The organism is Devosia sp. ZW T5_3, from assembly GCF_044987315.1.
In the GTDB taxonomy this organism is placed as follows: Bacteria; Pseudomonadota; Alphaproteobacteria; order Rhizobiales; family Devosiaceae; genus Devosia.
The window spans coordinates 1-55,272 of sequence record NZ_JBJDRE010000016.1; the positions used below are offsets into that span (position 1 = coordinate 1).

Consider the following 55,272-nt stretch of genomic DNA (forward strand, 5'->3'; position numbering starts at 1 on the left):
GGTCGAGCGCCCCAGCAATACCCGCCCCGAAAGCGAACGCGGCGCCAATGCGCTAATTCGTCCCGGTGCCGCCGGTGCCCGTCCGGGCGCTCCTGGCGCGCGTCCGTCGGGCACTGCCGGCCGCCCGGCCGGTGAACGCCGTCCGGCTGGTGCCGGCATGGCCCCGATCGGCAATGTGCCGCCTGCCGGCCCCAATGAAGCTGACGGCCGCAAGGTTCGTACCGGTTCGCCTTCCGCGCGTCCGACGACCGAAGCCGAACTCGAAAACGCCCGCCGCGCTTCGCGTGCGACGCCAGAACGTCCGACCCGTCGCGTTGGCGAAGAGGCCAATGCCCGTGGCCGCCTGACGGTGACCAATGCTGGCACCGAGAGCGATCGCGACAAGGGTCCGTCCCTCGCCGCTATGCGCCGCCGCCGCGACAAGAAGATGGGCCGCAACCAGCAGGTTGCGCCCAAGCTCAGCCGTGAAGTGGTCATTCCGGAGGCCATCACGGTCGCCGAATTGGCCAACCGCATGGCCGAACGCTCTGTCACCGTCATCAAGATGCTGATGGCACAGGGCACGATGGCCACCATCAACGACGTCATCGACGCCGACACCGCCGAGCTGATCGCAGCCGAGCTGGGCCATACGGTCAAGCGCGTCTCCGATGCCGACGTGGAAGAAGGCCTCTATGACATCCCCGCCGACGACAAGGCCGAGGATCTGACCGATCGTGCGCCGGTCGTGACCATTATGGGTCACGTCGACCACGGCAAGACCTCGCTGCTCGACGCGATCCGCGAAGCCAATGTGGTCTCGGGCGAAGCCGGTGGCATCACCCAGCATATCGGCGCTTACCAGGTCGAAAAGAACGGCAACAAGATCACCTTCCTCGACACCCCGGGCCACGAGGCGTTCACCGCCATGCGTGCCCGTGGCGCCCAGGCGACCGATATCGCGGTTCTGGTCGTGGCAGCCGATGATGGCGTGATGCCGCAGACCATCGAATCCATCAAGCATGCCAAGGCGGCCGGGGTTCCGATCATCGTGGCCATCAACAAGATGGATAAGCCCGAAGCCAATCCGACCCGCGTTCGCACCGAGCTGCTGCAGCATGAAGTGTTCGTGGAATCCATGGGCGGCGACGTGCTGGACGTGGAAGTGTCGGCCAAGACCCAGGCGGGCCTGGACAAGCTGCTCGAAACCATCCTGCTGCAGGCCGAAGTGCTCGAACTGCGCGTGGCTCGTGATGGCCGTGCCGAAGGCCTGGTCATCGAAGCCAAGCTCGATCGCGGTCGCGGTGCGGTTGCGACCGTCCTCGTGCAGCGCGGCACGCTGGCTATCGGCGACATTCTCGTCGCCGGTACCGAATTTGCCCGCGTGCGTGCCCTGATCAACGACAAGGGCGAGCAGGTCAAGGAAGCCGGCCCCTCCATTCCGGTGGAAGTGCTGGGCTTTACCGGCGTGCCCTCGGCTGGCGACCGCTTCTCGGTCGTCGAGACCGAAGCCCGTGCTCGCGAAGTCACCGAATATCGTCAGCGCGCTATCCGTGAAAAGACGGCCGGCGGCGGTGCAACGAGCCTCGAGCAGATGATGAATCAGCTCAAGATCGCCGGCATCTCCAAGTTCCCGCTGATCATCAAGGGCGACGTGCAGGGTTCGGTCGAAGCGATCGTGGCTTCGCTCAACAAGCTGTCGACCGATGAAGTCTCGGCGCAGATCCTGATGAGCGGCGTGGGCGGCATCACCGAATCCGACGTGACCCTGGCTTCGGCCTCGAACGCCATCGTCATCGGCTTCAACGTGCGCGCCAACAAGCAAGCCACCGATCTCGCCACCCGCGACGGCATCGAAATCCGCTATTACAACATCATCTACGACCTCGTGGATGACGTGAAGGCGGCCATGTCCGGCCTGCTCAAGCCAGAGCGGCGCGAAACCTTCATCGGCAATGCCGAAATCCTGGAAGTCTTCTCGATCACCAAGGTCGGCAAGGTTGCCGGTTGCCGGATTACCGAGGGTATCGTCGAGCGCGGTGCCGGTGTGCGCCTGATCCGCGACAACGTCGTTATCCACGAAGGCAAGCTCAAGACGCTCAAGCGCTTCAAGGACGAAGTCAAGGAAGTCCAGACCGGCCAGGAATGCGGCATGGCCTTCGAGAACTATGAAGACATGCGCGCCGGCGACGTCATCGAATGCTTCCGCGTCGAGACGGTGCAGCGCACGCTGTAAGCCGATCGGCAGAGACGATTTTGCAAAGGGCGCGGTGCAAACCGCGCCCTTTGTCATTTAGAATGGCGCCCATGACCAAGCTGATCCTCATCCGGCACAGCACGCCGCAGATCGATCCGACAGTACCCGCCCGTGATTGGCTGCTCAGCGCCCAAGGCCACGCGGCGGCCAAGGCACTGGCCGCACGGCTGACGGATTATGGGGTAGACGCCCTCATCTCCAGCGACGAGCCAAAGGCCCGGCAAACCGCCGAGGCGGTCGCCACCACCCTGCAATTGCCGCTCGAACTGGACCGCGACCTGCGCGAGCATGAACGGGCCAGCACCGGCTATCTGCCGAGGCCGGACTTTGAAGCAGGCATCGCCCGCTTCTTCGCTCACCCCGGTGAGTTGGTCTTCGGCGAGGAGACGGCCGACCAGGTCTTCTCGCGCTTCTCGGCCGCCGTGGAACGCAGTATGGAGCAAAGCCGCGGTACCATCGCGCTGGTCACCCACGGCACCGCATTGACCCTCTATCTCGCCCGCACGACTGGCATTGCTCCGCTGCCCTTCTGGCGCTCGCTGACCCTGCCCATGGCCATAGCGCTCAAAGCCGGGTCGTTGAGCATCCTATAGGAGTACGCGCCTTTGCGACGCTCCGCCGTGGTCCTGGCGCTGCGCTGGCGGGCCGCAGATCCAAGTGAGGACGGACGCACCGACAGGGGCGCCTGTGCCATCACCAATCTCCGTTCCATCGTCATTACCCGGCTCGTCCGGGTAATCCATCGCGCCGCGCGCGCTGTGGCATGGATTGCCCGGACGAGCCGGGTAATGACGGTGCGGACCGGTGTGAGCTCAGCCTAGTGGCTCGGAAAACCCGCGCATTAGCCGGAGGGTCCAAGCCTCCCTTACCAACCAAAGCCCAAAAACCAAAAGACCCAGCTCTTGCAAGCTGGGTCTTTCTGAAATTTCCGGGCCATTGTCGCGGCAGCGGCAATCTTTTTTTCGGTGACTACGGATTCCGAAACAAGGATCCCCGCTGTCGCGATAATGGCCCGAGGGCTGGCGTTCTAGTTGATCACCACGACGCGGGTGCCGGTGGGCACGCGGGCATAGAGGTCCAGAATGTCCTGGTTCATCAGGCGGATACAGCCCGAGGAAACATTGGTGCCGATGGTGTAGGGCTCGGTCGTGCCATGCATGCGGAACAGCGTGTCCTGGCCGTTCTTGTAGAGATAGAGCGCGCGCGGGCCCAGCGGATTGGTCGGGCCGCCTTCCATGCCGCCGGCATAGGGGCCGTAGCGGTCGGGTTCGCGCTTGATCATGGACTGGGTGGGCGTCCAGCGCGGCCACTGGGCCTTGCGGCCGATCGTGGCGGTGCCGCGGAACACCAGGGCTTCGGTCTTGCCCACGCCGATACCGTAGCGCAGCGCACGGCCGCCTTCGAGCACCAGATAGAGGAAGCGGGCCGGCGTATCGACAACGATGGTGCCGACCGGCTCGGAGGTGGGGTAAGCCACTTCCTGGCGCCACCATTGCGGGTCGACGCGGCGCAGATCCATCGCGGCGATGGGGAAGGGCTCGTTATACACGGCGCCATACATGGCCTGGTAATAGGGATCGATACGGGGTTCTTCGACCACCGGCGCACGCGAGGTGGTGCAGGCGGCCAGGGCGAGGGGCATACCGATCATGAACAAACGGCGATTGAGCACAGCGAATCCTATGGGACGACGCAATTAGGTTGAGTTAGCAATGACCTATGCAGCCAAAGCGGACTTGCATAGTGCAGGAAAGCATCACTTGCCGAACGGGATGCAAGGCCATCGGTTCCTCGCAGGAAAGTGAAGCACTTATGCTTGTTGCAAAGTTACCACAAAAACGAAAAGGCCCGGAAAACCCGGGCCTTCCGTCAATGGTGTAGCCAGCCGGATTATTCGGCGGCGGCTTCTTCGGACTTGATTTCCTTGCCGGTTGCCTGATCGACAACCTTCATGGAGAGGCGGACCTTGCCGCGCTCGTCAAAGCCGAGCAGCTTGACCCAGACCTTGTCGCCTTCCTTGACCACGTCGGTGGTCTTGGCAACGCGCTGGTCGGCCAGCTGGGAGATATGCACCAGGCCATCCTTGGCGCCGAAGAAGTTGACGAACGCGCCGAAATCGGCGGTCTTGACCACGGTGCCCTGATAGATGGCGCCCACTTCGGCTTCGTCGGTGATCGACTTGATCCACTTGATGGCCGCATCGATCTGCGCGCCGTCCGAGGAAGCGATCTTGATCGTGCCATCGTCGTCGATATTGATCTTGGCGCCGGTCTTTTCGACGATCTCGCGGATCACCTTGCCGCCGGTGCCGATCACTTCACGGATCTTCTCGGTCGGGATCTTGATAGTCTCGATGCGCGGAGCGAACTCGCCCACTTCCGAACGGGACGCGGTGATGGCCTTGGCCATTTCGCCCAGGATGTGGATACGGCCGTCCTTGGCCTGACCGAGAGCGATCTGCATGATCTGCTCGGTAATGCCGGCGATCTTGATGTCCATCTGCAGGCTCGTGATACCCTGATCGGTACCCGCCACCTTGAAGTCCATGTCGCCCAGGTGATCTTCGTCACCCAGAATGTCGCTCAGCACGGCGAACTTTTCGCCTTCGAGGATCAGGCCCATGGCGATACCGGCCACGGGACGGGCCAGCGGCACGCCGGCATCCATCAGTGCGAGCGAAGTGCCGCAGACGGTTGCCATCGAGGACGAACCATTGGATTCGGTGATCTCGGACACGATACGGATCGTGTAGGGGAATTCTTCGACCGAAGGGCGGATCGGGTTGATCGCGCGCCAGGCCAGCTTGCCATGGCCGATTTCACGACGGCCGGGCGAACCCATGCGGCCGGCTTCACCCACCGAATAGGGAGGGAAGTTGTAATGCAGCAGGAAATTCTGCTTCTGGGTGCCTTCGAGCGAGTCGATATATTGCTCGTCTTCGCCGGTACCGAGGGTCGCAACGACCAGCGCCTGGGTTTCGCCGCGGGTGAACAGCGCCGAACCATGGGTGCGGGGCAGAACGCCAACTTCGGAAACGATCGGGCGGACGGTCGAGAGGTCACGACCATCGATGCGCAGGCCGGTGTCGAGCACGTTCCAGCGCACGACCTTGGCCTGCAGGTGCTTGAACACGGCGCCAACGTCTTCGGCCGAGAGTTCACCGGCTTCGACGCGAGCGGCAAAGTGTGCCTTGGCGACGGCCTTGACGGCGTCGACGGCAGCGTAGCGCTCTTCCTTCTTGGTCAGCTTGTAGGCTGCACGCAGGTCGGCTTCGACGACGCCCAGCATTTCGGTTTCGATGGCGGAATGATCTTCCGGCTCGAAATCGCGGGCGTCCTTGGCTGCCAGTTCCGCCAGCTTGATGATGGCGTCGATCACCTTGCGGCTCTCGGCATGGCCGAACATCACGGCGCCCAGCATGACTTCTTCGCTGAGTTCCTTGGCTTCGGATTCAACCATTAGCACGGCGTCGGCAGTGCCGGCCATGACCAGGTCGAGCTTGCTGTCGGCGCGGCGGTCGACGGGCAGGTTGAGGACATATTCGCCATCGACATAACCGACGCGGGCAGCGCCGATCGGGCCCATGAAGGGAACGCCCGAAATGGTCAGGGCAGCGGAGGCTGCGACCATGGCCAGCACGTCCGGATTGTTCTCCATGTCATGCTGGAGCACGGTCACGATGACCTGGGTCTCGTTCTTGTAGCCATCGGGGAACAGGGGACGGATCGGACGGTCGATCAGGCGGCTGGTCAGCGTTTCGGCTTCGGTCGGGCGGCCTTCGCGCTTGAAGTAACCACCGGGGATCTTGCCGGCGGCAAAATACTTTTCCTGGTAGTTGACGGTCAGCGGGAAGAAGTCGATGCCCGGCTTGGGCGACTTGGCGCTGACAACGGTCGCCAGCAGCACGGTTTCACCCAGGGTGGCGAGCACGGCGCCATCGGCCTGGCGGGCAATCTTGCCGGTTTCGAGCGTCAGGGGCTGGCCGCCCCAGTTGAGCTCGACTTTATGATGGTCGAAATTGATGGTCGTCATTGTATCGTCTTTCCATTCTGCCGGCTGAGCGGGAACGCGGGGGGCGTAGCAAAACCCCGCGAACTCATCCGGTGTGCCCGCACCTCCAACGCACCCCATGTGCGCAAAAGGCTCAAAATCAGGCACTGTTACGGCTGGCTAGGACGAAACATGGGCAAGACAACAAGCAGCTCCCCAGGGAAGCGGCCAATAATCCTGCCATGCTCCGGCACTTGCCGGTCTACGCTGGCGCCCCATTCCGCTCTCCCGGTGAACGGGTCGGAATGGCGGCAAAGGCGAATGCGGAAATGGCTTCCGCATTCGCAAGTTCAGAAGCTGCGCTTAGCGGCGCAGGCCGAGCTTTTCGATCAAGGTCTTGTAACGGGCGTCGTCAATCTTCTTGACATAGTCAAGCAGGCTGCGACGGGTCGAAACGAGCTTGAGCAGGCCGCGGCGGGAATGGTTGTCCTTGCCGTGATCCTTGAAGTGCTCGGTGAGGTTGGCAATGCGCTCGGAGAGGATGGCAACCTGCACTTCGGGCGAACCCGTATCGTTCGGCTTGGTTGCGTATTCCTGGATCAGAGCAGTCTTGCGCTCGGGCGTAATCGACATCGGAAATATCCTTTCAAAGGAGGATTGGGTCGCCCCGGCCGGGATGTCGTCCAGGCAGGGCCATTGACGCCCGGTGCCCGCAAAGGCGCCGAACTTGGGGCTGCATATAGGGCAAAGCGGGGGATAACGCCAGAATTTATTCCGAATCAGGCTCGTCGGCGGGGGCAGGGGCCAGCGCCGGATCGATGCCCGCGAGCGGAATGGCGAAGCGCCACTCCAGCCCATCGGCGTGATAGATCCGCTCGACCTCGGCATTCAGCGCCCGCCCGACCATGGATTTGAGCACCGTGGTGCCAAAGCCGCTGCGCTCGCTCGCCTCCAGCGTCCTGACAAGGGTTTCCCGCCAGACCAGCTCGAGCCGTTCGCCATCCCTTTGCCAGGTCACCGACAAATGCCCTTCGTCATCGAGAAAGGCGCCGTATTTGACCGCATTGGTGGCCAGTTCATGCACGGCCATGCCCAGGGTCTGCGCTGCCTGGCCATTGAGCCGCACGGCGGGGCCGGCAATCTGCACCCTTCCGGCCGTAACCGGGCGGAACGGCTCGATATGGTGTTCGATCAATTCACCCAGCAGCACGCCGGCCGTGCCATGGGTGAGCAACAGGTCGGTGGAGCGGGCCAATCCCAGAATGCGCCGCTCGAAAGCCTGCACATAGCTGGGCAGGTCAGTGGCGCCGCGGGCCGTCTGCTTGGCCATGGCGGCAATCACGGTCATCTGGTTCTTGGAGCGATGCGCCAGTTCGCGCAGCAGGAACCGCACCTCGCGCTCGGCCGCCTGGCGGGCCTCGGAAGCCTGTTCCAGCGCCTCGGACACTTCGGCAATTTCCGAGACCGGATAAGGCTTGGCCACCACCGGCTCGCCCGCGCCCAGCCGCCGCGCATCCCGTGCCAGACCCCGCACCGAGCTGCCGATGCGCTTGCTGCCCCAGAACAGGGCTGCCAGGATCAGCCCGAGCAGCACGATGCCGCCGGCGATCAGCATCAACACGGCAATGAGCAAGGGCTGGGAAATGCTCGACACCGGCGCCCAGGCCACCAGCCGCCAGCCGGTGGTGACCGAGCGCTGGATCACGCCCAAAGCGGCGCCCTGATTGGTATCCAGATGCTGCCAGCCCAGCGAGAAGGCCTGCGCCATGGCGTTGAACGGGGTAAAATCCTCACCCGCTTCGCCCACTCCGGGCGTGGCGGCGATGATCCGGCCTTCATTGTCGAGCAGGGCCGTGTTCCAACCTTGGGGCAGGCTATTGGCCGACAGCGCTCCGGCAAAATTGCTGGCGGGTTGGTTGAGCGCGATGAGCTTGGTGCCCTCCGGCCCCAGATCGACCGGCAAGAGGATATTGTAGACCCATTGCCGCGACACCGCGCCAAACACCAGGTCGGTGACCACCGGTTCGGTGCCGGCAAAGGCGCGCTCGCTGGAGGGTATGTCATTGGTGGTTCTGGGCGGGCTGTCGAATGGCTCGCGCGTACTGGCAAAGGTGCTGAAATCGGGATTGACGATGAACAGATTGGCATTGGTGCCGGCCAGCGCCACGACACTGGCATCGTAAAAGCTGCGATAATCGCCGGCGCGCAGGGCAGGGGAGGCGGCCAGCACGCGCAATGTGGTGATATTGGCGGCGATTTCGCGTTCCATGGCCTGCACGATGGAGCGCGACGTCGCCACGATCAGGGTTTCGACAGTGCTTTCCTGCGCCGCCTGATTGCGCTGGATCAGGATGCCGGCGAACAGAAAGCTCGGCACGACGCCGGCAAAGGCCAGCACCAGCAGATAGAATATGATCGAGCGGGATCCAGACCGGGAATGGATCGTCTTGGTTTCCGCCGCCTTGCTCATGCACACTCAAATCCGGTGGCAGCAGGCGCGCGATTCGTCCCACTTTTGCCCACAGGGACCATAGGGGCTCCGCCCCATATTGGGCAATCGCAAAGGCTACTTAGCCGGCATGCTCCAGATTCTTCTTCTGCCGGCGGCGGATCACCGAGGAGGGAATATTCATGCCCTCGCGATATTTGGCGACAGTGCGCCGCGCCAGCTCGATGCCCTGCTCCTTGTGCAGCAGCTCGGCAATGGTGTCGTCCGAGAGCACGTCGCTGATCGCCTCGGCCTCGATCAACTGGCGAATGCGGTGGCGCACTGCCTCGGCCGAGTGATCCCCACCGCCAGTGCTTGAGGCAATCGCGGTGGTGAAGAAATATTTCATCTCGAACAGGCCGCGTGGCGTGGCGATATATTTGTTCGAGGTCACCCGGCTGACGGTCGATTCATGCATGTCGATGGTCTCGGCCACCATTTTGAGCGTCATCGGCCGCAAATGGGCAATGCCATGCAGCAGGAACTGATCCTGCTGCCGCACGATTTCCGCCGCTACTTTCAAAATCGTCTGCGCCCGTTGGTCCAGGCTCTTGGTCAGCCAATTGGCGGTGGCGAGGCAATCGGACAGGAACGCCTTTTCGGCCGGCTCACGGGTCTTTTTGGTGACACTGGTATAATAAACGCGATTGACCAGCACGCGCGGCAGCACTTCGGTATTGAGCTCGATCTGCCAGGCCCCATCCGGCCCCGGCCGCACGAACACATCGGGCACCACCGCCTCGATCGGCCCGCTGTCAAAGGCCAGCCCGGGCTTGGGATCGAGCCGGCGGATTTCGCCCAGCATGTCGGCCAGATCCTCGCGATCGCAGCCCACCGCCCGCAATAGCCCCGCCACATTATGCTCGGCTAGCAGTCCGATATTGTCGAGCAGCGCCTGCATCATCGGGTCGAGCCGGTCACGCTCCCGCAATTGCATGGCAAGGCATTCCGGCACAGTGCGGGCAAATACCCCCACCGGATCGCAGCCCTGCAGCGCCCCCAGCACCGCCTCCACATCGGCCAGTTCGGCCCCCAGCAATTCGGCAATGCTGTCGAGTTCAACCGCCAGATAGCCCGCCTCATTGAGATTATCGATCAGATGGCGCGCAATCATCCGGTCGGCGGGCATGCGCAGGATCAGATTAGCCTGCGCCTCCAGATGCTCGGAAAGCAAGGGCCGCGAGGCGACGAATTGATCGATATCGGGCGCGTCCCCGCCTTCGCTGGCCCCATTGCGGTCGAGCCGGCTGGTGGGAATCAACTGGTCCTGCGCCGCCTGGTCGGGAAACACATTCTCGACCGCCGTATCATAACCATCGGCAATCGAGCCGGCATCCTGGATGCGCTCGCCCCGCTCCACCGTATCCTCATAGGCGCTGATTTCGGTGGTGCGCTCGGGCACTTCAGTGGGTTCGGTTTCGCCCGGCTCGGCCCCGTCCTCGCGCTCGAGTAGCGGATTGCGCAGCAATTCGGCATCGACGAAATCGTTGAGTTCCAGATGGCTCAATTGCAGCAGCCGGATCGACTGCATCAATTGCGGCGTCAGCGTCAGGCTTTGAGCCTGCCGAAATTCGAGCCGCGGCGAAAGTGCCATCCATCCGTCCCTGAATTGCAAAAATCCCGGCCGTTTCCGGCCACTTCCCGGCGGCACCATGCCTCATTTCGCGGCAGGGGGCAAGCGATAGGGCAAGTTCCGTGCCAAGTGCCGGACTGCGGCTAGATCTCGAAATTCTCGCCCAGATAGACCCGGCGCGCATCGGGGTCGGCGCTGATGGTTTCGGGCCGCCCCTGGATCATCACCTTGCCGCCATGGATGACATAGGCGCGGTCGACCAGGCCCAGCGTTTCGCGCACCGCATGATCGGTGATCAGCACGCCAATGCCGCGGCGGGTCAATTGCTTGACCAGCGCCTTGACCTCGGCCACCGCAATCGGATCAACGCCCGCAAAGGGTTCGTCAAGCAGCATGAAAACCGGATCGGCGGCCAGCGCCCGGGCGATTTCGACGCGCCGGCGCTCCCCGCCCGACAAGGCTAATGCATTGGCCTTGGCCAGGTGCTGGATGGAAAATTCCTCGAGCAGGGATTCTAGCCGCGCCTGGCGCGCCGCCTTGCCCTTCACGTGGTTTTCCAGCACCGCCATGATATTGCCGGCGACACTGAGCCCACGGAAAATCGAGGGCTCCTGCGGCAGATAGCCAATGCCCAATTGGCCGCGCTGGAACAGCGGCAAATGGGTAATCGGTCTGCCATCGAGCCGGATATCGCCGCTATCGGGCTTTACCAGCCCCATGATCATGGTGAAAACGGTGGTCTTGCCCGCGCCATTGGGCCCCAGCAGCCCCACGGCCTCGCCGCGCCGCACCGCCAGCGACACATCACGCACCACGCTGCGCTTGCCAAAGCTCTTGGCCAGGCTATGCGCTACGAGCCAGCCGGTCTGGTCGACCCGCGATTTTGCCGCTTCATCATTCATTGCGAGTTGAAGACCCCGGTCACCCGTCCGCCGCCAGTGCTGGAAAAGGTCGACACATTGGTTTCAAGATTCACCACCAATTCGCTCGAATTGACCGTGCCGCCCGAATTGATCACCACCACATTGCCGGTCAGCCGCAGCAATTGATCGGAGGGGGTGAACACGGCGCGCTGGCCGGTCGCGGTCTGGTCCTTGGTCTCCAGCTTGACGTCGCCGGTGGCCTCGAAGCTCTTGATGTCATTGGTGCCGCCTTCGCCATAAATGGCCACCACATGGGGCGCCCACACGGTCACCGTGGGGTGCTTGACCACCACATTGCCGTCGAACACGGCTTCCCGCTTGGTTTCCTCGATGGTGAACTTGTCGGCGGTGATCTCAACCTTTTGCTGCGCCCAGGCCGGACTGGCCAGCAACAGCAAGCTCATGGCAAGCAGGAGGCGCGGCATCATGGGATGGTTTCTCCAGGGGTCGAAGGCAGGGTGACGATGGCCCTGGTAAATGTCCAGGTCTGCTGTTTGGCATCATAGACCATGCCGGCAGCCTTGATATCGCTGCCGTCGGAATAATTAATGCTCACCGGCCCCTTGGCGGTCAGCACCGATCGGGTCCAGTCGAATTCCGATTGCTCGAATACGCCCTTGGTGCCGGTCGTGTCGGTGAAATGGGCCACCCCATCGATAAAGACTATCTGATTGGTGGTATCGAGTAGCGCCGCGTTCGAGCTGGCGCGCATCGACACGCCGCTGGTGCGGTCCACTTCGAGCACGGCGTCGCTCAATTCGATCCGGTCGGTTGCGTTCATCGCCGCCCGCGCCGCGCTGGCCGTGACGCGATAGGCGGCGCCATCATCGAGCAGGCCGGCATATTCGGGAGCATCCACGGAAACCCCGTCGCGCGTCACCGAAATCTGGCCGACCCCGAAGCGGGCACCGATACTGGACAGATAAATCTGGCCGGCCAGCAGCACCAGCGTCAGCGCCCCCAAAGCGGGCACGCCGACGCGCAGGATCGACACGATCCGGTTGCGCCGCACCAGGCGCCGATAAGTGGCCAGCCGTTCCGGTGCGTCGGTATGGATTGTCATCGCAACCCCTTGGCTCTCAGCTATGGGCGAAAATATCGGTTTCGTCCCAGCCCAACAGATCAAGCTCGCACCGCGTCTTGAGGAAATCAAAACATTGCCGGGCCAATTCGGTGCGGTTTTCGCGCTGCAGCATGCGATCGAGATGCCGCTTCAAATCATGCAGATAGAGCACGTCGGAGGCCGCATAATCGAGCTGGGCATCGCTGAGCTTGTCCGTCCCCCAGTCCGAGCTCTGCTGCTGCTTGGACAGGTCCACGTTGAGCAGTTCGCGCACCAGATCCTTCAGCCCATGCCGGTCGGTATAGGTCCGCACCAGTTTGGACGCGATCTTGGTGCAATAGATCGGCCCGGTCACCACGCCAAAGCGGTTCTTGAGCACGGCTACGTCAAAGCGCGCATAGTGGAAAATCTTGGTGACGGCAGGGTCGCCCAGCAGCTTGACCAGGTTGGGCGCCTCATTGCTGCCCTGGGGGATCTGCACCACATCGGCGCTGCCATCGCCGGGCGATAGCTGGATCACGCAGAGCCGGTCACGATGGGGATCAAGGCCCATGGTCTCGGTGTCGATGGCGACTTCCCTGCCATAGCGGGAAAGGTCAGGCAGATCGCCGCGATGCAGTCTTATGGCCATGGGACGTCTCGAAAATTGCGCGTTCCGTTCCTCTTGGCACAGCAAGAGGGCATTGGAAAGGCGGCTCCCGGAAAAGCGAAGCGCCGGCCACGACTTCCGTCGTGACCGGCGCTTAAACTTGGTGCCCAGAAGAAGACTCGAACTTCCACACCTTGCGGTACACGGACCTGAACCGTGCGCGTCTACCAATTCCGCCATCTGGGCAAGTGGCGGTGTAACTAGGGTGCAAGCCGACGCTTGTCAACGGGCTTTCGCAGCTACCCTCAAAAGTTCGCGCCGTCCCAGTGCCTGATCGTGTTGCGGTCCACTGCCGGGGCGTCATCGAGGCAGTTCACATTGATCATGACCGTGGCTTTGCCACTCCCATCTTCCCCGCGCGCAAACGATTCGATGCCGCAATGGCTGCAGAACAGGTGATCGATTCTATCGGTATTGAAGTGATAGGGGACCAGCTTGTCCGCCCCGCTCAGCAAGACGAATTCGTCCGCCGGCACCGGCTGCAAAATCCAGCCCAGCCGCCGGCAACGCGAGCAATTGCAATCCATCAGCCCGTCAAGCGCGGTATTGGCGGTAAACCGCACGGCGCCGCAATGGCATTGCCCGTGATACGTCCTGGCTTCGCTCATGGCAAAATCTCCTCTGCTGCTTCGAACAAACCAAGAACATACCGAGCCCGGAGTCAAGCCCGTTCCGTGCTCGATGCCCTCGACAGCCACGCCCTGCCTGCGCTAGAACCCGAGCCAACTTGCCGCGCGCCCCTCGCGCCATTTGCCGGAGCTTTTGCATGGACAGGATCGAACCCAAACTCGTCACCATCTTTGGCGGTTCCGGCTTCGTGGGAACCCAGATCGTGCAATTGCTGGCCGATAAGGGCCATCGCATCCGCGTCGCCGTACGCCGGCCGGACCTGGCCGGACACCTCAAGACCCTGGGCATGGTCGGCCAGATTCTGCCCATCCAGGCTAATGTGCGCAACCAGGCCTCCATCGTCCGCGCCGTCGCCAAGGCCGATATCGTCATCAATCTGGCGGGCATCGGCTATGAACGCGGCGCCCAGACCTTCAAGGCGGTCCATACCGAAGGAGCCGGGCTGATTGCCGCTGCCGCCAAGGCCGCAGGCGCCGCAGCCCTGGTGCATATGTCGGCGCTCGGCGCCGACCAGGCCGCCGCGGTCAGCGCCTATGCCAGCTCCAAACTCGAGGGCGAAGCCGCCGTGCTTGCGGCCTTCCCCAATGCCGTCATTTTCCGGCCCTCCATCATGTTCGGCCGCGACGACAGCTTCTTCAATCTGATGGGCGGCCTGGCCCGGCTGTTCCCGGCCCTGCCGCTGATCGGGGGTGATACGCGCTTCCAGCCCGTCTATGTCGGCGATGTCGCCCAGGCTTTTGCCAAGGCCGCCGAGGGCGAGCTCAAGACCGGCCGGATTTACGAATTGGGCGGGCCGATTGTGGAAACCCACCGTGCCCTGTTACAGCGCATCCTGCGCGAAGCCGGCCGCAAGAATTCGCTGCTGACGCTGTCGCCCGGCTTTGCCAAGGTGCTGGCCGCCCCGCTCGCCATCCTGCCCTTCCCCCCGCTGCTGACCGCCGATCGGGTCGATCTGCTGGGCGTCGACAATGTAGTGTCCGAAACCGCCATCAAGGAAAAACGCACCCTGGCCGGCATCGGCATCGCGCCCACCTCCATGGATACTATCCTGCCCACCTATATGTACCGCTTCCGCAAACACGGCCAATTTGACCGCGACGCCAGCCTTGCCGACCCCACCTCGTTCAAGGCCGATCCCTCGCACTACGAAAAGGTCAAGATCTAGCCTCGCGCCCCTCCCTTGGGGAAGAGGTCGGCCCGCTTGGGCCGGGTGAGGGCCTTCCCTTTGTCATTCAGCCAGGCGCGTCAGCGCTTGGACGCCTCTGCCAGATCCCGCTCGATCAACATGCGCACGTAGCGCGTGAATGGTACGCCCTTGGTGGCCGCCCGGTCCTTGAGGGCGTCGAGCAGGGATTGCGGAATGCGCATATTGAGCGCCGCTGCCTTCTTTTCAAATTCGAAACGTGTCGGCTTGAAGCCGGATAGATCGTATTCGCTGAGATCGGCCGTCTCGACAAAAGCCTCCGCCTCTGCATCGCTCGATAGCACCGGCATGGCCTTAAGTTTGTCCTTGCTCATAGCGTCTGATCTCCTTGTCATGCATGTAGCGGGCGCTGATCGGACGGATGAATAGCCCGTTCTCGCGCTGCCTCAGCGTAAAGGCAGCAAATACATATCGGCCCGAGGCAACTTTCCCGATGGCGCGATAACGAAGCTCGCCCGTTTTAGGATCTGGGTAAACACCCGGCTCGCCGACAAACAGGCTCTCTATCTCATCCTGCGATACGCCGTGCTTGCCGCATTTGGGCCAGTTGCCGTCATCCCAATCAAGGCCCGCAATCGTTAGCATCAGCTATTTATGCATTTGTGTAGGCAAATGCAATACGCCAGAGCAAATTCGCGCACACAACACCCCACCAAAAACAATCGTAAGATATATCTTGAAATCGCCACGAACCACGCCGATCTTAGCTGTCAACGCAATCCAAGATATATCGGAGACACATTATGGGACAATATTGGCGCGATGGAGAGCCCAATTGGCGTCGGCTTGAAGCCATGGCCCGCCGCAGTTGGGGACAGTTCGCCGGCGGCGTCGGCGGCGATGGCTGGGGCAATATGGGCGGCAATTTCCGCATCGGGCGCATGCTTGCCTCGGGCGATCTGCGGCTGGTGGCGCTCTATCTCATCGAGCAGCAACCCCGCCATGGCTATGATCTGATCAAGGCCATCGAGGAAAAATCGGGCGGCTTCTATTCGCCCAGCCCCGGCATCGTCTATCCGGCGCTGACTTTCCTTGAGGAAGCCGGCTACGTGACCTCGCAGGCCGATGGCAATAAAAAGCTCTATACCATCACCGATGAGGGCCGCACCCACCTGGCCGATAATCGCGAAGCCATTGAATCGACCCTGTCATTCCTGGCCAAAGCCGGCGAGCAGATGAACCGCTTCCGTGAATTCGCCAAGGCCGATTGGCCGTTCAACCGCGAACAGGGCCCCGATGCCGGCAACCATCCACATCACCGCGGTCGTGGCTTCGGCTTCGGTCCCGGCGGCCATGAGCCCGCCGCCGATCGCGACCTGCGCGATGTCGTGCCCGAGCTCAACGATGCCCGCCGCGATCTCAAGGCCGCGCTCAAAAAGGCCCGCGCCGGCTCGCCCGAGCAGCAGCGCGAAGCCGCCGATATCCTGCTCCACGCCGCCGCCCAGATCGAGGCGCTTGGCGAAGACGACGTCGATATCTGAGCAAGCAATGGGGCGTCGTAACGACCGGCGCCCCATAATACCTATCTAATACCTCTTCCGCTCTTGCCAGCTGACATGTTAGCCTCGCCACCATGCAGCAAGCCGTCCTCTCGCCCTCCCCCGTCCATCAGCCCACGCCCGATCGCATCGCGGCCGGCGAGCGCCTTGTCGCCCGCCTCAAGGGGCAAATTGGCGGGCGCATGTTCACCGATCCTTTGATGACCTATGCCTGGAGTGGCGACGCCAGTTCCTACCGGCTGGTGCCGGCCGCCGTGGTCTTCATCAATTCCGAGGATGAGGTGCGCGCGGTGATCAAGGCCTGTCGCGCCGAGCAGCTGCCGCTGACCTTCCGCGCCGCCGGCACTTCGCTGTCGGGCCAGGCCGTCACCGATGGCGTGCTGGCCGTGTTGGGCGATGGCTGGCGCAAGCTCGATATCCATCCCGGCGCTGACCAGATTACGCTGGGGCCGGCGATCATCGTCGCCCAGGCCAATGCCGCGCTCAAAAAATTCGACCGCAAGATCGGCCCCGATCCGGCCAGCCAGGCCACCTGCAAGATTGGCGGCGTGGTCAACAATAATTCCTCGGGCATGTGCTGCGGCGTTGCCCAGAACACCTATCACACCATGGCGCGCCTCCGGATCGTGCTGGCCGATGGCACCGCACTCGATTCGGGCGATCCCGCCTCCTGCGACGCCTTCCGCATCAGCCACGCCGCCATGCTCGACGCCATCCACGACCTGCACCATCAGGTCATGGCCGATCCCGACCTGGTCGCGCTGATCAAAAAGAAATACCGCATCAAGAACACGGTCGGCTATTCGCTCAATGCGCTGGTCGATTATCACGACCCGCTCGATATCCTGATCCACCTCATGGTGGGCTCGGAAGGCACGCTCGGCTTCGTTTCCGAAGTGACCTACAATACGGTCCCCGAGCATCCCTTCAAATCGACCGCATTGGTGCCCTTTCCGGACCCTTATGCTGCTGCCAGTGCTATCAGTGTGTTAGCCAATAACGGGGTGCAGGTGACAACTGGTGTCACCGCCGCCGAATATATCGAGCGCCGCGCTTTGGCTACGGTGGAGCATCTCGCCCCCATGGCGCCGCTGCTGCCCTGGCTCACCGAAACCTCCCCCGCCGTGCTGATCGACGTCACCGCCCCCACCGCGCAAGAGCTTGCAACAGAAGTCGAAAAAGCCGTTGCCATCCTCTCGGCCAATGGCGCGACCCATATCGATTTTTCGACCGACGAAGCCCGCTCCCACGCCCTTTGGGACATCCGCAAGGGCTTCTTCGCCTCGGGCGGCGCTGCCCGTCCCAAGGGCACCTCCATGCTCACCGAAGACGTGGCCGCACCCATCGAGCGGCTGGCCGAATTCGTCATCGCCATGCGCAACTTGCTCGACGACCACGGCTATGAAGATGCCATCATTTTCGGCCACGCCTTGGCAGGAAACCTGCATTTCCAGATGAGCGACGATTTCGCAGCGCCCGGCGCAGCGGAAAAATTCGATATGTTTTCCAAGGCTCTGTCCGATCTGGTCTCGATCCAGTTCGGCGGCTCGCTCAAGGCCGAGCACGGTACCGGCCGCGCCATCGCCCCCTTTGTCGAGGCCGAATGGGGCTCCAAAGCCTATGGCCTCATGCACCAGATCAAGGCCCTGTTCGACCCCGAAAACCTGCTCAATCCCGGCGTGCTGCTCAATGCCGATGCCAAGGTGCATATCAAGAACCTCAAGGTCATGCCGCTGGCCGACGAATTGGTGGACATGTGCATCGAATGCGGCTTCTGCGAACCGGCCTGCCCCAGCCACCAGATGACGCTCTCGCCCCGCCAGCGCATCGCCGTCACCCGCGAGCGCGAACGCCTGCGCGCCACCGGCGAAGACCCCGAACGGCTGGCGATATTTGACCGCGATTTCCAATATCCGGGCCTAGACACTTGCGCGGCCTGTAACCTCTGTTCCCTGCGCTGCCCCGTCGGCATCGAAACCGGCACCATGATCATCGGCCAACGCGGCCAGCGGCGCGGCAGCACATCCCGCTCGGTCGCCGGCTTTGCTGCCGATCACACCGGCAGCCTCGAGGCCTTTATGCGCGGCGGCGTTGCCTTGGCCGATGTCTCGCGCACCATCATCCCCGCGCCCGCGCTGGAGGCCATCACCGAAACCGCCCGCCGCGCCACCGGTAACCGCATTCCGCGCCTCTCCCGCGCCCTGCGCCACGGCCCCGGCGCGCCCAAGGCACCAGCGAAAATCTCACGCGATGATCCGCGCGACACCGGCTTCCCCGTACCCATTGCGCAAGGCGACCGCCAAAGAATCGTCTATTTTCCCTCCTGCGCCAGCCGCATGTTTGGAACGCCACAAACGGATAAAAACCTGCTGCCGGTTACTGACGCCATGCTGGCTTTGCTCGATCGGGCCGGGTTTGATGTCACCATGCCGGAGCATCTGAATGGTCAATGCTGCGGCCAGCCCTTCCAGTCCAAGGGCTTTCCCGAACAGGCAACTGAGGTGGGCGGCGCGCTCAAGCGCGAACTCTCCGCCCTCAGCGATGGCGGCGCGATATCGGTCGTCACCGACGCTTCCACCTGCGCCAAGCATCTCAAGGAGTTCCCCGGCGATGCGCCGGTGCTCGATTCGGCGCAATTCCTCGTCACGCATGTGCTGCCGCGCCTGACCATCACGCAGAAGCTGCCGACGGTCGCGGTCCATCACAATTGTTCGGCCCAGCGCCTCAAGGAGCAACCCTCCACCGAGGCCATCGCCCGCGCCTGTGCCGAGGATATTGCGGTGCTCAGCTCCGTCACGTGCTGCGGCTATGCCGGCGACAAGGGCCTGTTCTTCCCCGAACTCAACAAGCACGCCACCCGCTTCGCCAAAAACGACATACCGGCAGGCTGCACGCTGGGCGTGTCGACCGTCTCCACCTGCGCCTCGGGGCTCAGTGAACATGCGGGCGTTCCGTTTGTCGGCTTGGCGAGCCTGCTCGAATGGGCGAGCCGGCCGCTGCATTAAGCCGGGGAGGGGGCTCAAAACCCCCGCCCTTCACACGCCGCCCGCAAAAGGCTACTGAACCCGTCAGCAAGCCCCGGACGTTCATGACCATCACCACACACATTACCAGCCTCGGCCATAAGGGCGAGGGTGTCACCGAGATCGACGGTTTCAAGATCTTCGTGCCGCTGACCCTGCCCGGCGAAATGGTGGAGATCACCGCCGATGGCGATCGCGGCACGCTGGTCTCGGTGCTCGAGCCGGCGGCCAACCGCATCACCCCATTCTGCCCGCATTTCGGCGCCTGTGGCGGCTGCCAGCTGCAGCATATGGACAGAGCGAGTTACGAGGCATTCAAGATCGGGCTAGTCGAAACGCCACTGCGCTTTGCCGGACTGGACCACCAGGTCACCCGTTTTATCGACGCCGCCGGCAATGGCCGCCGCCGCGCGACGCTGCATGCCCGCAAGGAAGGCGCCGGCTATATGCGGCTGCGCAGCCATCAGGTGCATGACCTCGATGCCTGCCCGATTCTGATGCCTGAACTGGCCCGCGCGCCGGACATTGCCCGTGCCGTCATGGCCGCTGTGGGCGAAGCCGACGTGAGCTTTACCGCCAGCGTCACCGGTCTCGACGTCGCCGTCCGCACCGAGAAAAAACAGGCCCGCGCCGATCGGCTGCAGCCGCTGGTCGGCCGCTTCCGGCTGGCGCGACTGGCGCTCAATGGCGAAATGATCCTGCAAGCACAGGCCCCCATCATTGCCATGGGCCGCGCTCAGGTCGAGCTGCCCATTGGCAGCTTTTTGCAGGCCACCGAAGCCGCCGAAACCATCCTGTCCGACTACGTCCTCAACGCCGTCGGCAAGGCCAAGAGCGTGGCTGATCTGTTCTGCGGCATTGGCCCCTTTGCCCTGCGGCTGGCCGAGCAGCGGCCGGTTTCGGCTTTCGACAGCGACAAGGCTAGCATTCTGGCGCTCGATAAGGCGCGCCGCTTCACCAAGGGCCTGCGCGAAATCACTGCCAAGCCGCGCGATCTGTTCCGCGATCCGCTCACCCGGTTTGAATTGCCTTATGAGGCAGTGGTGCTCGACCCGCCTCGTGCCGGCGCCGAGGCGCAGGTGCGCGAATTGGCCAAGTCCAAGGTGAGAACCGTGGTGATGGTCGCCTGCGATAGCAGAACTTTCGCCCGCGATGCGGCGATCTTGGTGGGGGCCGGCTATGCCATGAGCGATCTGGTGGCGGTGGACCAGTTCACCCAATCCACCCATATCGAAATCGCGGCGACCTTCCGCCGCTGATCATCACATTGTCACGGCGGGCGCAACCCTTGCCACCGGACTGCGTTGGGAAACCCATCAAGCAAACAAGCGACTGCGTGGGGCGGGCGTTGTTGTGAATGGAGCAAACCCATGCAATTTCTGAAAACTGGTCTTGTCGCCGGCCTGCTCTTGGCCACGTCCATCCCCGCTTTCGCCCAGGATGCAGCGCCCGCGGCCGAAGGCGAGGCAGCCCTTGCGGCCGATCCCAGCGGGGATTTTGTCGATGAATACGGCACCTCGTTCAGCTTCACCCTGTGCGGGGAATCCGGCACCGATCTTTGTGGCGTGCTGACCAATCTCGAGGGTGAATCGGCCACCGAGGAAAACCTGGCTTTTGTGGGCAAGCAGGTGATGCAGGCCCAGCAAACCGCTCCCAATGAATGGAAGGGTTCGCTGAGCGCCGGCGGGCTGACCGCCGATGCCACCATTACCCAGACCGGCCCCGATACGATCGAAATCCAGGGTTGCCGCGCTGGCATTTTGTGCCAGACGCTGGCCTATAACCGGGTCTAGCAGACCGTGGCGACGCGGTCCTTGATCACGGCGAGGACCTCGTCGCCCGGGCGTTTCCACCAATTGTCGGCGGAGAAGATTTCCACTTCCTGCGGCCCAAAAAACCCGGCATCTTCAATCATTTGGCGGATGCCTGGCAGGTCGATGACGCCGTCGCCCATCATGCCGCGATCGAGCAGCATGTCCTTGGTGGGCACCAGCCAATCGCAGATGTGGTGGGCGAAAATCCGGTTCATGCGGCCGGCGCGGGCAATGGCCTGGGCCAGCCTTGGGTCCCACCAGACATGGTAGACGTCAATGGCGACGCCGACGGTTTCGCCCAGCGTTTCGCAGATATCGAGCGCCTGATCGATGGTGTTCACGCAGGCGCGGTCGGCGGCATACATGGGGTGCAGCGGCTCGATCGCGATCTTGACGCCCGAGGCTTTGGCATGGGGCAGCATGGCGGCGATACCGTCGCTGACCATCTGGCGGGCACCTGCTAAGTCCTTGGAACTCCCGGGCAATCCACCGACAACCAGTACGAGGCAATCGGCATTAAGCGCGGCCGCTTCGTCGATGGCCCGTAGATTGTCGTCGATATTGGCCTGCCGTCCGGCGGCGGTTTCAGCGGGGAACATGCCGCCGCGGCAGACGCCGGTGACCTGGATTTTGTTGTCGCGAACGATGCGGGCGGCTTCGTCCAGACCAATGGCGGCGATCTGGTCGCGCCAGGGGGAAATGGCCGTGATTCCGGCTTTCAGGCACCCGTCCACGGCTTCCTTGAAGCCCCAGACCTGGCGGGTGGTGGCCAGGTTCAAAGAGATAGCACGCTGGGTCATTATGCTAACACACTGTTAACGTTGAGCACCGCAGTCATGCGCTTTACGGCCAATTCCGGGTCACTCAAAACCCGCGCCTTGTCAGCGAGCCGGAACAGCTCGCTCAAATGCTGCACCGAGCGGGTCGATTGCTGCCCGCCGATCATCTGGAAGTGGTCCTGCAGGCCATTGAGATAGGCGAGGAAGACCACGCCGGTTTTGTAGAACCGGGTGGGGGCGGCAAAGATATGCCGGCTGAGCGGCACGGTGGGTTCAAGCAGGTCGAAGAACTTGTTGCTATTGCCACGGCCCAGCGCAGCCAGCCCCGCCGAGGCGGCTGGGGCGATGGCGTCGAAAATGCCGAGCAGGGCGTGGGAATAACCCTGATCATCGCCAGCGATCAGTTCGGCATAGTTGAAATCATCTCCGGTATACATCTTGACCGAAGCGGGCAGGCGGCGGCGCATGGCGATTTCCTTTTCCGCCGAGAGCAGGGAAATCTTGATGCCGTCCACCTTGTCGGCATTGGCGGCGATGACGTCGAGACAGACATCCATGGCGGCGTCATGGTCGACATTGCCCCAATAGCCGGCCAAGGCCGGATCGAACATTTCGCCCAGCCAATGCATGATCACCGGCTGCTTCACCTGGCTCAGGATGCGGCTATAGACCTTGGCGTAGTCGTCGGGTGACTTGGCGGCGGCGGCCAGCGCGCGGCTCGCCATCAGGAGGACGCGGCCGCCTTCGGCTTCGACAAAGCCGACCTGTTCTTCATAGGCGGCGATGATCTGGTCGATCGTGACATCGGGGCCGGGCGCGAGATGGTCGGTGCCCGCGCCATAGGCGATGAGTGCGTCGTCGCGAGTGCGGGCTTCGGCCTGGGCGCGGCGGATCAATTCCTGCGCGTCCGTCCAGGTCAGGCCCATGCCGCGCTGGGCGGTGTCCATGGCTTCGGCGACGCCGAGACCGAGATCCCAGAGGCGATGGCGGAATTTGAGGGTCGTGTCCCAATCGATGGCTGGCGTAAGCCAAGGATCGTTGTTCGCCAGCGGATCGGCCACCACATGGGCAGCGGCGTAGGCGATGCGGTTGAAGTCACTGGCCTTGTGCTTGACGAAGGGGATGGGCTCCCCGGTGAGCGTGTAGGGCGTGATGGAACGGTCTGGATTGGGCAGGTTGATGCTGGTCATGGTGCGCCTCTTGAAGGCCCCCTCACCCGGCGCTGCGCGCCGACCTCTCCCCCAAAGGGAGAGGTGAAGAGGGCACATGGACTGGTCTTGCGACACCTCTCCCTTTGGGGGAGAGGTCGGCCCCTTGGGGCCGGGTGAGGGGGCCTTTGGCCCCTCTTAGAATTCCAGCTTCGGCACGTCGAGCCAGCGGCGTTCGGCCCAGCTTTTGAGGCCCAGTTCGGCCAGCTGCACGCCCTTGGCGCCGGCTTCGAGGCCATAGTCCCATGGCGCGTCTTCGGCGACATGGCGGAGGAACATTTCCCACTGCGCCTTGAAGCCGTTCTGGGCCGGCCAATTGTCCGGCACTTCTTCCCAATCGTTGAAGAAGTTCATGGTCTGGGGCTGGTCGGGGTTCCATACCGGCTTGGGCGTGTTGACGCGATGCTGGCTCCAGCATTTGTGAAGGCCCGCCACGGCCGAGCCATGCGTGCCATCGACATGGAAGGTGACGAGATCATCGCGGCGGACGCGGGTGGTCCAGCTCGAATTGATCTGGGCGATCACCCCGCCTTCCAGCTCGAATGTGGCATAGGCCGCGTCGTCGGTATCGGCCTTGTAGCGGTTGCCCTTCTCGTCGACGCGCTCGGGAATGTGCGTGGCGCCCAGGCACGAGACCGCCTTGACCTCACCGAACAGATTATCGAGCACATAGCGCCAGTGGCACAGCATATCGAGGATGATGCCGCCGCCATCGGCCTTGCGGTAATTCCAGCTCGGGCGCTGGGCGGGCTGCCAATCGCCCTCGAACACCCAATAGCCAAACTCGCCGCGCACCGAGAGGATGTCGCCGAAGAACCCGGAGTCGCGCAGCATCTTGAGCTTCATCAGCCCAGGCAAAAACAGCTTGTCCTGCACCACGCCATGCTTGAGGCCGGAGGCGCGAGCGGTCTTGGCGAGGTTGACGGCGATGTCGAGGGAATCGCTGGTCGGCTTTTCGCAATAGACATGCTTGCCGGCGGCCAAGGCCTTTTCGATCAGGCTGGCGCGCATCAGCGTGGTGCCGGCGTCGAAGAACACTGTGTCATCGGGGTTGGCGAGAGCTGCGTCGAGATCGCTGCTCCAACGGGCAATATTGTGCTTCTTGGCCAGCCGCTCGATCTTGTCGGCGTCGCGGCCGACAATGATCGGGTCGACGATCAGCCGGTCGCCATTGGAGAGCGCAATGCCGCCCTGGTCGCGAATGGCCAGGATCGAGCGCACCAGGTGCTGGTTGTACCCCATGCGGCCGGTCACGCCATGCATGATCAGCCCAAGCCGTTGTTCCGCCATCCGAAAATCCTCCCAATCAGGCATTCTGTGTAACTGTTTAGTTACTTAGGTACACGGGGCGCTGGCATGCCGTCAAGATGGCATTATGCGATTGCGAAGCTGTATCCGCCGTATGGGCCGCTGGGCACGGCCTTTACCCCAGGCGCTGGCGCTGCTATCTGATGAGGGCAAGGCCAGCCGGGGTAACCGGTCCGTTCACACAGCGAGGCTCCATGGATCAGCGGCTGACACAGCCGGCGCCGCCAGCCAAGCGGGCGCGCAATTCGAGCAAGACCAAGGCCGATATCCTGGTCGCTGGGCGGGCCGAATTTGCCGAACGCGGCTTCGAGGGGGCGCGGGTCGATGCCATTGCCGAGCGGGCAGGGGCCAACAAGCGGCTGCTCTACCATTATTTCGGCAACAAGGAAGATCTCTACCGGGCGGTGCTGCTCGATGCCTATCAGGAGATCCGGCGCGGCGAACGGGCGTTGAGCCTGGATCAATTCGGGCCGGTCGACGCTATGGACCGGCTGGTGCGTTTCACCTTCCGCCATTTCCTCGCCAATCCCTGGTTTCCACGCCTGTTGGGCACGGAAAATATCGAGAATGCCAGGTTTCTCAAGACCTTGCCGGATATTCAGGCGCTGCATTCCCCGCTGGTCGGGCAGATCACTACTATCTTGCAGCGCGGCGCCGAGGCAGGGATTTTCCGCCGCGATGTGGATGCGGTGCAGCTCTATATCTCCATCGCAGCGCTGGGTTTTTTCTACGTCTCCAACATGGCGACGCTGTCGGTGATCTTTGCGCGGGACCTGGGCGGCGTGGCCATGCTGCAGGAGCGCGAAGCGCAGGCCGTGCAGATGGTGCTCGACTATCTGCGCACCCAACCCAGCTGACCCGGAACGGCCGCAAATTCCCGCAAATTATTTGCCGTAGCGGTGGCACCCGGCTCACGAAACATTGCGCAAATGCGCTATTTCCTTGACCTTTCATCCGCTTTATTCTTCCATACAAGAACGGCGCGGTGTGACTTGACTTCGGACCGAGACTGACACAGTGTTGTAACTAGTTGGTTATTTAGCGACGGGGAGGTCGCTAGCGACGTTTCGCCCGCAGGCCGGGCGATATCTGCATCATGGGAGGAAAAAACATGACACTTCGATTCGATAGACGGCAGTTTCTGCTCGGCAGCTCCGCACTGGTCGCAGCTGGCGCCGTCGGCGTAATGCCGGCCTGGGCCCAGGCGGCCAATCTGCGCCTGACCTTCTGGGGCGGCCAGGCCCGCGCCGATCGCACCTATGGGGTGACCGACCTTTATGAGGCGGCCAATCCCGGCACCACGATTGAAGGCGAATTCCTGGCCTGGAACGATTACTGGCCCAAGCTGGCCACCCAGACCGCGGGCGGCAATGCCCCCGATATCATCCAGATGGATTATCGCTACATCGTCGAATATGCCAAGCGCAACGCCATCGCCCCGCTCGACGAATTTGTCGGCGGCGCGCTCAAGCTGGATGGCTTTGACGAAGACCAGCTCGAAGGCGGCAAGGTCGATGGCATGCTCTACGGCATTTCGCTGGGCGCCAATTCGGTGGCCGCTCTGGTCAATACCGTGGCCTTCGAAGAAGCCGGCGTGGAAGTGCCCACCAATGCCTGGACCTATGATGACCTGATGACCATGGGCGAGGCCTTCAAGTCGGCCAATATCCGTGGCGGCATGAAAGTGATTGCCGACGGTTCCTATTCCGAGCCCATGCTCGATAACTGGCTGCGCCAGCGCGGCAAGGCGCTCTATACTGCCGATGGCAAGCTCGGCTTCGAGGAAGCCGACGCCATTGAATGGTATACGCTGTGGAACAAGCTGCGCGATGCCGGCGTCTGCGTTTCGGCAGAAGACCAGGCCATCGATACGGGCGCAGTGGAAACCACCATGCTGGTGCTGGGCAAGGCGGCCATCATGCCGTCCAACTCCAACCAGCTGGTCGGCTTCCAGGCCATCATGAAAGACAAGCTGGGGATGAACGGCTATCCGCGCATCGCGGCTGGCGTCGGCGGCGGTCACTACCGCAAGCCATCCATGTTCTTCTCGGTTTCCGGCAGCTCGGCCAACAAGGAAGCGGCTTCCGCCTTCCTCAGCTATTTCGTCAATGACCCCGAAGCTGCCAAGCTGCTGGGCGTCGAGCGCGGCATTCCCTGCATCGCGGCAACCCGTGATGTCGTGGCGCCGACGCTGGACGAGCAGAACCAGCTGGCCCTGAACTTCGTGGCCAATCTGGGCGACCTGCTTGGCCCGCTGCCGCCACCCCCGCCGGCCTCGGCTGGTGAAATCGATGCTTCGCTGATCCGCACCCTGGGCCAGGAAGTCGGCTTTGGCGCCAAGACGCCCGAGCAGGCTGGCCCTGAACTGATCAGCGGCGCCAACGCTATCCTCAGCCGGTCCTGATAACCGGTTTCGCCGCGCGCCAGTTTGGCGCGCGGCATTTTTATAAGCCTATGGAGTTTCAGCATGGTATCGGTCGCCAACAGACGGCAATTTCTTTTGGCCGGTTCGGCCCTTGTGGCGGCAAGCGGTCTGGGCGGACTGCCCGCCTTTGCCCAGGATACCCGGCTCCGGCTGGTGTTCTGGGGCAGCCAGGCCCGTGCCGACCGCACCTATGGGGTGACCGATCTTTATACTGGTGAGCATCCTGGCCTTGCCATCGAGGGCGAATTCCTCGGCTGGGCCGACTATTGGCCCAAGCTCGCCACCCAGACCGCGGGCGGAAATGCCCCCGACATCATGCAGATGGATTACCGCTATATCGGGGAATATGCCCGTCGCGGCACCCTGGCTCCGCTCGATCAATATGTCGGCGCCGGGCTCGATATCGCTTCGATCGACGAAGACCAGCTACATAACGGCACCATTGACGGCAAGCTGATCGGCATTAGCCTGGGCGTTGCTGCGGGCGCTGCGGTTTATAATGCCAAGGCGCTGGCCGACGCGGGGATCGAGATCGATCCCATGGGCTGGACCTATGACGACCTCAAGACCAAGGGCGCGGCCTTTGCCGAAAGCACCGGCGGCGCTGTGGCCCTGGCGCCCGATGGCAGCGGCATCGAGCTATTGTTCGAGAACTGGCTGCGCCAGCAGGGCAAGGCGCTTTATACCGCCGAAGGCCAGCCGGCCTTTGCCGCCGAAGACGTGACCGCCTGGTTCAAGCTTTGGGCCGAACTGCGCGAGGCGCGCGCCATTGTCAGCCCCGACGAGCAGGCCATCGATGTGGGCAAGCTCGAAACCTCGCCATTGGTGCGCGGCAAGGCGGCGATGAATTTCACCACCTCCAACCAGCTCGTCGCCTATCAGACGCTGGTGCCCGATCCTTTGGGGATCGCCATCTATCCGGCGACCAAGACCGGCTCGACCGGCGGGCATTATCGCAATTCCTCGCAATATTTCGCCATTTCGGCCGGCTCGGCCGCGCCCGAACAGGCGGTGGAATTCATCAATTTCTTCGTCAATTCGCCCGAAGCCGCAGCCCTGCTCGGCGTCGAGCGCGGCGTGCCGGCGTCCTCCGCCATGCGGGCGGCTCTGGCGCCATCGCTGGACGAACGCAGCCAGCAGGCGGTACGCTATATCGACCAATTGGGCGCCATTGCCGGCCCCGTGCCGCCGACCCCGCCGGCCGCCGCCGGCGAAATCGAAGTGGCGCTCAAGACCAAGAGCCAGGAAGTGGGTTTCGGCATGCAATCGCCTGAAGACGCCGGCCCCGCCTTTTTCGACGAAGTCGTCGCCACCCTTGCGCGGGCAGCCTGATCATGGCGGTTCACACAGCAATCGCTACACCGGCCGGGCAGGCACAGCGCCCCTCGGTCTGGTCGCGCATCTGGCAGAATGATGCGCCCGGCTACCTGTTCCTGCTGCCCTGGTTCATCGGCTTTTTCGGCCTCACCATCGGGCCGATGATCACCTCATTCTATCTCAGCTTCACCAATTTCGACCTGTTGCAGGCGCCCCAATGGGTGGGCGCCAACAATTACATCCGCATGTTCACCGCCGATCCCAAATTCTCGGCCTCGATGCGGGTGACGCTGTTCTTCGTGGTCTTCTCGGTGCCGCTCAAACTGGCCTTCGCGCTGGCCGTGGCCATGCTGCTCAATCGCGGCATCAAGGGCCTGCCCATGTATCGGGCGCTGTTCTATTTACCGAGCCTGCTCGGCGCTTCAGTGGCCATCGCCATTCTGTGGCGGCAGATCTTTGCCGGGGACGGCCTGGTCAACAAGCTCCTCGCCATGTTCGGCATTATCGGCCCCAGCTGGATTTCCAATCCCAATTATTCGCTGTGGACGCTGATTATCCTATCCATCTGGCAGTTCGGCTCGCCGATGATCATTTTCCTCGCCGGCCTGCGCCAGATTCCGCAGGACATGTATGAAGCGGCGAGCCTCGATGGCGCCAGCAAATGGCGGCAATTCGTCAAGATCACCCTGCCGCTTTTGACCCCGGTCGTGTTCTTCAACGCCATCATCCAGACCATCGAGGCGTTCAAGAGCTTCACCCCCGCCTTCATCATTTCGGGCGGCACCGGCAATCCGATCAATTCGACGCTGTTCTATACGCTCTACCTCTACCAGGAGGCCTTCGGCTTCTTCCGCATGGGCTATGCCTCGGCGCTCGCCTGGGTGCTGCTGGCGCTGGTCGGGCTGTTCACGGCGTTCTCCTTCCTCACCTCCAAATACTGGGTGCACTATGACGATTAATGCCCCCGCCAAATTGACCGTGGTGACCGAGGGCATGCCCTCGCCGCTGCGCCGCCGCACCACCTCGATCATCGTGCATGTGCTGCTGATTGGCGCATCCATCCTGATGCTCTATCCGCTGCTCTGGCTGCTGGCCGCCTCGTTCCGGCCGGAAAACGAGATTTTCACCTCGGCCAGCATCTGGCCCTCAAGCTGGAGTCTGGATGCCTATTTCCGTGGCTGGAATGGCTTGCGCACCGGCTTTGGCACCTTCTATCTCAACAGCTTCATCATTTCGGGCCTGTCGGTCATCGGCAATGTGCTGGCCTGTTCCATGGCGGCATTCGCCTTCGCGCGGCTGAACTTCAAGTACAAGAACTTCTGGTTCGCCATGATGCTGATGACCCTGATGCTGCCCTATCAGGTGACGCTCATCCCCCAATATGTGCTGTTCCGCCAGCTTGGCTGGGTCAACACCTTCCTGCCGCTGGTCGTGCCCAAATTCCTTGCCGCCGACGGCTTCTTCATCTTCCTCATGGTGCAGTTCTTCCGCGGCCTGCCCAAGGAACTGGATGAGGCGGCGCAAATGGACGGCTGCTCGCCCTGGCGCATCTATTGGCGCATCATCATCCCGCTCTCCATGCCGGTGCTGGCGACCGCCGCCATCTTCACCTTCATCTGGACCTGGGACGATTTCTTCGGTCCGCTGATCTATCTGGGCGAAATGCGCCAATATACGGTCATGCTGGGCCTGCGCACCTTCACTGACTCGACCGGGGAAAGCGATTACGGGGGCCTGTTCGCCATGTCGGCGCTCTCCCTTGTGCCGATCTTCCTGTTCTTCCTCTTCTTCCAGCGACTGCTCATCGAAGGCATCGCCACCACCGGTATGAAACGCTAGGCTCATGACTGACATCAAATTTGCCGCCATCGGCATCAATCACGCCCATATCTACGGCCAGGTGGAATGCCTCAAGCGCGCGGGGGGCCAATTCGTGGCCTTCCATGCGGTGGAAGACGATCTGGCCGCGACCTTCTCGGAAAAATTCCCCGAGGCAAAGCGCGTTGCCGATCCCAAGGAAATCCTTGAAGACGCTTCGATTGCCGTGATCACCACGGCCGCCATTCCCGCCGACCGCGCCGCCATTTCCCTGGCCGCCATGCGCCACGGCAAGGATGTGCTCTCCGACAAGCCCGGCATGACCACCTTTGCCCAGCTCGAAGAAATCAAGCAGGTGCAAAAGGAAACCGGCCGTATCTATGGCGTGCTCTATTCCGAGCATTTCGAGGTCAAGGCCACCGTCGAAGCGGGGAACCTCGTTGCCCAGGGCGCCATCGGCAAGGTGATCAATACGGTGGGCCTGGGCCCCCATTCACTGCGGCTCAACAATCGCCCCGAATGGTTCTTCACCCGCAATCGCTATGGCGGCATCCTCACCGACATTGCCAGCCACCAGTTCGAGCAATTCCTGTTCTTCTCGGACGCCATGGATGCAGAAGTGGTTTCCGCCAGCGTCGCCAATCGCGGCCATCCCGACAAGCCGGGCCTGCAGGATGTGGGCGATGTCCACCTCAAGGCCGATGGTACGTCGGGCTATATCCGCGTCGACTGGTTCACCCCCGAGGGCCTGCCCACCTGGGGCGACGGGCGCCTGACCATTCTGGGCACCGAAGGCTATATCGAGCTGCGCAAATATATCGACATTGCCGGCCGCCCCGGCACCGATCACCTGTTCATCGTCAACAAGGATGGCCCCCGCCATATCGATTGCTCGACCACCGACCTCCCCTTCGGCCGGCAATTCCTCGATGACGTGCGCAACCGCACACAAACCGCCATGCCGCAGGAGCGGTGCTTCAACGCCATGAAACTGGCGCTGACCGCCCAGCAATTGGCCGAACGCGGCACGGAGTGGGCACAATGAGCCGGGTTTTCAACGTCGCCATCGTCGGCGTCGGCATTGGCCGCAGCCACCTGGTCGAGGGCTATGTGCCCAATGCCGATAAATACAAAGTGCTGGCGCTCTGCGACCTCAATGTCGAGCGCATGACGCCCATCGCCGATGAATTCAACGTCGAGCGTCGCATCACCAATTTCGACGACATCCTGGCCATGGACGATATCGACATCATCGATATCTGCACCCCGCCCGGCCTGCACTATCCCATGGTCATGGCGGCGCTGAAGGCCGGCAAGCACGTGATCTGCGAAAAGCCGCTGGTCGGCTCGCTGGCCCAGGTCGACGAAGTCATTGCCCAGGAAAAGATTTCCAAGGGCAAGCTGATGCCGGTGTTCCAATATCGCTTCGGCGATGGCATCGAGCAGGCCAAGGCCATTATCGATGCCGGCATTGCCGGCAAGCCCTTTGTCGGCACGGTGGAAACCATGTGGCGCCGCGGCCCCGATTATTATGCCGTGCCCTGGCGCGGCAAATGGGCCACCGAACTGGGCGGCGTGCTGATGACCCACGCCATCCACCAGCATGACCTGTTCACCTATCTCATGGGCGACGTGAAGCGCCTGTTCGGCCGGGTCGCCACCCGCGTCAACGCCATTGAAGTGGAAGATTGCGTCACCGCCAGCCTGGAGCTGGAAAACGGCGCGCTGGGCAGCTTTACCGCCACGCTGGGCGCGGCCGAGGAAATCACCCGCCTCTTCCTCACCTTCGAGAATGTCACCTTCGAAAGCGATTACGAAGCCTATAATCCCGGCGCCAAGCCGTGGCGCATCCAGCCGCGCAATCCCGAGACGGCGGCCAAGATCGAAGCCCTGCTCAAGGACTGGAAGCATGTGCCCTCGCGGTTCGAGACGCAGATGGCCCGCTTCCATGCGGCTCTCTTGGGTGAGGCGCCGATGCCGGTGACCTCGGCGGATTCGCGCCGGGCACTCGAGCTCGTCACTGCCTTCTACCATTCCTCGACCACCCACGAAGATGTGGCCCTGCCCATCGCGTCCGACCATCCGCGTTACCAGAGCTGGGTTCCGCCCCAGTTCCGCGCTGCCTGAGGAGACAAGCCATGTCGACAAATATCGAGCTGCGCAAACTCGTCAAAGCCTATGGCGATATCGAGGTGATCCACGGGATCGACCTCACCATCAATCCGGGTGATTTCACCGTGTTCGTCGGTCCCTCCGGCTGCGGTAAATCCACCCTGCTGCGCATGATCGCCGGCCTTGAGCCGATCACCGGGGGCGACCTCTTGATCGACGGCCAGCGCATGAATGAAGTGCCCGCCGCCCGGCGCGGCATTGCCATGGTATTCCAGTCCTATGCGCTTTACCCGCATATGAATGTCTACCAGAACCTGGCTTTTGGTCTCGAAACCGCCAAGACCCCCAAGGCCGAGATCAAGGAACGCGTGCAGCGCGCTGCCGAAATCCTGCAGATCGTGCCGTTGCTGCAGCGCAAGCCCAAGCAGCTGTCCGGTGGCCAGCGCCAGCGCGTCGCCATCGGCCGCGCCATTGTGCGCGAGCCCAAGATCTTCCTGTTCGACGAGCCGCTGTCCAATCTCGATGCCGAACTGCGCGTGCAGATGCGTGTCGAGATCGCCAAGCTGCACAATGATCTGGGAAACACCATGATCTATGTGACCCACGATCAGGTCGAGGCCATGACCATGGCCGACAAGATCGTGGTGCTGCGCAGTGGCGTCATCGAACAGGCCGGCGCCCCGCTCGAGCTTTATAACAATCCGCGCAACCTGTTCGTCGCCGGCTTTATCGGCTCGCCCAAGATGAACTTTTTGGCGGCCAAGGCCGAAGGCAGTGGCCTCAACACCGCCGGCAATAGCGTGGCCCTGCCGCGCAATATCGCCGGCGCAACGACGCTGGGCATCCGCCCCGAACACATCACCCTCACCGAAGGCTCAGGCATCAAGCTGGCCGAGGTCAAGGTGGACCTGGTGGAAAGCCTGGGCGGCCAGACCGTGGTCTACGCCACCACGGCCGACAAGCAATCCATGACCATCGTGCTCGAAGGCCAGCGCCAGGTCGAGCTGGGTTCGACGGTGACGGTGCATGCCGATCCCTCGCGCATTCACCTGTTCGACGCGCAAGGCAATGTGATCCTGGGGTAAGAAGCCACGACTTAGTCGCCCTCTCCTTTGAGGGGCGGGGCGCTTGCACGGAGCTGGACAAGCCACGATCCGCCTCCCTCCCCCTTGAGGGGAGGGATTGAGGGTGGGGGTGTCGGACTATCCGCCAGCTCAGAATTCGTGGAGAGCTCGACACCCCCACCCTAGCCCCCTCAAGGGGGAGGGAACAGATTGGGGCTCTCCGTCGCAACCCAAGTGCCCCAACAGACCCCATCCTGAGCTTGTCGAAGGACGAGGTCGTGGCACCTTGCCTCCACTCACCCCACCGCGTGGTTCGTGGGGCTCACCATGAGTTCTCCTCGGGACCGATTGCCTCCGTAGTCCCACCCTTGACTCATTCATACCTCTCCAGCTATACAAAAACCCATAGCCCACGAGGTATGGATTTGTCCCAGTTAGCACCGGCGCCGGATGTGATCTTCAGAACGCTTGCCGATCCGACGCGGCGGGCGCTGTTTGAGCGGCTGTGCCGGGAAGGCGAGATTACGGTGGGGGCGCTGACCGCCAAGGCGGGGGTGTCGCAGCCGGTGGTGTCGCGGCATTTGGGGGTGCTGAAACAGGCCGGGCTGGTGCGTGATCGCCATGAAGGTCGGCAGACCCATTACCGGGCCCTGCCGGGAGCATTGGCGCCCTTGGTCGACTGGAGCAGCGAAATGGCCAGCTTTTGGGACGGCCGGTTCGATGCGCTCGAAAACCTGCTCGACAGGATGGACCAATGACCACGCCCCCCATTCGTACCGTCGTGCTGGAACGCGAATTCACCGCGCCGCCGGAGAAAATCTGGCGCGCGCTGACCCAGCCCCATCTGCTGGAGGAATGGCTGATGCAGACCGATTTTGAGCCGGTCGAAGGCCGGAAGTTCACCCTGCGCAACCAGCCCCGGCCCGATGTCAGCGTGGTGATCGATTGCCAGGTGCGGACGATCGAGCCGCACAAGACCCTGTCCTATAGCTGGGACGCGTTCGGGCTGGAAAGCGTCGTGACCTTCACGCTGGAGCCCACTGCTTCCGGCACGCGGCTGCGTATGGAACAAACCGGTTTCCGGCCGGATCAGGACCTGGCTTTCAAGGGCGCGCAGGCGGCCTGGAAGCAATTCGCGGCCCGGCTCGACGTGTTGCTGACGCGGCTCGATTGACCCCAAAACCCAAGGAGAACGCATATGGCCACTAGTAAAAAGAAGGTCTTTTCGGAGGCCGAACTCGAGGCGATGCAGGACGCCAAGGTCGAGCGCAAGAAGGGCAAGAAAGCCGATGGCGAGGCGGACCTTCTGGCCAAGGTCGCCGAGATGAGTGACAGCGACCGCGCCATCGCCGAGCGCCTGCATGCCCTGGTCAAGCAGAACGCCCCCGAGCTGTTGCCCAAGACCTGGTATGGCATGCCGGCCTGGGCCAATGCTGCGGGCAAGATCGTGTGCTTTTTTACCGCCGCCGACAAATTCGACACGCGCTATGCCAGCTTCGGCTTCAACGAGGCCGCCAAGCTCGACGACGGCACGATGTGGCCGACCGCATTCGCCATCACCAAGCTAACCCCGGCCGATGAGGACACGCTTGCCGCGCTAATCAAAAAGGCCGTCGGCTGACCAAAAAACGTCGGGGCCCATGTCGAAATTGGGCCTGCTGACGCGTCATGTCAGCAGGATGCGGCAAGCTCGCGTCACCCATCAAGAGGATAACCCGTGACCCCTGCCGACTACGGTTCGATCATCATCCGCGGTGCCCGCGAGAATAATCTCAAAACCGTCTCGCTCGACATTCCCAAGCGCCAGATCACGGTGTTTACCGGCGTGTCGGGCTCGGGCAAATCCTCGCTGGTCTTCGGCACCATTGCGGCGGAAAGCCAGCGGCTGATCAACGAGACCTATCCCAGTTTCGTGCAGCAATTCATGCCGCGCTATGGCCAGCCCGATGCCGATCAGCTGGAAAATATCTCGGCCGCCATCATTGTCGACCAGCAGCGGCTGGGCGGCAATTCCCGCTCCACTGTCGCCACCGTGACCGACGCGGCGCAGATGCTGCGTGTGCTGTTCTCCCGGCTGGGCGAACCCCGGCTCGGGCCGCCCTCGCTCTATTCATACAATGATCCGCGCGGCATGTGTGCGGAATGCGAGGGGATCGGGCAGGTGGCGGCCATGGATATGGCGGCGGTGATCGACGAGAGCAGATCGCTCAATGAAGGCGCGCTGCTGCCCAAGGATTTTGCCGTCGATAGCTGGTGGTGGGAAATCTATAAGAATTCCGGCCTGTTCGACATGGAAAAGCCAATCGCCCAATTCAGCCCGGAGGAGCGCGAAAACCTGCTCCATCTCGATGATGGCCGCAAGATCAAGGTCGGCAAGATCGGGCTGACCTATGAAGGCGTGGTGGCCAAGCTCAAGAAGGGGCTGGGCGCCAAGGACCCCGAAAGCCTGCAGCCCCATGTGCGGCTTGAATACGAGAAGATTTTCACCCGCCAGACCTGCCCCGCCTGCCACGGCGCCCGGCTCAATGCACAGGCCTTGGCCAGCACGGTCATGGGGCACAATATTGCCGAGCTTTCGGCCATGCAGGTGAGTGAGCTCGCCAAGCTGGTGCGCAGCATGGAGGCGCCGCAGGTCGGGCCCATGCTGCAGGCGCTGGTGCTACGGCTGGAAAATCTGGTCACCATCGGGCTGGGCTATCTCAGCCTGGATCGCGAAAGCTCGACGCTGTCGGGCGGGGAAAGCCAGCGCGTCAAGATGGTGCGCCATCTCGGCTCCTCGCTGACCGACATCACCTATGTGTTCGACGAGCCCTCGGTGGGCCTGCATCCGCACGATGTCGGGCGCTTGGCCGGACTGATGCAACAGCTGCGCGACAAGGGCAATACCGTGCTCATTGTCGAGCACAAACCCGACATGATCGCGATCGCCGATCATGTGGTGGATATGGGCCCCTTCGCCGGCAGCAACGGTGGGGAAATCGTCTACGAGGGTGATTTTGCCGGCCTGCTGACCTCGGGCACGCTCACTGGCAATCACATCAAGAAACACCAGCCCATCAAGGACACGGTGCGCAAGCCCAGCGGCGAGCTCACCATCGCCCATGCCCGGCTGAACAATCTCAGGGATGTCTCGGTGACCATCCCTCGTGGTGTGCTGACCGCCGTGTCCGGTGTTGCCGGCTCCGGCAAGTCATCGCTGATCCAGGGCTGCCTGCCGCTGGCCTATCCCGATACCATCATTATCGACCAGAACCTGGCCCGTGGCTCGCGCCGCTCCAATACGGCGACCTATACCGGCATTCTCGATGCCGTGCGCAAAGCCTTCGCCAAGGCCAATGCGGTGGAGGCCGCGCTGTTCTCGGCCAATTCCAAGGGCGCTTGCCCGGACTGCAATGGGCTGGGCGTGATCTATACCGATCTGGCGCATCTGGACCCGATGGTCACCACCTGCGAGACCTGCGAGGGCAAGCGCTTCCTGCCTGAAGTGCTGGCCCATCATCTGCGCGGCAAATCCATTGCCGAAGTCTATGAGATGAGCGTCAGCGATGCGGTGGCGTTCTTCACCGAGCCGGCCATCGCCAAGATCCTGGGGGGCCTCGACGATGTGGGGCTGGGCTATCTCACGCTGGGCCAGCCGCTGTCGACCCTGTCGGGCGGGGAACGCCAGCGGCTTAAGCTGGCGGCGGAGCTGGGCAAAAAGGGCAATATCTATGTGCTCGACGAACCCACGACGGGCCTGCACATGAACGATGTCGATACCCTGATCGGCCTCTTCGACCGGCTGGTCGATGCCGGCTCGACGGTGATCGTCATCGAGCACAATCTGGATGTCATCTCCCGCGCCGATTGGGTGATCGACCTGGGCCCCGGCGCCGGCCAAGATGGCGGCCGGGTGCAATTCGAGGGCGTGCCCTCCGACCTGGTCAAGGCCGGTCACTCCCTGACCGGCCAGCACCTGGCGGCGCGCTAGAGGTGCTGTTCCACCTCCGGCACGAGGTCGGCGGGCAGCACGGCGGGGGCGAAGCGCGCGGCGACCTGGCCGTCACGGCCGATGAGGAATTTGGCAAAGTTCCACTCGATATCGCCGGGGTGCTCTTGCTTGAGCCAGGTGTAGAGCGGGTTTTCGCCTGATCCATTGACCTCGAGCTTAGCGAACAGCGGGAAGCTCACGTCATAGGTCACCGAGCAGAATTCGGCGATCTCTTCGGCCGTGCCCGGCTCCTGCCCCATGAACTGGTTGCAGGGAAAGCCCAGCACGACCAGGCCCTGATCCCGGTAGCGCCGATAGAGCGCCTCCAGCCCCTCATATTGCGGGGTCAGCCCGCATTTGCTGGCGGTATTGACGATCAGTACGGGCTGGCCGGCATAGGCGGCAAGCGGCTGGGGCGTGCCATCGAGCAAAGGAAGGGTGAAATCGGCGAGCTGGGTCATCGAAATATCCGGGAACGAGTCGGCTGCCAGCATAGCGGCTCGCGCGCGGCACGAGAAGGCGCGCCAAGGCGCCGGACGGCGCGGGGCCTCCGGGGAGATTGTAAACGAGCGGGCCCCGAGGCGGTGTCGCCTCTGGTAATTTTAATAGTGAGACGAAAGCCGCCTCGGGGCGCCGGGACTTTATCGGACGGCGCGATCGCGACCCCAGCGGCTTGCCGTAGCGCCCCGCCCGAAAGTCACCCCCGCTCGACCCGAAAGGCGGCGCGACCCGCCCTTCCCCGGCTGGCCCTCGGACACCGGTCGCTGCAGCGCCGCCCGTATTCCGAAAGCTGGGCAGCATTCTAGGCGCGATTGCGGGGCCGGGCATAAGCGGGATAAGTTTTGCCCTAGCGATTGCGGAACTGGTCGATGCGCAGGGCGAGCTTGTCGCGCAGATCGGCCATTCTGGCCTTGTAGGCGGCATAAGCGGGATCGGCATGCGGCGCCGCGGGCGCGACCAGTTTGGGCCGCAGCCGCTGCACCGGCAAAACCGGATCGCCGACCACTTTCCAGACAAAGGCATTGAGCTCCCCGCGCCACTCGGCATTGGTGGCCTCCCAGGCATCGAGCCCGGCCAGCGCCTGGCCAAGCTGGGTCAGCAAGCCCCCATGATCGGGCGCCGCCATGGGCAGGCCGTCGCCCTGGGCGAGAAAAACCTGTGCATCGCACAACAGCGCCTCGGCCACGCTGATGGTCTGCGCCGATACCGGCGCCTGCGGCCGCCGCGCCGCCACGGCGGCAATCTGGGCATGCAGCGCCGTCAGCCGCAACCAAAGCGCTTCATGACGCGCAGCCAGGGCATGGGTAACACGGGGCGGTTTTTTGGGCTGGGGCAAGGTGAAGTCTCCTGATGCGGCGGGATGCCGGACAGGAGAGGGTAAGGCGGGGCGGTGGGGGGGGGATTATTTTTGCTCAGATATTATGGATGAGGCCACGATCGTCCCGGTGAAGGTGGACAGGGCGGCAAGCTCAACTTCCAAGTATGAAGGATATGCTGCATCCAACATCGGCTTGGGAACGTCCGCATCGTCGACCCACCGCCGAGCCACTCCTGATTTGTTTTTCCGCCGCGCTTTTTGGAAGATATCTCGATATCGGTAGGGTGATATGCCAAGGAACGGAACAAACGAAACCTTGCCCGCCACCTCCTTCTCGACTGCCACTTCATTGGCATGCAAATCTAGAGCTTTACTTTTTGGATACGGCTCGATGTAGACGACCTTTTTTATTCCCGCCGCAAGTAGATGCTTTGTGCAGTTATGGCATGGAAAGGTAGTGCAATAGAGCGTCGCACCTTTGACGCTTTTTCCCAATCTAGCCGCGTCACAAACAGCACACATCTCTGCGTGAACAATGCGGCCGAACTCTGTTAGGTCGAGCAGCGCTGAGCCTACGAGCGCCCCAGTGCCATCATTCCGCTGCACGTCCTCAGTTGTCGGCTTTTTGCAGAGTGCCTCTAATAGGAGGGCGGGGGTGCCGTGCTGCTTGGCAGTTTCAGACAACAAGCCGCCCTTTTCTAAGCGCTCCAATACCTCCCGAAGGACCTCCTTCTTCATAGCGTCGTTCGGGTCATGCCCCAAGACAACGTCGCGAAAGTCTGGCTCTTCTCCATCCCAGTATGTGCCTCCGAAGGCCTTAGGAACCTCGTTACAACCCTGCGTAATCACTTCTCCATCGTCAGAAAAGATGGCGGCGCCTACCTGCCGCGACAGGTCTGAAGATCGCAATGACGCAGATTTCGCTGCGTACATTCCATATTCGTCTTTGCTCGGAGCGGTATCGGTTCTCCCAAAAAAAGCTTGGATGAAGCGATGGAGCTTATCGTCCATCTCCTTCTTATTGATGCCATCTATGAACACATCCCCGAGGTGAAATGTGTCTCTTAGATGCTGCCCTGTGTCAGCGCCCTCTTCCGCATCTCTGTCTATCAGTTCTTCAGTAAGAGAAGCGATTTCACTGGAGGTTGTGCTTGTAGGCAGCGTTCGCTTAAGACGCTCGCTTATAATGTCTCGTCTATCTATGTCGGCCCCGTAGGCCGAGATAAGAATAAATTGTTTCCCGTAAATCTGTCGGAGTAGCTGCACCTCCTGTGGACGTTTGAGCTGTCGAATGATGTACGCCACACTGGTTGGAATAACCTCAGAGTCCTGGGTGTGGGAGAGCCTAAGCTGACGAACCTCCCTGACGGCTATGCGCGCCAGAACCGATGGTTCGGCGAACTGCTCGCATAACGCATTCGCATGGTCGATCTTGTAAGAGATGACAGAGCCGAAATCCTGCTGCTGGGGCTTTTCAACTCCGGAAGGAAAGTCGTCCAACAAATCGGTTATTTTGATCGTATGCGAGTCATATCGAACGATCCGGAGTTCGTTCGTTAGGCTCTCGCAAATCGCGTCTATGTGGACACCGATGGGAGCGGCGATGCCAAACACAAGCTCGGGGAACTCACTGCGCACCAAATTCATTACACTTCCAAGCCCTAGTTTTTCGATCTAGACCGCAAAAAGTAGCTCTATGAGAACCTTTTTCGGCTTAAGGTGATTCGTCTTTGGCGACTGGAGAGCGATTCATGGATGAGAAATCCCTATCCGAGGTCGAGCTGATTGAGCAGGCTGCTAAGAGAATGGCCAAGCGTCTTAGTTTAACGTACGTCGCGGACCCAAACAAACGCAGTACTTTTGAGGCATCTCGGTCTGGTGGTTATGTTCACTATGGCAATCCTACAGGATCTGTAGAAACCACCGGCAGAAAACGAGCTTAAGCAAACTCCAAAGTTGGCGCGGAGACCGCGCCAACTGGATTCACTTTTTGTTAGGACGTTGCGTCAATGCCGACGCAGCAATCTTCTTGATTTGCGCTGGCGTCACACTTTTGGGGTCACGAAGCGCCTTTGAGGCGATAGTTCCGACCTTGCTGCCAGTACGTTCATTGGTAGCCATGAAGGCCTCCTTTGACGGCCCGTAGGCCAAATATTCAGCACTTCCGTGATTTGACGAAGCAATCCACCCTATAATAGGGTCTTACCGTCTAGTACCGACTGCTTCGGCCGAGCTGGCTGAACACGAGCTACGGCTAAGGGAGTTGGGTTGCCGCCCGGCTCCCTTATTCTATTGAACTAGAAACCGACGAACTCCCGTTCCTTGCGGTTGCCCGCTTCGTCGATCCAAGCCCCTACATGCATTCCTTGTCGCTTCGCGCGCTCTGCAGCAGACAAGAATTCCACCGCAAATCTTAGTATGTCTGCCTTGCTTATTTGTCGCTCCGCAGCAAGTCTCTCAACTTCTTCGTTCAGTCTTTGCGACAAATCCAAAGTCATCCTAAAACGCGCATTCTCTCCCTCTGAAAGATTCGATTGCTTGGCCATATTGATATCCTCACAGCGTACAGTGATCGAATACAAATTTGGCTTTCATTACAAACATACTCGATCACAGACACCTTCTCTAAACGTTGACGCTGTTGCGTGACCCCCTCTTACTAACTCATGGCTGAATTTCAGCCCGGAGGGCGACTAGCGTCCGACAAAGTGATCATGGGTGGCTCCTCTGAATTTTCTGGGCACAAAATCGCCCGACGGCGTACTTATGGCATATTTTTTATGCCCTAACAAGACCGAGACGGCATTCTTGTGGTAGAATTTCGGTTGACTGAAACACTGGCACTGTGGGAGCGTGAGTGCCAATCAGAGTCGCATGAGCGGCCAATGCCGAGGGGAGGCGGCAAACTCTAAGCCCATTTGCGGGGGAGGTACGCATGGCCGCGCATGAACTTGAGGCAATTGCTACTGAGACAGAAAGCGTCTTGGCCTACGGTCCAGGCTTTAATGCCCACTACCGTCAGCTCTCTGTGGAGATGCGGCGATCAGCCGAGGCAGAGATGGCCGCACTAATTCCAGAAATTGCGGCCTTCATCTACGCGGCCAAAATGGACCAGCTAGAAGACTACGTTCGCAAATTCCCGAGGAATTCTGAACTGGTTTCGTTCATTTTAAACATGGAAGCCGAAATTGTATTGGTTCGAGGACGTGTCTCGTTCACGATCCAAATCATTGATGGGGCTCTTACGTTTTCAAAGGTAAGAGCCCGCCTTTTTCATTGAATCGGAGCGAACGAAGGCCCAGCCAAATCTCTGGCTACGGACAAGAGGCCCTCAGTCGTCACCCATCTTCAGCGCCTTGATGAAGGCTTCCTGGGGGATGTTGACGCTGCCATATTGGCGCATCTTGGCTTTGCCCTTCTTCTGCTTGTCGAGCAGCTTGCGCTTGCGCGTCGCGTCGCCGCCATAGCATTTGGCCGTCACGTCCTTGCGCATGGCGCGGACGGTTTCGCGGGCGATGATCTTGCCGCCGATGGCTGCCTGGATCGGGATGACGAACAGATGCGGGGGGATCAGTTCCTTGAGCTTTTCGCACATGACGCGGCCGCGGGTTTCGGCGACGGAGCGGTGGACCAGCATGCTTAGCGCATCGACGGGCTCGGCATTGACCAGGATGGTCAGCTTGACCAGATCGCCGGGGCGATGGGTATCGAGCTTGTAATCGAAGCTGGCATAGCCCTTCGATATGGACTTCAGGCGATCGTAGAAATCGAACACGACTTCATTGAGCGGCAGGTCATATTCGACCATGGCGCGATTGCCGACATAGCTCAGATTGGACTGAATGCCGCGGCGATCCTGGCAGAGTTTTAGGATCGAGCCGAGATATTCGTCGGGGGTGAGAATGGTCGCCTTGATCCAGGGCTCGCGGATTTCCTCGATCTGCATCACGTCGGGCAGATCGGCCGGATTGTGCAGCTGAAGCGTTTCGCCATCGCGCATGACGATTTCATAGACCACCGAGGGGGCGGTGGCGATCAGATCGAGATCGAATTCTCTGGAGAGGCGCTCCTGGATGATTTCCAGATGCAGCAGGCCAAGGAAGCCGCAGCGGAAGCCGAAGCCCAGCGCGGCCGAGGTTTCCATTTCGAAGGAGAAGCTGGCGTCGTTGAGCCTGAGCTTGCCCATGGCGGCGCGCAGCTCGTCGAAATCACTGGCATCGACCGGGAAGAGGCCGCAGAACACCACGGGTTGCGCCGGGCGGAAGTCCGGCAGGGCATGGGCGGTGGGCTTTTTGTCGTCGGTGATGGTGTCGCCGACATTGGTATCGGCCACTTCCTTGATCGAGGCGGTGAAGACGCCGAGCTCGCCGGGGGTCAGTTCCTTGACCTCGACCAGCTTGGGCGTGTTGACGGCGACGCGATCGAGCTCATAGACGGCGCCGGAGGCCATCATGCGGATGCGCTGGCCCTTTTTCATCACCCCATCGATGATGCGGACGAGGACGACGACGCCCAGATAGGTGTCGTACCAGCTATCGACCAGCAGCGCCTTGAGCGGGGCCGCGATATCGCCCTTGGGGGCGGGCAGGCGGGTGACGATGGCTTCGAGCACGCCCTCGATATTAAGGCCGGTCTTGGCGGAGATTTCGACGGCCTCGGAGGCGTCGATGCCGATGACATCCTCGATCTGTTGCTTGACGCGCGGAATGTCCGCGGCGGGCAGATCGACCTTGTTGAGGACCGGGACGATTTCGTGATTGGCGTCGAGCGCATGGTAGACATTGGCCAGCGTCTGGGCTTCGACGCCCTGGGAGGCGTCAACGACCAGCAGGCTCCCCTCGACGGCGGCCATGGAGCGGCTGACTTCATAGGCGAAGTCGACATGGCCGGGCGTGTCGATGAGGTTGAGAATATAGGTCTCCCCGTCATTGGCCTTATAGGTCAGCCGGACGGTTTGCGCCTTGATGGTAATGCCGCGCTCGCGTTCGATATCCATCGAATCGAGCACCTGCTCCTTCATCTCGCGCAGATCGAGACCACCCGTGGTCTGGATCAGGCGATCGGCCAGGGTGGATTTGCCATGGTCGATATGGGCGACGATGGAGAAATTGCGGATATGGGAGAGCGGCGTTGTCATGGGCCGCTGATAGCAGATGCCGCAGGACCCGCAAAGATGGTTTAAGCGGGGTTAACCGGGGCTTTTTGCAACGGGTAGCGGCGCCGGGCGTTGGGAGAGCATGCATTTGCCCCGCGCCGTCGCCTTCGCCGCCGTCCTGAGCCTCGCCATGCCGGTGGCCGCGCAGGATATATTCAAGCCATTGCAGGATATGGTGGAGGGGCTGACAGAGCCGCCGCCGAAGGCTGGGGAGGCCAAACCGCCGGCGCCGCAGCCGCGGCCAGAAGCGGCGGAAGGCGAGGCGCCGCCGCCCTTGCCGCAGAAGCGGCCGGGGGACCATGACGCACCGGTCGTGGAGGAGAGTGCAGCGCCGGCCGAGGTGCCGGAGGCAGAGGTGGCCGATCGGGTGTATCAGACGGCCTGCCCGGCTGTGTTGCTGGGGCTGGTGGAGGCAGAGGCTAATCCGCCGCTGAGCGAGGATATGTGCGGGGAGCGTTCACCGCTGACGGTCACGGCTGTTTTGGCCAATGGGCGGATGGTGCCGCTGTCGTCGCCCGTCATCACCAATTGCGAGATGGCATCAGCCCTGCCCGGCTGGGTGGCCGCAGTGGATGGCTATGCGACATCGGCACTGGATAGCCCGCTGGCTGAAGTCGCGACGGGGACCAGCTATATGTGCCGCAAGCGGAACAATGCGGATGCGGGGTTCACCTCTGAGCACGGCTTTGCCAATGCGGTGGACGTGACGGGTTTTACGCTGGAGGATGGGCGCAGCATCGGCGTCGAGGGGGACTGGATGCCGGCAGCGGCGCCGGAGGGTCGGTTGCTGCGGTTTGCCCATGATGCGGGGTGTACGGGATTTACCACCGTGCTCGGGCCCGAGGCCAATGCAGAGCACCATGATCATTTGCACCTTGATCTGGGGTGCCATGGGAAGACGTGTACGGCGCGGATTTGTGAGTAGGCCGTCCCCGCTTTCGCGGGGAGGGCATTGTGGGGATTGCCAGTCCGGTGCGGACTATTGGGCCGGGGTGGCCGGGACCGCTGGCTCGGCGGGAGCAACGGGTGCTGCTGGCGTGGCCGGAGCCGCGGGCGTTGACGAGGCGGGCGCTGTTGCCGGCGCAGCCGCAGCGGCGCCCTGATTGGCGTAGATGGAGACGACGGCGTCGACGCTCTGGCGGTCGGTGCTGCCTTCGGCGCAGTCGGGCGTTGTCTTTTCGACGTCGCCCTTGACCTGGCTATAGGCCTTTTGGCCGGTGGCTTCATCCATGCCCATGCCGGCTTCGAAGCGCTTCTGGTCATTGGTCATGCGCGTGAGCACGGCCGGATCGACGGTGACGCTGCACAATTCGATCACCGCCTTGGTGGCGTAAAGACCGGTCAGCAGGTTGGCATTTTTGGGCGTATTGTCGATCGGCGCCAGCGGATCGACCACGATATTGGCGGCCGGCGGGGTGGCGGGCGCCGCGGGGGCGGCTTCCTGGGCGGCGAGCGCAGCGGTGCCGGCCAGCAGCAGGGTCAGCGCGGTGAAGGTGCGGATCATCAGAGATCTCCTTGAAGGCGGGCGCCCATGCGGGCTGGTTCCCTCCCCTTCAAGCGCCTGATTATGGCCTCAGCACGGCGCCCGGTCGGCGATAGGGTGATAAGGCGGCAAATCGGCCCATTCCTGCAGGCTCATCTGGTCGGGATGGGTTTTGCTGCCATCGCGCGGGGTAAGCCAGGAAAGCAGGTGACGAAGCATTGCAAGCAGGTTTGACATTTTGTGACCTCCTTTCGGTCAGTATCTATTTGATACCGAAACCAATGCGCCTTCTGCTGGGCTGCCACAATGGACAAGAGCTGGGCTGAGGTATAGAAAATCTATATGAGTGCGCTGTTTTCTATCCCCCTCAATGCCTTGCGGGCCATCGAAATCGTGGCGCGACGCGGCTCGCTCGCCCCGGCGGCCGAGGAATTGGGCGTGACCATGGGCGCGGTCAGCCAGCATGTGCGGCGGGCCGAGGAGCGGCTGGGCATGGAATTGTTCGAGCGCACGCCGAGCGGGCTCGTGCCCTTGCCGGCGCTCAAACAGGCGCTACCGCAGCTGACGGCCGGGTTTGCGGCGCTGCAGGATGGGCTGACCACGCTCAAGGGCAGTGACGAGGGCGTGCTGAACCTGACCGTGGGGGGCGTGTTCGCCAGCCGCTGGCTGATCTGGCGGATCAACAAATTCACCAATCTGCATCCCGATATCGAAGTGCGGCTGACCGTGACGGCGCAGATGATCGACCTCAGCCGGCCGGACATGGATTGCGGCATTCGCTTTGGGCTGGGCAAATGGCCGGGGGTGACGGCAACGATGATTGGCGGGCAGGCGTTTCAGCCGGTCTGTGCGCCTCCAGTGGCGCGGCAGCTCAAGACGCCGGCCGATTTACTGCATGTGCCGATGATCCGCGACCAGACCACGATGCTGAGCTGGGACCTGTGGCTGGATGCGGCGGGGCTGGCACGCGATGGCTTGGCGGCGGGGCCGACCTATTCCGATCCGTCACTGGCCTTCGACGCGGCCATCTCCGAGCAGGGCGTGCTGATGGCGGTGGATATGATGAGCGCCGATCCGGTGAGCGACGGCCGGCTGGTGCGGCCGTTCGAGCTGCCGGTGAGCGGGCCGCATGGCTATTGGCTGGCCATTGCCAAGGGGCGGCGGGAACCGCGCAAAACACGGCTGTTCCGGGAGTGGCTGGAGGCGGAGGTTCCGGCCTCGGTGCGGGGATATGTGTATCAGTCGCGGGGGTGAGGCGGGGCCACGATGCAGTCCCCTCCCCCTTGAGGGGAGGGATAGGGTGGGGGTGCTGCGGCCTCAATACGCTCAATACTCGTGGAAACTTCAGCACCCCCACCCTCGTTCCCTCCCCTCAAGGGGGAGGGAGGCGATTGGCCCGATGACTTTGATCTAATTCAACCCACCGGGTCATTCCCGCGCAGGCGGGAACCTCTGTTTTGCGGCGCAAGGAAGTAAACGGAGGTCCCCGCCTGCGCGGGGATGACATTGTGGATGGGAATGGAGGATTTGAGCGTCGCGGGACAGCCGGCGCCCCCACTCCTGGCGCCTGCTCTATACCCCGCCCTTACCCCTGCTTCTCATCCCTATTCGTCAAATCCCTGCGTCTCGACCGGGGTGATCGGGCTGGGCACATGCCCCGGCGAGGGCGCAGCGCCCAGGCTTGAGAGCTGCGATTGCAGGCTCCGCATGAGCGCGAGTTTTTCCGCGTCGCTGCCAGTCTGGAGGGCCTGGCTGAGGCGGATGGTGAAATCGGCAAAGGCGTTGTGCCAATCGGACGGCAGCTGGGCCGGGTCGATGCGGGGCGTCGTGGGACGGGCCTTGGCAGATATGCCGGTGGCGGTGAGTTCGAAATAATCGTCGAGCTGGGGCAGGATGATCTGGTCGCCGGAGAGGCCCGTGGCCATGAGGGCGGCGCGGAGAGCCGTGCGTTCTTCATCTTCACCATGGGTCAGGAAGATCGCGCCATGGGCGGGCAGGCGGGCCTTGATCCAGGCCATCAGTTCGGAATGATCGGCATGGGCGGAGTAATTGCCCATCGAGCGGATGGTGGCGCGGACCGGCACGATGGTGCCATGGATGCGCACTTCCTTGGCGCCGGAGAGGATGATCTGGCCCAAAGTGCCGGGGGCCTGGTAGCCGACAAACAGCACCGTTGCATTGGCGCGGATCAGATTGTTGCGCAGGTGATGCTTGATGCGGCCGGCATCGGCCATGCCGGAGGCGGACATGATGATGGCGCCGCCGCGAATAGTGTTGATGGCCTTGCTGTCTTCCACCGCCTCGATGATGCGGAAGCGGGGATCGTTGAACAGCTCATCGGCGCCCAGTTCGACATCGTCGAACATTTTCGCATATTTGCGATAGACGCCGGTGACCTTGCTGGCGAGCGGGGAATCCAGAAACACCAGGCGCGGATCGATCTCGCCGGTTTTGATGAGATAGCCGATATCGTGCAGCAATTCCTGGCTGCGCTCGACGGCAAAGGCGGGGATGACCAGATTGCCGCCCCGCGCCAGGGCAGTGTTGATCTCGGCTTTGAGGGCTTCGCGGCGCTGCACCAGCGTGTAATCCACCCGCTCGCGGCCGCCATAAGTGGATTCGCACAGGATGTAATCGAAACCGGCCGGGCCTTCGGGCTCATTGTAGAAAACCTTTTCGTCGGGCCCGATATCGCCCGAGAACATCAGGCGGACGGGCTTGCCGTCGCTATCGGTGACTTCGACTTCGATGGAGGCCGAGCCGATAATGTGGCCGGCATTCCAGAAGCGGGCGCGCACGCCGGGGCCGGGATTGATCCATTCGCCGTAATTGCAGGTCTTGCGGTGTTTGAGCGCCTCTTCGGCATCGGCCATGGTGTAGAGCGGGGCAGCGGGTTCGTCGCCACGGCGGCCGCGCTTTTTGGTTTCGCGCTCGGCCTCGCTTTCCTGAATGCCGGCGCTGTCGGGGAGGAGATATTCGAGCAGGCCCGCAGTGGGCTCGGTCATCCACATCGGGCCGCGCCAGCGTTCGCGATAGAGTTTTGGCAGGAGGCCGGCGTGATCGATATGGGCGTGGGTGAGCAGCAGGAAATCCACCGCCCGGGGATCGAAGGGGGTGGGTTTGAGATTGAGGTCGCGGACGCTCTTATTGCCCTGGAACAGGCCGCAATCGACCAGGAACTGACCGCCGGGGTGAACCACCCGATAGCAGGAGCCGGTCACCGTGCCGGAGGCGCCATGGAAATGCAGGGTGACGGTCATGCTGGGCTCCTCGCCTGATGGCTATTTGGAGCACAGAGTAACGCGATTTGATGACGGCGGAAGTTTGTTTGTGTTGGAGGGGGATACCCCCTCTTGGCCGCCGCTGGTTGGGGCCGCGATCCCGTTCCGGGAGTGGAGCGTTCCCCTCCCCCTTGAGGGGAGGGCTAGGGTGGGGGTGCTGCGATCACCAATTGCTCAATGCGCGTGGGGCCTCAGCACCCCCACCCTCAATCCCTCCCCTCAAGGGGGAGGGAGGCAGATCGTGGCTCTCTTACTTCGGCGCGCGCTTGGCCAAAATCCGCTGCAGGGTGCGGCGGTGCATGTTGAGGCGGCGGGCGGTTTCCGAGACGTTGCGGTCGCACAGCTCATAGACGCGCTGGATATGTTCCCAGCGGACGCGATCGGCCGACATCGGGTTTTCCGGCGGCTCGGGCTTGTCTTCGCCGGTGGCGAGCAGGGCATTGATGACGTCGTCGGCGTCGGCCGGTTTGCTCAGGTAATCGATGGCGCCCAGCTTCACCGCGGTGACGGCGGTGGCAATATTGCCATAGCCGGTCAGCACCACGGCGCGGGCATCGGGGCGGGCCTGATGCAGAGCCGACACCACCTGCAGGCCATTGCCGTCTTCGAGGCGCAGATCGACCACGGCATAAGCGGGGGGCTTGCTGGCGACGGCGGCGAGGCCATCGGCCACGCTCGAGGCGCTGCGGACATCAAAGCCGCGGCGTGCCATGGCGCGCTCAAGGCGCTGCAGGAATGCCACATCGTCATCGACGAGCAGCAGGCTGGGGTCGGTGGCCAGAAGGTCTTCGATCGTGCTCATGGCATTGACATAGGCGTTCCGGCGGAAAAGGTCAAAATATGGCAGGGGGGTGCGGCGATATGGGGCGGGCGCGCCCCTACTCCACCGCGCTGCGTGGCCAGACAATGCGCACTTGGGCGTGGCCATTGGTGGCGATGTTCTGGAAGGCCAGCCGCGCGCCGGTGCGTTCCAGCAGCGTCTTGGCGATGAAGATGCCCAGCCCCAGGCCGCCCGGCTTATGGGCGTCGGCGCCTTGGGCGTCGCGGGGGCGGCTGGTGAGATAGGGTTCGCCCAGGCGGGCGATCAGCTCGGGGGCAAAGCCGGGGCCGTCATCGGTGATGGAAACCGAGACGGCGGTGGCGTCCCAGGCGGCTTCGATGCGCACCGTGCTGATGGCGAAATCGGCGGCGTTTTCGATCAGATTGCCCAGGCCATAGAGCAGGCCGACACTGCGGGTGAAGACCGGGGGCGGGCCAGAGGTGTTGGCCGCGTCGAAGAGGATGGCCTTGCCGCGCCCGTCATGCGGGCGGGCGACTTCGGCCAGAAGGTCGGTGAGCGGCACGGCGGCGAAGGGGTCGCCGGCTTCATTGCCCAGATTGCGCAGCTTGGCCAGGATGGCGCGGCAGCGGGCGGCCTGTTCGATGATCAATTCGACATCGGCAGCCAGATCGGTGCCCGGCACAGCTTCGGCGCGCATTTCCTTGGCGGCGAGGGCAATGGTGGAGAGCGGCGTGCCCAATTCATGGGCGGCAGCAGCGGCCAGGCCATCGAGGGCGGAGAGCTGTTCCTTGTGTGAGAGCGCCAATTCGGTGGCGGCGAGGGCGTCGGCCATCTGGCGGGCATCGTGGGCGACGCGGCTGGTATAGGCGGAGATGAAGACCACGCCGCAGACGATCGAAACCCAGATGCCGATGACATAGATGCGGTTGAACACCAGTTCCTCGCCCGGCGTCCAGGGCAAGGGCAGGTGCCAGACCGCCAGAAGCGAGGCGATGGCGGCGGCGAGGATCGCAATGATCGTGCTGGCACGCTGGGGCAGCGTGGTGGCCGAGACCGAGACGGGGGCCAGCAGCAGCAGCGCGAAAGGATTGTGCAGGCCGCCTGTCAGCGCCAGCAGGCACCCGAGTTGGCACAGATCAAAGGCGATCTGGCCGGCGGTGAAGAGGGACGAGGGCCGGTGGGCGGCGCCGAAGCGCACCACCAGCCAGATATTGAGCGCGACGGACGCCCCGATCAGCAGCAGGCATTGCAGCAGCGGCAGGGGAAAGCCGAGGCCAAAATCGACAAACAGCACGCCAATGGTCTGCCCGATCACGGCCAGCCAGCGCAGCAGGACCAGGCTTTGCTGGCGCAGCGGGCGCCAGGTGGAGGGCAAAGGCAGGCCATCGGCCTGGGTCAAGCTCATGTTTTTGGCCTTTCGGGGCTGGGAAACCGGGGCTTTATGGTGATCACAAATTCCATTTCAAGGGCAAAAATCGGCAGGCACATGCTTGATCCTGTCCCTTGAGGGGCCACGTTATGCTCATCGTGACTGGGAGAATGAAACCGAAATGACCACAGCAATCATCAAACCGCAATTCTCGCCCCTGACCATCGCACTCATGGTTGTGGGCTTTATCGTCTTCTGGCCGCTGGGCCTGGCCGTCCTGGCCTATATCATCTGGGGCGAAAAATTCGGCGGCTCGCCGGAAAAAGCCCAGGCCTATTGGAACAAGGGCCGCAGCTGGTGCTCGTCCAACAAGGGCCAGTTCCGCCGCCATGGCTTTGCCTCCTCCGCCCATTCGAGCGGCAATGCCGCTTTTGACGACTATCGCGCCGAACAGCTGCGCCGCCTCGAAGAAGAACGCGCCCGCCTCGATGCCGAAATCGATGCCTTCCACGAATATATGGCGAACCTGAACAAGGCCAAGGATCGTGAAGAATTCGACCGCTTCATGAACGAACGCCGCGGCAATCGCCAGGGCTATACCGACGAGAACAAGCCGACCAATACGGACCCGAACAATGGCTGGGGCAATAATAACGGCTAATCCCCAAGCCCATCCCTCCCTCCTGAGGCCAGTCGTTTCCCAACGACACGGCAACTGGCGCCCCGCTTTGGGGCGCTTTTTTTGTGGCGTGATATACTCAGCTCTGCTGATTCCCCGGATGGTCATGAACCTCTTCTTCAAGTCAAAGCCGAAAATCCCGGCATCGACCGTGATCGAGATCGACGCGCGGGCAGTGATTGTCACCGTGCGCGTGCATGCGCGGGCGCGCAGCTATCGGCTGTCGATCCCGCATAATGGCGGGCCGGTGCTGACGCTGCCGCCGCATGGCAAATGGGCCGAGGCCGAGGAGTTCCTGCACCGGCAGCACAATTGGCTGGCCGCTCGGCTGAAGCGAGCGCCCGAGGCAACCCCGTTTGCCGATGGCGAAGTGGTGACGCTGCGCGGGGTGGAGCACCGCATCGTCGGGACCGGCAAAATACGCGGACGGGTGGAACTGGCCGAGGTGGACGGCGCGCCGGCTGTGCTGGTGCCGGGGGATGCGGCGCATCAGGCGCGGCGGCTGACCGATTGGCTCAAAACCGAGGCCGAGGCGGATCTGGTGCGCCAGAGCGCTATGCATGCCGCCCGGCTGGGCGTCGTGGTCAAGGCGGTCAAGCTGCGCGAGCAGAAGAGCCGCTGGGGCTCGTGCTCGTCGAGCGGGAACATCAATTACAATTGGCGCCTGATCCTGGCGCCGCCCTTTGTGCTCGATTATGTGGCGGCCCATGAAGTGGCCCATCTGGTGGAAATGAACCATTCGGCGGCGTTCTGGGCGACGGTGAAGCGGACATTGCCCGACATGGAGCGGGGCCGCGCCTGGCTCAAGGCGCATGGGCGGCAGTTGATGGCTTATGGCGGGTAGGTGGTAGGCCCAGTGGCACGACTCGTCCTTCGACAGGGTTAGGAGGAGGTCTACCGGTTGGCCCCGTGCATTGCGAGTAGACCTCATGGTGAGCTTGTCGCCTACGACATGGCAGCATTTCCTGCGGCTCCCCCCCCGAGGGGGAGGGCGCCGATCGTGCCAGCCGCTACCGCCCGAACACCAGGATCGCGACGAGCCCAGCCGCACCCACCGCAATGCGCCACCAGGCGAAGGGGGCAAAGCCGTGCTTGCTGACAAAGCCGAGCAGGTATTTCACCACGATCGTGCCGACAACGAATGAGGCGGCAAAGCCGATGGCGATATTGAGGCCCAGGCTCATATCGATCAGTTCGCGGCTCTTGTAGAGGTCATAGCCGAAGGCACCCACCATGATGGGCAGGGCGATGAAGAAGGTGAACTCGGCCGCACTGCGCTTGGTCGCGCCAAACAGCATGGCGCCCACCACGGTCGAGCCCGAGCGCGACACGCCCGGAATGAGGCTGAGCATCTGGAACAGCCCGACGATCAACGCCAGATGCCAGGGAAACTGGTAGATATCGTCGTACTTTTCCTGCTTGGGCATGCGATCGACAATCAGCAGGACAATGCCGCCGATGACCAGGCTGAGGCAGATCACCAGTGGGGATTCATAGATCACCTGCTGGATATATTCGCGCGCCAGCACGCCCACGATAATGGCGGGCAGACAGGCCAGGATCACCCCGATGGCGAAGCGCCAAGCATAGGCCTTGCCGGTCAGCGCATCGCGGATCAACAGGCCCAGTTTGGCGAAATAGACGGTGATGACGGCCAGGATTGCCCCCAGCTGGATCAGCACGATGAAGGTGGCCGGTTGGCTCAGGCCAAAAAAATGACCAGCCAGCAGCAGGTGGCCGGTGGAACTGACAGGCAGGAATTCTGTAAGGCCTTCGAGGATTCCAAGGATCAGCGGCACAAAAAGACCTTGATCGACGTTCATTTGATCTCCTAAGTCATTCCGACGGGCCTCTCCCTCGGCAAAGCTCTAGCGCTGTTCGCGTCATGCGCCAAGCCGCGGCGGGACACACGGCTCCAAAACAACAAGAGCGCAATTGCCCATGCCGACATTGCTCCATCATCCCCTGGATCCGTCTTCCCGCATTATCCGTCTGATGTGCGCCGAATATGGCGTTCCGCTCGATATGGAAGAGATCAAGCCCTGGCTGCGCACGCCCGAATTGCTCGAACTCAATCCGGCCGCCACCCTGCCCATCTTCATGGGGGAAGATGACATTGCGGTGATCGGCATCCTGGCCAATATCCACACCATCGAAGATCTCTACACCCCTGCCATCGTGGCCGGACTGATCCCGCCCGATCCGGGCTCGCGCGCCGAGATGTGGCGGCTGATCGAATGGGTCATCTTCAAGCTCAATGACGAAGTGACCCGCTATGTGCTCGAGGAAAAAATCTTCAAGCGCGACCAGCGCGGCGCCACGCCCGATCCCGCCGTGCTGCGGGTGGCCAAGGCGAACCTCAACGAGCACATGCTCTATTTCAACTGGCTGTTCGCCACTCGATCATGGCTGGCCGGCGACATCATGACCTTGGCCGATTTTGCGCTGGCGGCGCATTTGTCGACGCTCGATTATCTGGGCGACATCGATTGGGGCAAGGCCGGAGAAACCCGCGACTGGTATTCCCGCATCAAATCCCGCCCCGCCTTCCGCACCCTGCTCAACGACCGCGTCGTCTCCATGCCCCCGCAAAAGGGCTATGCGGATCTCGATTTCTGAAGCCAATTCCACGGTGTCATTCCCGCGAAAGCGGGAACCTCCGTTTGCAGGCGTCGTCCCATCCCATTAAACAGGGGTTTCCGCTTTCGCGGGAATGACCCGGATGATGATGGCCGACGCAACGACACCTGCCAGCACCGTAAAACTGATCGCCGAGCTGCGCGCCCGCGCCACGGCGTTGGGCTTTGACAGCTTTGGCATCGCCCCGGCGAGTGCGCGGCCCGACCTGCCCGAAAAGCTGCAGGCGGCGCTGGAGGCTGGCTGGCATGGCGATATGGACTGGATGGCGGAGACGGCCATTCGCCGCGCCAGCCCCAATGAACTCTGGCCCGAAGTGCGCTCGATCATTCTGCTCGGCGTCAATTATGGGCCCGAAAGCGATCCACTCGCCATTCTGGGCGAAAAATCACTCGGCTCCATCTCGGTCTATGCCCGCAATCGCGATTATCACGAGCTGATCAAGGGCAAGCTCAAGGAGCTGGCGGGCCTCCTTGCCCGCCGCGCCGGGGCCGATGTGAAAGTGTTTGTCGATACCGCTCCGGTCATGGAAAAGCCCTTGGCCGAGGCGGCGGGGCTGGGTTGGCAGGGCAAGCATACGGTGTTGGTCAGCCGCGAATTCGGCTCCTGGCTGTTCCTGGGCGCCATTTTCACCTCGGCCGATTTGCCTGCTGACAAGCCACATGCCGAAAGCTGCGGCTCCTGTACGCGGTGCCTCGATATCTGTCCCACCAAGGCCTTTCCCGCGCCCTTCCAGCTCGATTCGCGGCGATGCCTCGCCTATCTCTCGGTCGAGCATAAAGGCCCTATTCCGGTGGAGTTCCGTGTGCCGATGGGCAACCGCATCTATGGGTGTGACGATTGCCTGGCCGTCTGCCCCTGGAACAAATTCGCCAGCGTCAGCCGCGAGGCCAAATTGCGCGCCCGCGAGGATTTGGAACGCCCCGCTCTGGCGGATCTCGCGGCGCTCGACGACACCCAATTCCGCGCCCTGTTCGCCGGCTCGCCGGTCAAGCGCATCGGCCATGGCCGCTTCCTGCGCAATGTGCTGATCGCCATCGGCAATTCGGGCGACCTGTCGCTGCTGCCTTTGGCGCAGGCCCGACTCGATGCCGAGGACCCGCTGGTGCGCGGCGCCGCCATCTGGGCGCTGCGGCGGCTTGACCCGGAGCGGAGCACCCGCTTGCGTCTGGACTATTTGCCCGCCGAAAGCGACAAGAGCGTGCAAGCGGAATGGACCGGGGATATCTGAATGCGCGCCTTCTTTTTCGGCCTTGGCTTCTCCTCGCAGGCAGCGGCCTTGGCGCTCGCCACGGGCGAACCGGGGATCAGTATTTCAGGCACGGTCCGCACCCCCGAAAAAGCTGATGCCCTCGCCGCCTCGGCCGATCATGTCCACCTGTTCGACGGCACCGCGCCGGGCCCCACTCTAGGGCCGGACCTGCAGCAGGCCAGCCACCTCATCCTCTCCATCGCCCCCGGCACGGATGGTGATCC

At 62.3% G+C, this 55,272-nt stretch carries 55 protein-coding genes and 1 tRNA gene (1 of these 56 only partly in view); 28 read left to right on the forward strand and 28 right to left on the reverse strand.

The window, feature by feature from the left end:
- Together infB and ACI3KW_RS18335 are read left to right on the forward strand one after the other, a co-directional pair.
- Positions 1-2,215, forward strand: a 2,215-nt coding sequence (gene infB / locus ACI3KW_RS18330; RefSeq protein ID WP_404849286.1) for a translation initiation factor IF-2, incomplete at its 5' end; no start/stop codon positions are given.
- Between the two features lie 71 nt (positions 2,216-2,286).
- Entirely contained in the window at positions 2,287-2,829 is a 543-nt protein-coding gene (locus tag ACI3KW_RS18335; RefSeq protein ID WP_404849287.1) for a histidine phosphatase family protein, read from the forward strand.
- A gap of 434 nt (positions 2,830-3,263) precedes the next feature.
- Here ACI3KW_RS18335 and ACI3KW_RS18340 read toward each other — a convergent pair whose 3' ends face one another.
- The 11 genes from ACI3KW_RS18340 to ACI3KW_RS18390 all read right to left on the reverse strand — a co-directional run bounded on the left by ACI3KW_RS18340 (position 3,264) and on the right by ACI3KW_RS18390 (position 13,530).
- Complete coding sequence (locus tag ACI3KW_RS18340) at positions 3,264-3,887, reverse strand: L,D-transpeptidase (protein ID WP_404849373.1); 624 nt, start codon at positions 3,885-3,887, stop codon at positions 3,264-3,266.
- A 239-nt stretch (positions 3,888-4,126) separates the two neighbouring features.
- On the reverse strand, positions 4,127-6,268 hold the full coding sequence (gene pnp, locus ACI3KW_RS18345) for a polyribonucleotide nucleotidyltransferase (RefSeq protein ID WP_262170715.1): 2,142 nt from the start codon (positions 6,266-6,268) through the stop codon (positions 4,127-4,129).
- A 321-nt stretch (positions 6,269-6,589) separates the two neighbouring features.
- Complete coding sequence (gene rpsO, locus ACI3KW_RS18350; protein ID WP_035099306.1) at positions 6,590-6,859, reverse strand: 30S ribosomal protein S15; 270 nt, start codon at positions 6,857-6,859, stop codon at positions 6,590-6,592.
- Positions 6,860-6,995: 136 nt separating this feature from the next.
- Positions 6,996-8,696 (reverse strand): sensor histidine kinase, encoded by a 1,701-nt coding sequence (locus ACI3KW_RS18355; RefSeq protein ID WP_404849288.1) that lies wholly within the window; start codon positions 8,694-8,696, stop codon positions 6,996-6,998.
- A gap of 100 nt (positions 8,697-8,796) precedes the next feature.
- Positions 8,797-10,308: an RNA polymerase factor sigma-54 gene (gene rpoN, locus ACI3KW_RS18360; protein ID WP_404849289.1), complete on the reverse strand. Its 1,512-nt coding sequence runs from the start codon at positions 10,306-10,308 to the stop codon at positions 8,797-8,799.
- A 122-nt stretch (positions 10,309-10,430) separates the two neighbouring features.
- Positions 10,431-11,189, reverse strand: coding sequence for an LPS export ABC transporter ATP-binding protein (lptB, locus tag ACI3KW_RS18365; RefSeq protein WP_113123551.1), 759 nt, complete (start codon positions 11,187-11,189; stop codon positions 10,431-10,433).
- Positions 11,186-11,638, reverse strand: coding sequence for an LptA/OstA family protein (locus ACI3KW_RS18370; RefSeq protein ID WP_113123552.1), 453 nt, complete (start codon positions 11,636-11,638; stop codon positions 11,186-11,188). The genes lptB and ACI3KW_RS18370 overlap by 4 nt, the downstream gene beginning before the upstream one ends.
- Positions 11,635-12,273, reverse strand: a complete 639-nt coding sequence (locus ACI3KW_RS18375; protein ID WP_404849290.1) for a hypothetical protein — start codon at positions 12,271-12,273, stop codon at positions 11,635-11,637. The genes ACI3KW_RS18370 and ACI3KW_RS18375 overlap by 4 nt, the downstream gene beginning before the upstream one ends.
- Before the next feature lie 16 nt (positions 12,274-12,289).
- Positions 12,290-12,904, reverse strand: coding sequence for a ribonuclease D (locus tag ACI3KW_RS18380; RefSeq protein ID WP_404849291.1), 615 nt, complete (start codon positions 12,902-12,904; stop codon positions 12,290-12,292).
- 119 nt (positions 12,905-13,023) lie between these two features.
- A tRNA-Leu gene (locus ACI3KW_RS18385) sits at positions 13,024-13,108 on the reverse strand.
- A 59-nt stretch (positions 13,109-13,167) separates the two neighbouring features.
- Positions 13,168-13,530, reverse strand: a complete 363-nt coding sequence (locus ACI3KW_RS18390) for a GFA family protein (RefSeq protein ID WP_404849292.1) — start codon at positions 13,528-13,530, stop codon at positions 13,168-13,170.
- Positions 13,531-13,688: 158 nt separating this feature from the next.
- Here ACI3KW_RS18390 and ACI3KW_RS18395 point away from each other — a divergent pair, with 158 nt between their 5' ends.
- Positions 13,689-14,717, forward strand: a complete 1,029-nt coding sequence (locus tag ACI3KW_RS18395; RefSeq protein ID WP_404849293.1) for a complex I NDUFA9 subunit family protein — start codon at positions 13,689-13,691, stop codon at positions 14,715-14,717.
- A gap of 80 nt (positions 14,718-14,797) precedes the next feature.
- Here ACI3KW_RS18395 and ACI3KW_RS18400 read toward each other — a convergent pair whose 3' ends face one another.
- Both ACI3KW_RS18400 and ACI3KW_RS18405 read right to left on the reverse strand, forming a co-directional pair.
- Positions 14,798-15,070 (reverse strand): BrnA antitoxin family protein, encoded by a 273-nt coding sequence (locus tag ACI3KW_RS18400; protein WP_113123557.1) that lies wholly within the window; start codon positions 15,068-15,070, stop codon positions 14,798-14,800.
- The gene (locus ACI3KW_RS18405) at positions 15,051-15,341 is read right to left on the reverse strand and encodes a BrnT family toxin (protein ID WP_404849294.1); all 291 of its coding nucleotides are present in this window, start codon (positions 15,339-15,341) and stop codon (positions 15,051-15,053) included. The genes ACI3KW_RS18400 and ACI3KW_RS18405 overlap by 20 nt, the downstream gene beginning before the upstream one ends.
- Before the next feature lie 158 nt (positions 15,342-15,499).
- Between ACI3KW_RS18405 and ACI3KW_RS18410 the strand changes: the two genes are divergently transcribed.
- The 4 genes from ACI3KW_RS18410 (at position 15,500) to ACI3KW_RS18425 (ending at position 21,071) form a co-directional block, all read left to right on the forward strand.
- Positions 15,500-16,237, forward strand: a complete 738-nt coding sequence (locus ACI3KW_RS18410) for a PadR family transcriptional regulator (RefSeq protein ID WP_404849295.1) — start codon at positions 15,500-15,502, stop codon at positions 16,235-16,237.
- A gap of 92 nt (positions 16,238-16,329) precedes the next feature.
- A complete protein-coding gene (locus tag ACI3KW_RS18415) occupies positions 16,330-19,260 on the forward strand; it encodes an FAD-binding and (Fe-S)-binding domain-containing protein (protein WP_404849296.1) in 2,931 nt (976 codons plus the stop codon).
- An 83-nt stretch (positions 19,261-19,343) separates the two neighbouring features.
- On the forward strand, positions 19,344-20,537 hold the full coding sequence (locus ACI3KW_RS18420; RefSeq protein ID WP_404849297.1) for a class I SAM-dependent RNA methyltransferase: 1,194 nt from the start codon (positions 19,344-19,346) through the stop codon (positions 20,535-20,537).
- A gap of 111 nt (positions 20,538-20,648) precedes the next feature.
- On the forward strand, positions 20,649-21,071 hold the full coding sequence (locus ACI3KW_RS18425; RefSeq protein WP_404849298.1) for a hypothetical protein: 423 nt from the start codon (positions 20,649-20,651) through the stop codon (positions 21,069-21,071).
- Here the strand turns inward: ACI3KW_RS18425 and ACI3KW_RS18430 are convergent.
- The 3 genes from ACI3KW_RS18430 to ACI3KW_RS18440 form a co-directional block, all read right to left on the reverse strand.
- Entirely contained in the window at positions 21,068-21,892 is an 825-nt protein-coding gene (locus ACI3KW_RS18430) for a sugar phosphate isomerase/epimerase family protein (protein WP_404849299.1), read from the reverse strand. The genes ACI3KW_RS18425 and ACI3KW_RS18430 overlap by 4 nt on opposite strands.
- On the reverse strand, positions 21,892-23,061 hold the full coding sequence (locus tag ACI3KW_RS18435) for a dihydrodipicolinate synthase family protein (RefSeq protein WP_404849300.1): 1,170 nt from the start codon (positions 23,059-23,061) through the stop codon (positions 21,892-21,894). Before ACI3KW_RS18435 ends, ACI3KW_RS18430 begins: the two co-directional genes overlap by 1 nt.
- 156 nt (positions 23,062-23,217) lie before the next feature.
- Positions 23,218-24,369 carry a Gfo/Idh/MocA family protein gene (locus ACI3KW_RS18440; protein WP_404849301.1) on the reverse strand — a complete coding sequence of 384 codons (1,152 nt, stop codon included), beginning with the start codon at positions 24,367-24,369 and terminating at the stop codon, positions 23,218-23,220.
- Between the two features lie 212 nt (positions 24,370-24,581).
- Here ACI3KW_RS18440 and ACI3KW_RS18445 point away from each other — a divergent pair, with 212 nt between their 5' ends.
- The 12 genes from ACI3KW_RS18445 (at position 24,582) to ACI3KW_RS18500 (ending at position 37,093) form a co-directional block, all read left to right on the forward strand.
- Positions 24,582-25,244, forward strand: coding sequence for a TetR/AcrR family transcriptional regulator (locus tag ACI3KW_RS18445; protein WP_162740454.1), 663 nt, complete (start codon positions 24,582-24,584; stop codon positions 25,242-25,244).
- Positions 25,245-25,498: 254 nt separating this feature from the next.
- Complete coding sequence (locus tag ACI3KW_RS18450; RefSeq protein ID WP_404849302.1) at positions 25,499-26,791, forward strand: ABC transporter substrate-binding protein; 1,293 nt, start codon at positions 25,499-25,501, stop codon at positions 26,789-26,791.
- A gap of 63 nt (positions 26,792-26,854) precedes the next feature.
- Entirely contained in the window at positions 26,855-28,144 is a 1,290-nt protein-coding gene (locus tag ACI3KW_RS18455; RefSeq protein WP_404849303.1) for an ABC transporter substrate-binding protein, read from the forward strand.
- Between the two features lie 2 nt (positions 28,145-28,146).
- Positions 28,147-29,088, forward strand: a complete 942-nt coding sequence (locus ACI3KW_RS18460) for a carbohydrate ABC transporter permease (RefSeq protein ID WP_113123568.1) — start codon at positions 28,147-28,149, stop codon at positions 29,086-29,088.
- A gap of 34 nt (positions 29,089-29,122) precedes the next feature.
- Entirely contained in the window at positions 29,123-29,968 is an 846-nt protein-coding gene (locus ACI3KW_RS18465; protein WP_152558318.1) for a carbohydrate ABC transporter permease, read from the forward strand.
- A gap of 4 nt (positions 29,969-29,972) precedes the next feature.
- Entirely contained in the window at positions 29,973-30,992 is a 1,020-nt protein-coding gene (locus tag ACI3KW_RS18470) for a Gfo/Idh/MocA family protein (protein ID WP_404849304.1), read from the forward strand.
- Complete coding sequence (locus ACI3KW_RS18475) at positions 30,989-32,074, forward strand: Gfo/Idh/MocA family protein (RefSeq protein ID WP_404849305.1); 1,086 nt, start codon at positions 30,989-30,991, stop codon at positions 32,072-32,074. Before ACI3KW_RS18470 ends, ACI3KW_RS18475 begins: the two co-directional genes overlap by 4 nt.
- A gap of 11 nt (positions 32,075-32,085) precedes the next feature.
- On the forward strand, positions 32,086-33,144 hold the full coding sequence (locus ACI3KW_RS18480) for an ABC transporter ATP-binding protein (protein WP_404849306.1): 1,059 nt from the start codon (positions 32,086-32,088) through the stop codon (positions 33,142-33,144).
- Between the two features lie 404 nt (positions 33,145-33,548).
- Positions 33,549-33,881 carry an ArsR/SmtB family transcription factor gene (locus tag ACI3KW_RS18485; RefSeq protein WP_404849307.1) on the forward strand — a complete coding sequence of 111 codons (333 nt, stop codon included), beginning with the start codon at positions 33,549-33,551 and terminating at the stop codon, positions 33,879-33,881.
- Complete coding sequence (locus ACI3KW_RS18490) at positions 33,878-34,297, forward strand: SRPBCC domain-containing protein (RefSeq protein ID WP_404849308.1); 420 nt, start codon at positions 33,878-33,880, stop codon at positions 34,295-34,297. The genes ACI3KW_RS18485 and ACI3KW_RS18490 overlap by 4 nt, the downstream gene beginning before the upstream one ends.
- Positions 34,298-34,321: 24 nt before the next feature.
- Positions 34,322-34,744: an iron chaperone gene (locus ACI3KW_RS18495; protein WP_404849309.1), complete on the forward strand. Its 423-nt coding sequence runs from the start codon at positions 34,322-34,324 to the stop codon at positions 34,742-34,744.
- 96 nt (positions 34,745-34,840) lie between these two features.
- Entirely contained in the window at positions 34,841-37,093 is a 2,253-nt protein-coding gene (locus ACI3KW_RS18500; RefSeq protein ID WP_404849310.1) for an ATP-binding cassette domain-containing protein, read from the forward strand.
- On the opposite strand, the gene ACI3KW_RS18505 is transcribed toward ACI3KW_RS18500, so the two are convergent.
- From ACI3KW_RS18505 to ACI3KW_RS18515, 3 genes are all read right to left on the reverse strand, one after another.
- The gene (locus ACI3KW_RS18505; protein WP_404849311.1) at positions 37,090-37,554 is read right to left on the reverse strand and encodes a glutathione peroxidase; all 465 of its coding nucleotides are present in this window, start codon (positions 37,552-37,554) and stop codon (positions 37,090-37,092) included. The genes ACI3KW_RS18500 and ACI3KW_RS18505 overlap by 4 nt on opposite strands.
- 386 nt (positions 37,555-37,940) lie before the next feature.
- A complete protein-coding gene (locus ACI3KW_RS18510; protein ID WP_404849312.1) occupies positions 37,941-38,429 on the reverse strand; it encodes a hypothetical protein in 489 nt (162 codons plus the stop codon).
- Positions 38,430-38,495: 66 nt separating this feature from the next.
- Complete coding sequence (locus ACI3KW_RS18515; RefSeq protein WP_404849313.1) at positions 38,496-40,058, reverse strand: anti-phage dCTP deaminase; 1,563 nt, start codon at positions 40,056-40,058, stop codon at positions 38,496-38,498.
- Positions 40,059-40,162: 104 nt separating this feature from the next.
- Between ACI3KW_RS18515 and ACI3KW_RS18520 the strand changes: the two genes are divergently transcribed.
- The gene (locus ACI3KW_RS18520) at positions 40,163-40,354 is read left to right on the forward strand and encodes a hypothetical protein (RefSeq protein WP_404849314.1); all 192 of its coding nucleotides are present in this window, start codon (positions 40,163-40,165) and stop codon (positions 40,352-40,354) included.
- 40 nt (positions 40,355-40,394) lie between these two features.
- On the opposite strand, the gene ACI3KW_RS18525 is transcribed toward ACI3KW_RS18520, so the two are convergent.
- The gene (locus tag ACI3KW_RS18525) at positions 40,395-40,532 is read right to left on the reverse strand and encodes a hypothetical protein (RefSeq protein WP_404849315.1); all 138 of its coding nucleotides are present in this window, start codon (positions 40,530-40,532) and stop codon (positions 40,395-40,397) included.
- A 176-nt stretch (positions 40,533-40,708) separates the two neighbouring features.
- A complete protein-coding gene (locus ACI3KW_RS18530; protein ID WP_404849316.1) occupies positions 40,709-40,957 on the reverse strand; it encodes a hypothetical protein in 249 nt (82 codons plus the stop codon).
- Positions 40,958-41,346: 389 nt separating this feature from the next.
- Here ACI3KW_RS18530 and ACI3KW_RS18535 point away from each other — a divergent pair, with 389 nt between their 5' ends.
- Positions 41,347-41,691, forward strand: coding sequence for a hypothetical protein (locus ACI3KW_RS18535; RefSeq protein WP_404849317.1), 345 nt, complete (start codon positions 41,347-41,349; stop codon positions 41,689-41,691).
- A 51-nt stretch (positions 41,692-41,742) separates the two neighbouring features.
- Here the strand turns inward: ACI3KW_RS18535 and lepA are convergent, their stop codons facing one another.
- Positions 41,743-43,548 (reverse strand): translation elongation factor 4, encoded by a 1,806-nt coding sequence (gene lepA, locus ACI3KW_RS18540; RefSeq protein ID WP_404849318.1) that lies wholly within the window; start codon positions 43,546-43,548, stop codon positions 41,743-41,745.
- 100 nt (positions 43,549-43,648) lie between these two features.
- On the opposite strand from lepA, the gene ACI3KW_RS18545 reads away from it, so the two are divergent.
- Positions 43,649-44,491, forward strand: coding sequence for an extensin family protein (locus ACI3KW_RS18545; RefSeq protein WP_404849319.1), 843 nt, complete (start codon positions 43,649-43,651; stop codon positions 44,489-44,491).
- A 54-nt stretch (positions 44,492-44,545) separates the two neighbouring features.
- On the opposite strand, the gene ACI3KW_RS18550 is transcribed toward ACI3KW_RS18545, so the two are convergent.
- Positions 44,546-45,070, reverse strand: coding sequence for a hypothetical protein (locus ACI3KW_RS18550; RefSeq protein WP_404849320.1), 525 nt, complete (start codon positions 45,068-45,070; stop codon positions 44,546-44,548).
- A 69-nt stretch (positions 45,071-45,139) separates the two neighbouring features.
- Positions 45,140-45,286, reverse strand: a complete 147-nt coding sequence (locus ACI3KW_RS18555; protein ID WP_404849321.1) for a hypothetical protein — start codon at positions 45,284-45,286, stop codon at positions 45,140-45,142.
- 105 nt (positions 45,287-45,391) lie between these two features.
- On the opposite strand from ACI3KW_RS18555, the gene ACI3KW_RS18560 reads away from it, so the two are divergent.
- Positions 45,392-46,303 (forward strand): LysR substrate-binding domain-containing protein, encoded by a 912-nt coding sequence (locus ACI3KW_RS18560; RefSeq protein WP_404849322.1) that lies wholly within the window; start codon positions 45,392-45,394, stop codon positions 46,301-46,303.
- Between the two features lie 350 nt (positions 46,304-46,653).
- Here the strand turns inward: ACI3KW_RS18560 and ACI3KW_RS18565 are convergent, their stop codons facing one another.
- The 3 genes from ACI3KW_RS18565 to ACI3KW_RS18575 form a co-directional block, all read right to left on the reverse strand.
- Positions 46,654-48,309, reverse strand: coding sequence for an MBL fold metallo-hydrolase RNA specificity domain-containing protein (locus ACI3KW_RS18565; protein WP_404849323.1), 1,656 nt, complete (start codon positions 48,307-48,309; stop codon positions 46,654-46,656).
- Between the two features lie 271 nt (positions 48,310-48,580).
- On the reverse strand, positions 48,581-49,132 hold the full coding sequence (locus tag ACI3KW_RS18570) for an ActR/PrrA/RegA family redox response regulator transcription factor (protein WP_113121943.1): 552 nt from the start codon (positions 49,130-49,132) through the stop codon (positions 48,581-48,583).
- A 76-nt stretch (positions 49,133-49,208) separates the two neighbouring features.
- Positions 49,209-50,516, reverse strand: a complete 1,308-nt coding sequence (locus ACI3KW_RS18575) for an ActS/PrrB/RegB family redox-sensitive histidine kinase (RefSeq protein WP_113121942.1) — start codon at positions 50,514-50,516, stop codon at positions 49,209-49,211.
- A gap of 145 nt (positions 50,517-50,661) precedes the next feature.
- On the opposite strand from ACI3KW_RS18575, the gene ACI3KW_RS18580 reads away from it, so the two are divergent.
- Entirely contained in the window at positions 50,662-51,141 is a 480-nt protein-coding gene (locus tag ACI3KW_RS18580) for a DUF2852 domain-containing protein (protein ID WP_404849324.1), read from the forward strand.
- A 124-nt stretch (positions 51,142-51,265) separates the two neighbouring features.
- A complete protein-coding gene (locus tag ACI3KW_RS18585; protein WP_404849325.1) occupies positions 51,266-52,003 on the forward strand; it encodes a M48 family metallopeptidase in 738 nt (245 codons plus the stop codon).
- A 166-nt stretch (positions 52,004-52,169) separates the two neighbouring features.
- Here ACI3KW_RS18585 and ACI3KW_RS18590 read toward each other — a convergent pair whose 3' ends face one another.
- Positions 52,170-52,982 (reverse strand): undecaprenyl-diphosphate phosphatase, encoded by an 813-nt coding sequence (locus ACI3KW_RS18590; RefSeq protein ID WP_404849326.1) that lies wholly within the window; start codon positions 52,980-52,982, stop codon positions 52,170-52,172.
- 118 nt (positions 52,983-53,100) lie between these two features.
- Here ACI3KW_RS18590 and ACI3KW_RS18595 point away from each other — a divergent pair, with 118 nt between their 5' ends.
- The 3 genes from ACI3KW_RS18595 to ACI3KW_RS18605 form a co-directional block, all read left to right on the forward strand.
- A complete protein-coding gene (locus ACI3KW_RS18595) occupies positions 53,101-53,778 on the forward strand; it encodes a glutathione S-transferase family protein (protein ID WP_113121910.1) in 678 nt (225 codons plus the stop codon).
- A gap of 109 nt (positions 53,779-53,887) precedes the next feature.
- The gene (queG, locus tag ACI3KW_RS18600) at positions 53,888-55,027 is read left to right on the forward strand and encodes a tRNA epoxyqueuosine(34) reductase QueG (protein ID WP_404849374.1); all 1,140 of its coding nucleotides are present in this window, start codon (positions 53,888-53,890) and stop codon (positions 55,025-55,027) included.
- On the forward strand, positions 55,028-55,272 hold the 5' portion of the coding sequence (locus tag ACI3KW_RS18605; protein WP_404849327.1) for an SDR family oxidoreductase. The gene runs 628 nt beyond the window's last position; 245 of the gene's 873 nt are visible here — the first part of the coding sequence; its start codon is at positions 55,028-55,030; its stop codon lies off the right edge, out of view.

What these genes read in the sequence shown, in the direction of transcription:
- ACI3KW_RS18335 (WP_404849287.1), top strand. Translation starts at nt 2,287, where the DNA reads ATGACCAAGCTGATCCTCATCCGGCACAGCACGCCGCAGATCGATCCG.
- ACI3KW_RS18340 (WP_404849373.1), bottom strand. Translation starts at nt 3,887, where the DNA reads ATGATCGGTATGCCCCTCGCCCTGGCCGCCTGCACCACCTCGCGTGCG.
- pnp (WP_262170715.1), bottom strand. Translation starts at nt 6,268, where the DNA reads ATGACGACCATCAATTTCGACCATCATAAAGTCGAGCTCAACTGGGGC.
- rpsO (WP_035099306.1), bottom strand. Translation starts at nt 6,859, where the DNA reads ATGTCGATTACGCCCGAGCGCAAGACTGCTCTGATCCAGGAATACGCA.
- ACI3KW_RS18355 (WP_404849288.1), bottom strand. Translation starts at nt 8,696, where the DNA reads ATGAGCAAGGCGGCGGAAACCAAGACGATCCATTCCCGGTCTGGATCC.
- rpoN (WP_404849289.1), bottom strand. Translation starts at nt 10,308, where the DNA reads ATGGCACTTTCGCCGCGGCTCGAATTTCGGCAGGCTCAAAGCCTGACG.
- lptB (WP_113123551.1), bottom strand. Translation starts at nt 11,189, where the DNA reads ATGAATGATGAAGCGGCAAAATCGCGGGTCGACCAGACCGGCTGGCTC.
- ACI3KW_RS18370 (WP_113123552.1), bottom strand. Translation starts at nt 11,638, where the DNA reads ATGATGCCGCGCCTCCTGCTTGCCATGAGCTTGCTGTTGCTGGCCAGT.
- ACI3KW_RS18375 (WP_404849290.1), bottom strand. Translation starts at nt 12,273, where the DNA reads ATGACAATCCATACCGACGCACCGGAACGGCTGGCCACTTATCGGCGC.
- ACI3KW_RS18380 (WP_404849291.1), bottom strand. Translation starts at nt 12,904, where the DNA reads ATGGCCATAAGACTGCATCGCGGCGATCTGCCTGACCTTTCCCGCTAT.
- ACI3KW_RS18390 (WP_404849292.1), bottom strand. Translation starts at nt 13,530, where the DNA reads ATGAGCGAAGCCAGGACGTATCACGGGCAATGCCATTGCGGCGCCGTG.
- ACI3KW_RS18395 (WP_404849293.1), top strand. Translation starts at nt 13,689, where the DNA reads ATGGACAGGATCGAACCCAAACTCGTCACCATCTTTGGCGGTTCCGGC.
- ACI3KW_RS18400 (WP_113123557.1), bottom strand. Translation starts at nt 15,070, where the DNA reads ATGAGCAAGGACAAACTTAAGGCCATGCCGGTGCTATCGAGCGATGCA.
- ACI3KW_RS18405 (WP_404849294.1), bottom strand. Translation starts at nt 15,341, where the DNA reads ATGCTAACGATTGCGGGCCTTGATTGGGATGACGGCAACTGGCCCAAA.
- ACI3KW_RS18410 (WP_404849295.1), top strand. Translation starts at nt 15,500, where the DNA reads ATGGGACAATATTGGCGCGATGGAGAGCCCAATTGGCGTCGGCTTGAA.
- ACI3KW_RS18415 (WP_404849296.1), top strand. Translation starts at nt 16,330, where the DNA reads ATGCAGCAAGCCGTCCTCTCGCCCTCCCCCGTCCATCAGCCCACGCCC.
- ACI3KW_RS18420 (WP_404849297.1), top strand. Translation starts at nt 19,344, where the DNA reads ATGACCATCACCACACACATTACCAGCCTCGGCCATAAGGGCGAGGGT.
- ACI3KW_RS18425 (WP_404849298.1), top strand. Translation starts at nt 20,649, where the DNA reads ATGCAATTTCTGAAAACTGGTCTTGTCGCCGGCCTGCTCTTGGCCACG.
- ACI3KW_RS18430 (WP_404849299.1), bottom strand. Translation starts at nt 21,892, where the DNA reads ATGACCCAGCGTGCTATCTCTTTGAACCTGGCCACCACCCGCCAGGTC.
- ACI3KW_RS18435 (WP_404849300.1), bottom strand. Translation starts at nt 23,061, where the DNA reads ATGACCAGCATCAACCTGCCCAATCCAGACCGTTCCATCACGCCCTAC.
- ACI3KW_RS18440 (WP_404849301.1), bottom strand. Translation starts at nt 24,369, where the DNA reads ATGGCGGAACAACGGCTTGGGCTGATCATGCATGGCGTGACCGGCCGC.
- ACI3KW_RS18445 (WP_162740454.1), top strand. Translation starts at nt 24,582, where the DNA reads ATGGATCAGCGGCTGACACAGCCGGCGCCGCCAGCCAAGCGGGCGCGC.
- ACI3KW_RS18450 (WP_404849302.1), top strand. Translation starts at nt 25,499, where the DNA reads ATGACACTTCGATTCGATAGACGGCAGTTTCTGCTCGGCAGCTCCGCA.
- ACI3KW_RS18455 (WP_404849303.1), top strand. Translation starts at nt 26,855, where the DNA reads ATGGTATCGGTCGCCAACAGACGGCAATTTCTTTTGGCCGGTTCGGCC.
- ACI3KW_RS18460 (WP_113123568.1), top strand. Translation starts at nt 28,147, where the DNA reads ATGGCGGTTCACACAGCAATCGCTACACCGGCCGGGCAGGCACAGCGC.
- ACI3KW_RS18465 (WP_152558318.1), top strand. Translation starts at nt 29,123, where the DNA reads ATGCCCTCGCCGCTGCGCCGCCGCACCACCTCGATCATCGTGCATGTG.
- ACI3KW_RS18470 (WP_404849304.1), top strand. Translation starts at nt 29,973, where the DNA reads ATGACTGACATCAAATTTGCCGCCATCGGCATCAATCACGCCCATATC.
- ACI3KW_RS18475 (WP_404849305.1), top strand. Translation starts at nt 30,989, where the DNA reads ATGAGCCGGGTTTTCAACGTCGCCATCGTCGGCGTCGGCATTGGCCGC.
- ACI3KW_RS18480 (WP_404849306.1), top strand. Translation starts at nt 32,086, where the DNA reads ATGTCGACAAATATCGAGCTGCGCAAACTCGTCAAAGCCTATGGCGAT.
- ACI3KW_RS18490 (WP_404849308.1), top strand. Translation starts at nt 33,878, where the DNA reads ATGACCACGCCCCCCATTCGTACCGTCGTGCTGGAACGCGAATTCACC.
- ACI3KW_RS18495 (WP_404849309.1), top strand. Translation starts at nt 34,322, where the DNA reads ATGGCCACTAGTAAAAAGAAGGTCTTTTCGGAGGCCGAACTCGAGGCG.
- ACI3KW_RS18505 (WP_404849311.1), bottom strand. Translation starts at nt 37,554, where the DNA reads ATGACCCAGCTCGCCGATTTCACCCTTCCTTTGCTCGATGGCACGCCC.
- ACI3KW_RS18515 (WP_404849313.1), bottom strand. Translation starts at nt 40,058, where the DNA reads ATGAATTTGGTGCGCAGTGAGTTCCCCGAGCTTGTGTTTGGCATCGCC.
- ACI3KW_RS18520 (WP_404849314.1), top strand. Translation starts at nt 40,163, where the DNA reads ATGGATGAGAAATCCCTATCCGAGGTCGAGCTGATTGAGCAGGCTGCT.
- ACI3KW_RS18525 (WP_404849315.1), bottom strand. Translation starts at nt 40,532, where the DNA reads ATGGCTACCAATGAACGTACTGGCAGCAAGGTCGGAACTATCGCCTCA.
- ACI3KW_RS18530 (WP_404849316.1), bottom strand. Translation starts at nt 40,957, where the DNA reads ATGGCCAAGCAATCGAATCTTTCAGAGGGAGAGAATGCGCGTTTTAGG.
- ACI3KW_RS18535 (WP_404849317.1), top strand. Translation starts at nt 41,347, where the DNA reads ATGGCCGCGCATGAACTTGAGGCAATTGCTACTGAGACAGAAAGCGTC.
- lepA (WP_404849318.1), bottom strand. Translation starts at nt 43,548, where the DNA reads ATGACAACGCCGCTCTCCCATATCCGCAATTTCTCCATCGTCGCCCAT.
- ACI3KW_RS18545 (WP_404849319.1), top strand. Translation starts at nt 43,649, where the DNA reads ATGCATTTGCCCCGCGCCGTCGCCTTCGCCGCCGTCCTGAGCCTCGCC.
- ACI3KW_RS18550 (WP_404849320.1), bottom strand. Translation starts at nt 45,070, where the DNA reads ATGATCCGCACCTTCACCGCGCTGACCCTGCTGCTGGCCGGCACCGCT.
- ACI3KW_RS18555 (WP_404849321.1), bottom strand. Translation starts at nt 45,286, where the DNA reads ATGTCAAACCTGCTTGCAATGCTTCGTCACCTGCTTTCCTGGCTTACC.
- ACI3KW_RS18560 (WP_404849322.1), top strand. Translation starts at nt 45,392, where the DNA reads ATGAGTGCGCTGTTTTCTATCCCCCTCAATGCCTTGCGGGCCATCGAA.
- ACI3KW_RS18565 (WP_404849323.1), bottom strand. Translation starts at nt 48,309, where the DNA reads ATGACCGTCACCCTGCATTTCCATGGCGCCTCCGGCACGGTGACCGGC.
- ACI3KW_RS18570 (WP_113121943.1), bottom strand. Translation starts at nt 49,132, where the DNA reads ATGAGCACGATCGAAGACCTTCTGGCCACCGACCCCAGCCTGCTGCTC.
- ACI3KW_RS18575 (WP_113121942.1), bottom strand. Translation starts at nt 50,516, where the DNA reads ATGAGCTTGACCCAGGCCGATGGCCTGCCTTTGCCCTCCACCTGGCGC.
- ACI3KW_RS18580 (WP_404849324.1), top strand. Translation starts at nt 50,662, where the DNA reads ATGACCACAGCAATCATCAAACCGCAATTCTCGCCCCTGACCATCGCA.
- ACI3KW_RS18585 (WP_404849325.1), top strand. Translation starts at nt 51,266, where the DNA reads ATGAACCTCTTCTTCAAGTCAAAGCCGAAAATCCCGGCATCGACCGTG.
- ACI3KW_RS18590 (WP_404849326.1), bottom strand. Translation starts at nt 52,982, where the DNA reads ATGAACGTCGATCAAGGTCTTTTTGTGCCGCTGATCCTTGGAATCCTC.
- ACI3KW_RS18595 (WP_113121910.1), top strand. Translation starts at nt 53,101, where the DNA reads ATGCCGACATTGCTCCATCATCCCCTGGATCCGTCTTCCCGCATTATC.
- queG (WP_404849374.1), top strand. Translation starts at nt 53,888, where the DNA reads ATGGCCGACGCAACGACACCTGCCAGCACCGTAAAACTGATCGCCGAG.